General features: G+C 58.7%; 59 protein-coding genes (2 of these 59 cut by a window edge). 23 read left to right on the top strand and 36 right to left on the bottom strand.

The window, feature by feature from the left end; translation table 11 throughout:
• Window positions 1-459, bottom strand: the start of a protein-coding gene (gene ggt, locus F8B91_RS06980; protein ID WP_196502955.1) for a gamma-glutamyltransferase. 1,296 nt of this gene lie to the left of the window's left edge; 459 of the gene's 1,755 nt are visible here — the first part of the coding sequence; it begins with the start codon at window positions 457-459; the stop codon falls past the left edge of the window.
• A gap of 94 nt (window positions 460-553) precedes the next feature.
• On the opposite strand from ggt, the gene F8B91_RS06975 reads away from it, so the two are divergent.
• Window positions 554-931 (top strand): rhodanese-like domain-containing protein, encoded by a 378-nt coding sequence (locus tag F8B91_RS06975; RefSeq protein ID WP_196502954.1) that lies wholly within the window; start codon window positions 554-556, stop codon window positions 929-931.
• Here the strand turns inward: F8B91_RS06975 and F8B91_RS06970 are convergent.
• Window positions 928-1,608 (bottom strand): hypothetical protein, encoded by a 681-nt coding sequence (locus tag F8B91_RS06970; protein WP_196502953.1) that lies wholly within the window; start codon window positions 1,606-1,608, stop codon window positions 928-930. The genes F8B91_RS06975 and F8B91_RS06970 overlap by 4 nt on opposite strands.
• A 142-nt stretch (window positions 1,609-1,750) precedes the next feature.
• Between F8B91_RS06970 and F8B91_RS06965 the strand changes: the two genes are divergently transcribed.
• The gene (locus F8B91_RS06965; protein WP_196502952.1) at window positions 1,751-2,155 is read left to right on the top strand and encodes a VOC family protein; all 405 of its coding nucleotides are present in this window, start codon (window positions 1,751-1,753) and stop codon (window positions 2,153-2,155) included.
• Here F8B91_RS06965 and F8B91_RS06960 read toward each other — a convergent pair.
• Together F8B91_RS06960 and F8B91_RS06955 are read right to left on the bottom strand one after the other, a co-directional pair.
• Window positions 2,152-2,976 (bottom strand): SDR family NAD(P)-dependent oxidoreductase, encoded by an 825-nt coding sequence (locus F8B91_RS06960; protein ID WP_196502951.1) that lies wholly within the window; start codon window positions 2,974-2,976, stop codon window positions 2,152-2,154. The genes F8B91_RS06965 and F8B91_RS06960 overlap by 4 nt on opposite strands.
• Window positions 2,976-5,024: an ASKHA domain-containing protein gene (locus F8B91_RS06955; protein ID WP_196502950.1), complete on the bottom strand. Its 2,049-nt coding sequence runs from the start codon at window positions 5,022-5,024 to the stop codon at window positions 2,976-2,978. Before F8B91_RS06955 ends, F8B91_RS06960 begins: the two co-directional genes overlap by 1 nt.
• 60 nt (window positions 5,025-5,084) lie before the next feature.
• On the opposite strand from F8B91_RS06955, the gene F8B91_RS06950 reads away from it, so the two are divergent.
• Complete coding sequence (locus tag F8B91_RS06950) at window positions 5,085-5,543, top strand: GNAT family N-acetyltransferase (RefSeq protein ID WP_196502949.1); 459 nt, start codon at window positions 5,085-5,087, stop codon at window positions 5,541-5,543.
• Between the two features lie 85 nt (window positions 5,544-5,628).
• Here the strand turns inward: F8B91_RS06950 and F8B91_RS06945 are convergent, their stop codons facing one another.
• From F8B91_RS06945 to F8B91_RS06935, 3 genes are all read right to left on the bottom strand, one after another.
• Window positions 5,629-6,585 (bottom strand): methyltetrahydrofolate cobalamin methyltransferase, encoded by a 957-nt coding sequence (locus F8B91_RS06945; protein ID WP_196502948.1) that lies wholly within the window; start codon window positions 6,583-6,585, stop codon window positions 5,629-5,631.
• Window positions 6,582-6,884 (bottom strand): virulence factor, encoded by a 303-nt coding sequence (locus F8B91_RS06940; RefSeq protein WP_196502947.1) that lies wholly within the window; start codon window positions 6,882-6,884, stop codon window positions 6,582-6,584. The genes F8B91_RS06945 and F8B91_RS06940 overlap by 4 nt, the downstream gene beginning before the upstream one ends.
• A gap of 98 nt (window positions 6,885-6,982) precedes the next feature.
• Entirely contained in the window at window positions 6,983-7,231 is a 249-nt protein-coding gene (locus F8B91_RS06935) for a DUF6356 family protein (RefSeq protein ID WP_196503982.1), read from the bottom strand.
• A 113-nt stretch (window positions 7,232-7,344) separates the two neighbouring features.
• Between F8B91_RS06935 and F8B91_RS06930 the strand changes: the two genes are divergently transcribed.
• Window positions 7,345-7,806 carry an Lrp/AsnC family transcriptional regulator gene (locus F8B91_RS06930; protein WP_196502946.1) on the top strand — a complete coding sequence of 154 codons (462 nt, stop codon included), beginning with the start codon at window positions 7,345-7,347 and terminating at the stop codon, window positions 7,804-7,806.
• Here the strand turns inward: F8B91_RS06930 and F8B91_RS06925 are convergent.
• Genes F8B91_RS06925 through F8B91_RS06895 form a run of 7 tightly spaced genes read right to left on the bottom strand, consistent with a single transcriptional unit; the run spans window position 7,797 to window position 12,685 of the window.
• Window positions 7,797-8,126, bottom strand: a complete 330-nt coding sequence (locus F8B91_RS06925; protein WP_196502945.1) for a GlsB/YeaQ/YmgE family stress response membrane protein — start codon at window positions 8,124-8,126, stop codon at window positions 7,797-7,799. The two genes, F8B91_RS06930 and F8B91_RS06925, sit on opposite strands and share 10 nt — an antisense overlap.
• A 3-nt stretch (window positions 8,127-8,129) precedes the next feature.
• Entirely contained in the window at window positions 8,130-8,411 is a 282-nt protein-coding gene (locus F8B91_RS06920; RefSeq protein ID WP_196502944.1) for a hypothetical protein, read from the bottom strand.
• 6 nt (window positions 8,412-8,417) lie between these two features.
• The gene (locus F8B91_RS06915) at window positions 8,418-8,729 is read right to left on the bottom strand and encodes a DUF427 domain-containing protein (RefSeq protein ID WP_196502943.1); all 312 of its coding nucleotides are present in this window, start codon (window positions 8,727-8,729) and stop codon (window positions 8,418-8,420) included.
• Window positions 8,730-8,731: 2 nt separating this feature from the next.
• Window positions 8,732-9,253, bottom strand: coding sequence for a GFA family protein (locus tag F8B91_RS06910; RefSeq protein WP_196502942.1), 522 nt, complete (start codon window positions 9,251-9,253; stop codon window positions 8,732-8,734).
• On the bottom strand, window positions 9,237-9,749 hold the full coding sequence (locus tag F8B91_RS06905; RefSeq protein ID WP_196502941.1) for a GFA family protein: 513 nt from the start codon (window positions 9,747-9,749) through the stop codon (window positions 9,237-9,239). The genes F8B91_RS06910 and F8B91_RS06905 overlap by 17 nt, the downstream gene beginning before the upstream one ends.
• Window positions 9,746-10,960 carry a CaiB/BaiF CoA transferase family protein gene (locus F8B91_RS06900; RefSeq protein WP_196502940.1) on the bottom strand — a complete coding sequence of 405 codons (1,215 nt, stop codon included), beginning with the start codon at window positions 10,958-10,960 and terminating at the stop codon, window positions 9,746-9,748. Before F8B91_RS06900 ends, F8B91_RS06905 begins: the two co-directional genes overlap by 4 nt.
• A gap of 42 nt (window positions 10,961-11,002) precedes the next feature.
• A complete protein-coding gene (locus F8B91_RS06895) occupies window positions 11,003-12,685 on the bottom strand; it encodes a Na/Pi cotransporter family protein (protein WP_196502939.1) in 1,683 nt (560 codons plus the stop codon).
• A gap of 194 nt (window positions 12,686-12,879) precedes the next feature.
• Here F8B91_RS06895 and F8B91_RS06890 point away from each other — a divergent pair, with 194 nt between their 5' ends.
• The gene (locus F8B91_RS06890; RefSeq protein ID WP_196502938.1) at window positions 12,880-14,625 is read left to right on the top strand and encodes a sulfatase-like hydrolase/transferase; all 1,746 of its coding nucleotides are present in this window, start codon (window positions 12,880-12,882) and stop codon (window positions 14,623-14,625) included.
• Here F8B91_RS06890 and phnY read toward each other — a convergent pair.
• The 3 genes from phnY to F8B91_RS06875 are packed head-to-tail and all read right to left on the bottom strand — an operon-like array spanning window position 14,586 to window position 18,418.
• Entirely contained in the window at window positions 14,586-16,028 is a 1,443-nt protein-coding gene (gene phnY / locus F8B91_RS06885; protein ID WP_196502937.1) for a phosphonoacetaldehyde dehydrogenase, read from the bottom strand. The genes F8B91_RS06890 and phnY overlap by 40 nt on opposite strands.
• Window positions 16,029-17,264, bottom strand: a complete 1,236-nt coding sequence (phnA, locus tag F8B91_RS06880) for a phosphonoacetate hydrolase (protein ID WP_196502936.1) — start codon at window positions 17,262-17,264, stop codon at window positions 16,029-16,031. It lies immediately after the preceding gene.
• Window positions 17,261-18,418, bottom strand: coding sequence for a 2-aminoethylphosphonate--pyruvate transaminase (locus F8B91_RS06875; protein ID WP_196502935.1), 1,158 nt, complete (start codon window positions 18,416-18,418; stop codon window positions 17,261-17,263). The genes phnA and F8B91_RS06875 overlap by 4 nt, the downstream gene beginning before the upstream one ends.
• 89 nt (window positions 18,419-18,507) lie before the next feature.
• Here F8B91_RS06875 and F8B91_RS06870 point away from each other — a divergent pair, with 89 nt between their 5' ends.
• Window positions 18,508-19,371 carry a LysR substrate-binding domain-containing protein gene (locus F8B91_RS06870; protein ID WP_196502934.1) on the top strand — a complete coding sequence of 288 codons (864 nt, stop codon included), beginning with the start codon at window positions 18,508-18,510 and terminating at the stop codon, window positions 19,369-19,371.
• Here F8B91_RS06870 and F8B91_RS06865 read toward each other — a convergent pair.
• The 3 genes from F8B91_RS06865 to thiB are packed head-to-tail and all read right to left on the bottom strand — an operon-like array spanning window position 19,335 to window position 22,519.
• On the bottom strand, window positions 19,335-20,048 hold the full coding sequence (locus F8B91_RS06865) for a thiamine ABC transporter ATP-binding protein (RefSeq protein WP_246714985.1): 714 nt from the start codon (window positions 20,046-20,048) through the stop codon (window positions 19,335-19,337). The genes F8B91_RS06870 and F8B91_RS06865 overlap by 37 nt on opposite strands.
• Window positions 20,035-21,531 carry an ABC transporter permease subunit gene (locus F8B91_RS06860; protein ID WP_196502932.1) on the bottom strand — a complete coding sequence of 499 codons (1,497 nt, stop codon included), beginning with the start codon at window positions 21,529-21,531 and terminating at the stop codon, window positions 20,035-20,037. Before F8B91_RS06860 ends, F8B91_RS06865 begins: the two co-directional genes overlap by 14 nt.
• Window positions 21,524-22,519 (bottom strand): thiamine ABC transporter substrate binding subunit, encoded by a 996-nt coding sequence (gene thiB / locus F8B91_RS06855; RefSeq protein ID WP_196502931.1) that lies wholly within the window; start codon window positions 22,517-22,519, stop codon window positions 21,524-21,526. The genes F8B91_RS06860 and thiB overlap by 8 nt, the downstream gene beginning before the upstream one ends.
• Window positions 22,520-22,777: 258 nt before the next feature.
• Between thiB and F8B91_RS06850 the strand changes: the two genes are divergently transcribed.
• From F8B91_RS06850 to gmk, 9 genes are all read left to right on the top strand, one after another.
• Window positions 22,778-23,401, top strand: a complete 624-nt coding sequence (locus F8B91_RS06850; protein WP_196502930.1) for a thiamine diphosphokinase — start codon at window positions 22,778-22,780, stop codon at window positions 23,399-23,401.
• Window positions 23,394-24,572, top strand: a complete 1,179-nt coding sequence (locus tag F8B91_RS06845; protein ID WP_196502929.1) for a class I SAM-dependent RNA methyltransferase — start codon at window positions 23,394-23,396, stop codon at window positions 24,570-24,572. Before F8B91_RS06850 ends, F8B91_RS06845 begins: the two co-directional genes overlap by 8 nt.
• A gap of 49 nt (window positions 24,573-24,621) precedes the next feature.
• Window positions 24,622-25,569, top strand: a complete 948-nt coding sequence (fabD, locus tag F8B91_RS06840; RefSeq protein WP_196502928.1) for an ACP S-malonyltransferase — start codon at window positions 24,622-24,624, stop codon at window positions 25,567-25,569.
• Between the two features lie 2 nt (window positions 25,570-25,571).
• A complete protein-coding gene (gene fabG / locus F8B91_RS06835) occupies window positions 25,572-26,309 on the top strand; it encodes a 3-oxoacyl-[acyl-carrier-protein] reductase (protein ID WP_196502927.1) in 738 nt (245 codons plus the stop codon).
• 165 nt (window positions 26,310-26,474) lie between these two features.
• Window positions 26,475-26,714 carry an acyl carrier protein gene (locus tag F8B91_RS06830; RefSeq protein WP_196502926.1) on the top strand — a complete coding sequence of 80 codons (240 nt, stop codon included), beginning with the start codon at window positions 26,475-26,477 and terminating at the stop codon, window positions 26,712-26,714.
• Window positions 26,715-26,847: 133 nt separating this feature from the next.
• Entirely contained in the window at window positions 26,848-28,113 is a 1,266-nt protein-coding gene (fabF, locus tag F8B91_RS06825; RefSeq protein ID WP_196502925.1) for a beta-ketoacyl-ACP synthase II, read from the top strand.
• A gap of 27 nt (window positions 28,114-28,140) precedes the next feature.
• Window positions 28,141-29,601, top strand: coding sequence for an endolytic transglycosylase MltG (gene mltG, locus F8B91_RS17005; protein WP_196502924.1), 1,461 nt, complete (start codon window positions 28,141-28,143; stop codon window positions 29,599-29,601).
• Window positions 29,601-30,485, top strand: coding sequence for a YicC/YloC family endoribonuclease (locus F8B91_RS06815; RefSeq protein ID WP_196502923.1), 885 nt, complete (start codon window positions 29,601-29,603; stop codon window positions 30,483-30,485). The genes mltG and F8B91_RS06815 overlap by 1 nt, the downstream gene beginning before the upstream one ends.
• Window positions 30,478-31,131, top strand: coding sequence for a guanylate kinase (gene gmk, locus F8B91_RS06810; protein ID WP_196502922.1), 654 nt, complete (start codon window positions 30,478-30,480; stop codon window positions 31,129-31,131). The genes F8B91_RS06815 and gmk overlap by 8 nt, the downstream gene beginning before the upstream one ends.
• Here the strand turns inward: gmk and rsmA are convergent.
• From rsmA to F8B91_RS06790, 4 genes are read right to left on the bottom strand one after another with little or no spacing between them, the layout of a single operon-like run.
• Complete coding sequence (gene rsmA, locus F8B91_RS06805) at window positions 31,126-31,956, bottom strand: 16S rRNA (adenine(1518)-N(6)/adenine(1519)-N(6))-dimethyltransferase RsmA (protein WP_196502921.1); 831 nt, start codon at window positions 31,954-31,956, stop codon at window positions 31,126-31,128. The genes gmk and rsmA overlap by 6 nt on opposite strands.
• Window positions 31,953-32,957, bottom strand: a complete 1,005-nt coding sequence (pdxA, locus tag F8B91_RS06800) for a 4-hydroxythreonine-4-phosphate dehydrogenase PdxA (RefSeq protein ID WP_196502920.1) — start codon at window positions 32,955-32,957, stop codon at window positions 31,953-31,955. Before pdxA ends, rsmA begins: the two co-directional genes overlap by 4 nt.
• Window positions 32,954-33,937, bottom strand: coding sequence for a hypothetical protein (locus F8B91_RS06795; RefSeq protein WP_196502919.1), 984 nt, complete (start codon window positions 33,935-33,937; stop codon window positions 32,954-32,956). The genes pdxA and F8B91_RS06795 overlap by 4 nt, the downstream gene beginning before the upstream one ends.
• 13 nt (window positions 33,938-33,950) lie before the next feature.
• Window positions 33,951-36,182, bottom strand: coding sequence for an LPS-assembly protein LptD (locus F8B91_RS06790; RefSeq protein ID WP_196502918.1), 2,232 nt, complete (start codon window positions 36,180-36,182; stop codon window positions 33,951-33,953).
• Between the two features lie 197 nt (window positions 36,183-36,379).
• Between F8B91_RS06790 and F8B91_RS06785 the strand changes: the two genes are divergently transcribed.
• Entirely contained in the window at window positions 36,380-37,864 is a 1,485-nt protein-coding gene (locus F8B91_RS06785) for a leucyl aminopeptidase (protein ID WP_196502917.1), read from the top strand.
• A gap of 110 nt (window positions 37,865-37,974) precedes the next feature.
• Here F8B91_RS06785 and F8B91_RS06780 read toward each other — a convergent pair whose 3' ends face one another.
• Window positions 37,975-38,463: a winged helix-turn-helix transcriptional regulator gene (locus tag F8B91_RS06780; protein ID WP_196502916.1), complete on the bottom strand. Its 489-nt coding sequence runs from the start codon at window positions 38,461-38,463 to the stop codon at window positions 37,975-37,977.
• Window positions 38,464-38,575: 112 nt separating this feature from the next.
• Here F8B91_RS06780 and F8B91_RS06775 point away from each other — a divergent pair, with 112 nt between their 5' ends.
• The 3 genes from F8B91_RS06775 (at window position 38,576) to F8B91_RS06765 (ending at window position 40,384) form a co-directional block, all read left to right on the top strand.
• Window positions 38,576-39,649 (top strand): alkene reductase, encoded by a 1,074-nt coding sequence (locus F8B91_RS06775; protein WP_196502915.1) that lies wholly within the window; start codon window positions 38,576-38,578, stop codon window positions 39,647-39,649.
• Between the two features lie 88 nt (window positions 39,650-39,737).
• The gene (locus F8B91_RS06770) at window positions 39,738-40,184 is read left to right on the top strand and encodes a DNA polymerase III subunit chi (RefSeq protein WP_196502914.1); all 447 of its coding nucleotides are present in this window, start codon (window positions 39,738-39,740) and stop codon (window positions 40,182-40,184) included.
• Entirely contained in the window at window positions 40,166-40,384 is a 219-nt protein-coding gene (locus F8B91_RS06765) for a DUF1737 domain-containing protein (RefSeq protein ID WP_196502913.1), read from the top strand. The genes F8B91_RS06770 and F8B91_RS06765 overlap by 19 nt, the downstream gene beginning before the upstream one ends.
• On the opposite strand, the gene F8B91_RS06760 is transcribed toward F8B91_RS06765, so the two are convergent.
• From F8B91_RS06760 to F8B91_RS06725, 8 genes are read right to left on the bottom strand one after another with little or no spacing between them, the layout of a single operon-like run.
• The gene (locus F8B91_RS06760) at window positions 40,324-41,025 is read right to left on the bottom strand and encodes an HAD family hydrolase (protein WP_196502912.1); all 702 of its coding nucleotides are present in this window, start codon (window positions 41,023-41,025) and stop codon (window positions 40,324-40,326) included. The two genes, F8B91_RS06765 and F8B91_RS06760, sit on opposite strands and share 61 nt — an antisense overlap.
• Complete coding sequence (gene gshB, locus F8B91_RS06755; protein WP_196502911.1) at window positions 41,022-41,960, bottom strand: glutathione synthase; 939 nt, start codon at window positions 41,958-41,960, stop codon at window positions 41,022-41,024. The genes F8B91_RS06760 and gshB overlap by 4 nt, the downstream gene beginning before the upstream one ends.
• On the bottom strand, window positions 41,961-42,326 hold the full coding sequence (locus F8B91_RS06750) for a YraN family protein (protein ID WP_196502910.1): 366 nt from the start codon (window positions 42,324-42,326) through the stop codon (window positions 41,961-41,963).
• Window positions 42,310-43,206, bottom strand: coding sequence for a 16S rRNA (cytidine(1402)-2'-O)-methyltransferase (gene rsmI, locus F8B91_RS06745; RefSeq protein WP_246714984.1), 897 nt, complete (start codon window positions 43,204-43,206; stop codon window positions 42,310-42,312). The genes F8B91_RS06750 and rsmI overlap by 17 nt, the downstream gene beginning before the upstream one ends.
• Complete coding sequence (gene hemW, locus F8B91_RS06740) at window positions 43,199-44,386, bottom strand: radical SAM family heme chaperone HemW (RefSeq protein ID WP_196502908.1); 1,188 nt, start codon at window positions 44,384-44,386, stop codon at window positions 43,199-43,201. Before hemW ends, rsmI begins: the two co-directional genes overlap by 8 nt.
• Window positions 44,319-44,927 (bottom strand): RdgB/HAM1 family non-canonical purine NTP pyrophosphatase, encoded by a 609-nt coding sequence (rdgB, locus tag F8B91_RS06735; RefSeq protein WP_196502907.1) that lies wholly within the window; start codon window positions 44,925-44,927, stop codon window positions 44,319-44,321. The genes hemW and rdgB overlap by 68 nt, the downstream gene beginning before the upstream one ends.
• The gene (rph, locus tag F8B91_RS06730; RefSeq protein WP_196502906.1) at window positions 44,920-45,639 is read right to left on the bottom strand and encodes a ribonuclease PH; all 720 of its coding nucleotides are present in this window, start codon (window positions 45,637-45,639) and stop codon (window positions 44,920-44,922) included. The genes rdgB and rph overlap by 8 nt, the downstream gene beginning before the upstream one ends.
• A 10-nt stretch (window positions 45,640-45,649) precedes the next feature.
• Complete coding sequence (locus F8B91_RS06725) at window positions 45,650-46,639, bottom strand: adenosine kinase (RefSeq protein ID WP_196503918.1); 990 nt, start codon at window positions 46,637-46,639, stop codon at window positions 45,650-45,652.
• 64 nt (window positions 46,640-46,703) lie between these two features.
• Here F8B91_RS06725 and F8B91_RS06720 point away from each other — a divergent pair, with 64 nt between their 5' ends.
• Window positions 46,704-47,357 (top strand): EI24 domain-containing protein, encoded by a 654-nt coding sequence (locus F8B91_RS06720; RefSeq protein WP_196502905.1) that lies wholly within the window; start codon window positions 46,704-46,706, stop codon window positions 47,355-47,357.
• On the opposite strand, the gene nth is transcribed toward F8B91_RS06720, so the two are convergent.
• Entirely contained in the window at window positions 47,358-48,011 is a 654-nt protein-coding gene (gene nth, locus F8B91_RS06715; RefSeq protein WP_196502904.1) for an endonuclease III, read from the bottom strand. It lies immediately after the preceding gene.
• Between the two features lie 48 nt (window positions 48,012-48,059).
• Between nth and F8B91_RS06710 the strand changes: the two genes are divergently transcribed.
• On the top strand, window positions 48,060-48,533 hold the full coding sequence (locus tag F8B91_RS06710; protein ID WP_196502903.1) for a DUF2244 domain-containing protein: 474 nt from the start codon (window positions 48,060-48,062) through the stop codon (window positions 48,531-48,533).
• A 52-nt stretch (window positions 48,534-48,585) separates the two neighbouring features.
• Window positions 48,586-49,428: a bifunctional helix-turn-helix domain-containing protein/methylated-DNA--[protein]-cysteine S-methyltransferase gene (locus F8B91_RS06705; protein WP_196502902.1), complete on the top strand. Its 843-nt coding sequence runs from the start codon at window positions 48,586-48,588 to the stop codon at window positions 49,426-49,428.
• On the opposite strand, the gene nhaD is transcribed toward F8B91_RS06705, so the two are convergent.
• Together nhaD and F8B91_RS06695 are read right to left on the bottom strand one after the other, a co-directional pair.
• On the bottom strand, window positions 49,425-50,705 hold the full coding sequence (gene nhaD / locus F8B91_RS06700; RefSeq protein ID WP_196502901.1) for a sodium:proton antiporter NhaD: 1,281 nt from the start codon (window positions 50,703-50,705) through the stop codon (window positions 49,425-49,427). The genes F8B91_RS06705 and nhaD overlap by 4 nt on opposite strands.
• Entirely contained in the window at window positions 50,702-52,522 is a 1,821-nt protein-coding gene (locus tag F8B91_RS06695; RefSeq protein WP_196502900.1) for an ABC-F family ATP-binding cassette domain-containing protein, read from the bottom strand. Before F8B91_RS06695 ends, nhaD begins: the two co-directional genes overlap by 4 nt.
• Before the next feature lie 82 nt (window positions 52,523-52,604).
• On the opposite strand from F8B91_RS06695, the gene F8B91_RS06690 reads away from it, so the two are divergent.
• A protein-coding gene (locus F8B91_RS06690) for a phosphoenolpyruvate carboxylase (protein WP_196502899.1) crosses the window boundary here: on the top strand, window positions 52,605-54,571 show its 5' portion. It continues 745 nt past the right edge of the window; only the first 1,967 of its 2,712 coding nucleotides appear in the window; the start codon lies at window positions 52,605-52,607; the stop codon falls past the right edge of the window.

Raw genomic sequence — 54,571 nt, 5'->3', positions numbered from 1 at the left:
CACATCGGCACGCTTCATCGTGCCATATTTGGAAAGCAGCGTGTCCAGCCCCAGCACCGTGCCGGGCACGCCGGCGGCCAGATAGCCGACCAGGCTCGCATCCTTCTTCACCTCGCCCTTGTCATCAAGATACATTTTCTCAGTGGCGGCCAAAGGCGCTTTCTCGCGGAAATTCAGGAAAATGTCGCGCCCATCCGCCAGATGCAGCGTGGCGAAGCCGCCGCCGCCAATATTGCCGCAGCACGGATTGGTCACCGCCAGCGCATAACCCACAGCAACAGCGGCATCGACCGCGTTGCCGCCAGCCTTCAAAATATTCAACCCCACGTCAGAGGCCAGATGCTGCGAGGTCACCACCATGCCCTTGTCCGCCGCGACAGGCGCGCGGGTCACAGCAGTGGTGATCGTCAGCGAAAGAATGAAAGCGGTGCGGAAAAGAAAGTGAAGGGGATGTCGCATGATAAGGCATATACTCCTATAGGAATAAATTGTCAAGCTGAATTTTGTGTCCGGAACAATATGCGCTATGCTCAAGCGTAACAGGGAGAAAACCATGGTCAAGAAATTTGCCGACATGCTGGCCGCCGCCCGCGCCGTCGTTCCGACGATCTCAGTGGAAGACGCCAAGAAACTGCTGGGCCGCGATGATGTGGTCTTTCTTGACGTGCGCGACGGCACCGAGCTTCAGGCCACCGGCAAGGTGAAGGGCGCTATCCACACCCAGCGTGGCCTTCTCGAAGGCAAGGCCGACCCGGATTCGCCCGGCCATGTGAAAGAACTGACACCTGAGAAAACCTTGATCACCTACTGCGCCTCAGGTGGCCGCGCCGCATTGGCCGGCCAGACGCTGAAGGAAATGGGCTACGACAAGGTCTTCAATCTCGGAAAATTCCAGGACTGGAAAGACGGCGGCGGCGAAACCGAAGCTTAGTCTCGCGCCAGCCAATCGGCCGCATTCATGTTGCAGGGGCGAAAATAAACAACCGCCCTCTGCTTCAATGCAGTCTCGCCCCAAGGCGCCACGCCATGCAGCGCAAAGCGATGCGTCACGTAAGCTTCCCCGGCGCGCGCCGGAATCTCCACCCGCTTGCAGCTTTCAAAAACCCGCGCCCGCGCCGCCTTGTAGCGATCGGTGAAATCCACCTCTCCCCATTTCTCCACTGGTACATCACGCAGCGCATCCTTGAACATGGCCTGCATGATCAGATGCGATCCTTCCCACACCACAAAGGGCGCCGCGCCATGATCCACATCATCCAGCGCAATCCCGAAAATGAAATCATGCAGCTCGCGCAGATAGCGCCGCTTCTGCGCACCCTCGCCATGCAGCCCGTCCACATGCGCTGAATCCCGCTTGGCGCGAAACGCATGCTGCGCCTCGGTCTCATCACTTCCACGTTTCGGATAACCCGGCAGGCAAATCGAAACCTGTCCACGATGCGAAGCAATCTGCGACCGCATCAAGCTGTGACGAATAAAATCAACCGCAGCGCCTGAAAGTGCGGGCCCATCACCCACGCGGCCTTGGTCGTCATTGGGCAGCGCATCGACACCGACGAACCACGTTCCCCCACAGCGCCACCAATCCGCATGCGCGGGATCATGCATTGATCCGAATGCTGGCCTCCGTGCCGCTGCGATCCATGCGCGCGTGGAATCCTCAGCCGCAAACTTCACCCAACCGCGTGTTGCAAATTCTTGTTCAACCATGGATAAAAACCGAGTTACTATATCCGTCAGAGGATAAACAATGCCAAACCTTGCGTTGCACCACGTCGCTTTGATCTCGACCGATATTGATCGCTCTGCGGCCTTCTACGAAAACGTGCTCGGCTTCAAGCGCATCGCGCGTCCGCCCTTCACGATCATTGGCATCTGGTATGGGTTGGGCGCGCTCCAGGTTCACCTCGTCGTTCACCCGCCCGGAAATTTCCGCCAGCGCGGCGTGGACAATGACGATGTTCACTTTGCTCTGCGTACAGATGACTTTGATGCCACGGTCGCCGAGCTCGAGGCTAAAGGCTACAGCGCTGACTTGCCGCCAGATCATCCGCAGAAACTGATTGTGAAGAAAACCGGCATGGCCGGTTTCCCGCAGGTGTTTCTGTGTGATCCGGATCGCAACATCATCGAGATCAACCAGGCGCCCCTTTAAGCCTTGTTCACATAGGCCTTGAAGGCATCGGCAAAATCCGGATGCCAGCGCGACAGGGCCGGGCGGTTCTCAACCAGATCTCCCGCCGCCCAGGCGATGCGTTTTTCATCCAGCGCGCGCGGCGTGTCATTGTCCGGGCAGAGAATGTAGAAATCGCCGCGCTCCAGTGATTGCAGCATAAAGTCCACCGTCTGCGCGGCACTCCACGCACCAGCAGGTTTTTCGGTCTTGCCGCCTGCCGTCAATCCAGTGAACACCCAGCCTGGGATCAGCAGGTGCGCCGAAATTTTCCCGCCCGGCGCATTGCGCACTTCATGCGCCAGCGCTTCGGTGAAGGCCTTCACGCCAGCCTTTGAAACATTGTAGGCCGGATTTCCTGGTGGCGTGGTGATGCCCTGTTTCGATCCGGTATTGACGATTAGCGCCGTCTCACCATGCGCAAGCATCGCCGGTGCAAAAGCCTGCGTACCATGGATCACACCCCAGAGATTGACGCCAAGGATCGTTACCCAAGCAGGTGAAGCGGTGACAGCAGATGAAGCGGGCCCCAGCCCCGCATTATTCATCAGGAAAGTCACGGGCGGCAATTCCTTCGCCACGCGCGCTGCAGCAGCGTTTATCGCGCCCGCATCAGAAACATCAGCGCCAATCGCTACAGCACCCAAAGCGTTTTCGGCAGCGTCAAGCTTTTCGCCCGGCAAGTCGATCAGCACAACCTTCATGCCGAAGCCTGCCATCACTTGGGCCGTCGCCAGCCCAATGCCGGATGCACCGCCCGTGATCACCGCTGTGCGGCCCTTTGCAAATGCCGGATGCGTCATCAGCCTCTCCTGCGCCGGCGGCTGCCGCCCTCATCATCCGCGGCTGCAATGGTCTTGATCGGCGGCAGTTCTTGCACCTTTTTCAAATTCACGAAATTCGCCGTCTTGTGCGGGATGGCCATGGCTTCGACGAAATGCTGCTGGAACATCGGCTCAACCGCAGTTTCGATTTTCTCGATGCGGCGCACCACATGCTCCACCTCATCACGCGCCGCCTTGTTGAGCAGCGCGATACGCGCACCCGTACCCGCCGCATTACCGGCACTTTGCACGCGCGCGAGGTCGCAATCCGGAATAAGGCCCAGGATCATCGCATATTTCATGTCGATATGAGAGCCGAAGGCACCGGCCAGGCGGATCTTGCGCGGCTCGTTGATTTCCAGCTTGTCCATCAGCAAACGCACACCGGCATAAAGCGCGGCCTTCGCCATCTGGATGGCGCGCACGTCATTCTGCGTCACCCGGATCAGCGGCTGGTTCGATTCATCCGCAGGCTGACGAATAATGTAATTGAACGTGCGTTTGTATTGCTCGATGCGGGGTGAGCGTGCCGCAAAGGTGCCATCCATCAAACCATCCTGGTTGATGATGCCGGCCAGATACATTTCCGCAATCGCTTCGATAATGCCGGAACCGCAAATGCCGGTAACACCCGTGGCCTTGATCTCGTCTTCAAAGCCGTCCTCATCGCTCCACTTGTCAGAGCCGATCACCTTGTAACGCGGCTCCAGCGTTTCAGGATTGATACGGATGCGTTCGATGGCACCCGGTGCAGCCCGCTGCCCGCAGGAAATCTGCGCGCCTTCGAAGGCAGGCCCGGTGGGCGACGAGCAGGCCAGCAGGCGTTGCTTCGAACCGAGGATGATTTCGGCATTGGTTCCCACATCCACGCAGAGCATGATCTCATCGCTCTCATGCGGCGCTTCGGACAAAGCGACAGCAGCGGCATCGGCACCCACATGCCCTGCGATGCAGGGCAGGATATAGGCAGACGCGCCTGCATTCAGCTTGAAGCCCATCTCGCGCGCCGGGAAGGTCAGCGCCATGCCATCAGCCAGCGCGAAGGGCGCACCGCCGAGTTCAACCGGGTCGATGCCAAGGAACAGATGATGCATGACCGGGTTGCCGACCAGCACCACTTCCAAAATGTCAGTCACCGAAATGCCTGCCTGCGTAGCCACTGACTCAGCCAGCTGTTGCAGCGCCTCACGAATGGCACCGGTCATCTCGGCCTCGCCACCCGGATTCATCATCACGTAAGACACGCGGCTCATCAGGTCTTCGCCGAAACGGATCTGCGGATTCATCAAACCGCCTGATGCCGCCACTTCGCCAGTGGATAGATTGGTGAGGTGCATCGCCACGGTGGTGGAGCCCACATCGACGGCGAGGCCGAACAGCTTGTCATGAAAGCCCGGCCAGATCGCCGCCAGCTTGTTGCCACCGCCAGCATTGCGCGAGAACACCGCGCAGGTGATTTTCCATTCACCCTTGCGCAACACCTTCTGCAGGTCTGCCAGCACATTGAGATCGGTGGACAGATGGTCGATGCCCCATTGCTCTTTCAGCGCGATGTAAACCCGCTCCAGATCGGAGGAGGGCTTGTGCATGTCAGGCTCTTCCACCTCGATGTAATAAAGCGTGGTGGCAGGATCGAGCGCGATCACACGCGTGTCAGCCTCCTTGCGCACCACCTGCTTGTGCACTTGGCTTTCGGGCGGCACGTCAACAACGAGATCGCCTTCAATCTTGGTCTGGCACGAGAGCCTGCGGCCTGCGGGAAGCCCACGGATACGGTCGTAACGTTCTTCAACCTGCGTCACGCCATTCACATGTGTAGCCGACGAGGTGATGCCGTGCTTAGCAAATTCGCCTTCGCCAATATTGATCTGGCAGCGCCCGCAAATGGCGCGCCCGCCGCACACCGAGTCGATATCCACGCCTAGTGACCGCGCCGCCTGCAAAACCGGCGTGCCGGCAGGAAAGCGCCCGCGCTTGCCGGACGGGGTGAAAACGATCAGCGGATTTTGCTCGGATGCCATGCTCATGGCGTCAATTATAGCCGAGCCCCGCTTGCCGCACAGGACAAATTGCGACATGCTTTGGCCATGGAAATCAGGCCCGGAAATTTCGATGACGCCCGCGTGCGCGCCCTGCTGGAATACCATCTGCGCGGCATGCATGCGAGCTCACCGCCCGGCCATGTTTTCGCACTCGATTGGAGCGGCCTGCAGAAGCCCGGGATCAGCTTCTGGGTGATCTGGGTGGCGGATCAGGCCGTCGCCATGGGTGCGCTGAAAGAGCTAGGTGACGGCACAGGCGAAATCAAATCCATGCGCGTGGCCGACGGCCAGGCCGGCAAGGGCTACGGCAAGGCCATGCTGGCCCATATTATCGCGGAGGCGAAGGCGCGGGGCCTGAAACGCCTGTCGCTGGAAACCGGTTCCGGCGGCCCCTTCGATGCAGCCGTAGGCCTGTACCGCGCCAACGGCTTCAAGGAAGGCGACGCGTTCGGGGATTACGTGAAGTCAGATTTCTGCCAGTTCTTCCATCTGGACTTGGTCTAGGCCTTCCGCGCCCATCGACGTTGCCGTCAAAACAAAATCGGCGGGACAAGCCCACCGATGGAGAGTTGTTAGAGAGATGTGCAAGTTACCTGCGGCGGCGACTTTCACGTGCGGCGCGGCGGGCGGCGATGTCTTCGTTAGACGAAATTTCGCCCGCAGCCTGTGCAGCCGCTGACGGGGCATTGGTCATTTCGCGGAACTTGTTGTTCCAGAAACGGCAATGTGCATCCGTGCCGTTCAGCACGTTGGCGCCGAAAATGGCGTGCATGTCTTCATCATGCAGCGGGTTCATGATGGCGCTGGTCATGCCGTGGCTGGCGGCCATGGCGAGGAAATAGCCGGTCAGCGCGCGGCGGTTCGGCATGCCGAACGACACGTTGGAGGCGCCGCAGGTGGTGTTGACCTTTAGCTCTTCGCGCAGGCGGCGCACCAGGCGGAACACCTGCTGGCCGGCGGTGCCCATGGCGCCAATCGGCATCACCAGCGGATCGACCACGATGTCTTCCGGCTTGATGCCGAAATCGGCAGCGCGCTCGACGATTTTCTTGGCCACGGCGAAACGCACGTCCGGATCTTCTGAAATGCCGGTCTCGTCATTCGAGATGGCAACCACGGGAACATTGTATTTGGCGACCAGCGGGAGAATGGCTTCCAGCTTTTCTTCTTCGCCAGTCACCGAGTTCACCAGCGGGCGGCCCTTAGCGGTTTCGAGGCCCATCTTGAGAGCGGAGGTGACGGAGGAGTCGATGCAGAGCGGCATGTCGGTGACACTCATCACGATCTCAAGCGTCTGCTTCATCAGCGGCGGCTCGGTCTCGTTGGGGTTCACGGCAGTCACGCCGGCATTGACGTCGAGGATGTGGGCACCGGCAGCCATCTGGGCAAGCGCGTCCTTGATCACCGTTTCGAAATTGCCGGCCTGCATTTCAGCGGCCAACTTCTTGCGGCCGGTGGGATTGATGCGCTCGCCGATCACCGTGAACGGCTTGTCAAAGCCAATGATGTGGCTACGGGTGGCAGAAGCCACGAGAGTATGGGTCATGATGAGGCTTTCCCGCCATTGGCGATGAGGGCTTTGATTTTGTCCTGGGTGTATTCGGCTTCAAGTGCGGCCTTGGCCTTGTCGGCCTCGGTGGCCATGTCATCGCTGACGGCTTGAGGCTCGCCGCGCCGCCAATCGGCCAGATAGGCGTCAGTATCAGTAGAGCCGGAGCGCATCGCCGCCATGTCGATCGCTTCCATGAAGCGGTTGTCCAGCATGCGCTTTTCTTCCTTGCGCCCGATCTTGACGGAGACGGCGGAAGGAATGTCGCGCCAGTAAGTGATGATGAGATTGGCCATGGCGGCCTTATGCCAAGGCAGAATACCGACTTCTAGTCAAAAAACGACATCCGCGCAGATCACCCCCAATAATCGTGGATGGCTATTGGAAGGAGGGTTCAGCTCAAGGCAGCTTCCGCCTTGCCGCGCACCAAAGCTGCGCGCCGTGCACGCAGTTCCTCACCCATAGTGAGAACCGTGGTGGACGCGGTGGTCTCAAACGCATCGGGCACCACGCCGTGGATAAAAGCCGCACAGGCGGCACGGAACAGGCGGCCCGAAAACCGGAAGGCAAAGGCCATATGCTCGAAATAGCTTTCCCCGGCGGCATGCGGGTGGTCGAGGAAGATTTCTTTGGGGTTCTTCATGGTATTTCTCCGGTTTGCGCCATTTTAGCCCGGTTGGGATGAGAAATTCTCTCGAATAGTATCGTGATTTGGGCTATGGATGAGAAATTATCCACCCAAAAGCTGAGATTCCGATGATTGATCCCAAGGATCAGGAAATCCTGAAACATCTGCAGCGTGATTCCTCTATCGGCATCGAGGAACTGGCCGCGCTGGTCCATATGTCGCGCAATGCCTGCTGGCGGCGCATCAAGGCGCTTGAAGAGCGCGGCGTGATCAAAGGCCGCGTGGCGCTGCTCGATGCCGCCAAGCTGAATGTGGGGTTGACGGTGATCATCGCCATCAAAACCGCGCAGCATGATCCATCCTGGCTGGAGAAATTTTCCAACGCAGTGCAGGGCCTGCCGGAAATCATCGGCGTTTACCGCACCACTGGCGATACCGATTATGTGCTGCATGCCGTGGTGCCGGATGTGGCGGGCTATGACGCGCTGTACAAACGCCTGATCGCGCGCATCCCGCTCGCCGATGTTTCATCCAGCTTCGTGATGGAAAAAATCAAGGAAACAACGGCGCTGCCGCTCAATTACGTCTGATTCCCGAACGCTGCTTCATGCGGGGGAGGAGGGCTAGGCGGTGGCGGCACTTTTGCCATCGGAACAGGTTGCTTCTTCTTGAACATCAAATCCCAGATGAACAGCAAAACCACTGACCCCACCACCGATCCGATGAAACCAAATTCGCCGGACGCGTAGATGCCGAAGAACTGGCACAGAAATGTGCCGACAAAGGATCCGGCAACGCCAAGCAGTGCAACAACAAAGAGATTGCGGGGCCCATTGCGTCCGGGCAGCAGCAGTTTCGCAATGAGTGCCGCCACCAGGCCGATGAGGCCGGTCCAGAGATAGGGGCCCATGCGTCAGGCCCCGAAGAAGGTGCGTGCCAGGATGCCCATCACCATGGCAAAGGAGCGCGAAACTTCCAGCGGAACATTATTGCCGGTGAAACTTCCGGTGGCGTTGATATCCACCGCCACTTGGTCAGTTTGATCCTCGGTAGTTACTTCGACATAGCCGCTTTCCTTCATGATGATCTGGCCGGAGAGACCATCGGCAGCGGCGAACAGATCACCATCAAAAGTGGGGTGTTCAACGCGCCCGCGATTGCCCGTCATCTGGGTGACGCATTTCGAGGCTCGCACTTTTTCTCAAAGGGGTTTCGCAGCGTCAGCGCCCGTCACTTCAACGCTGTTCCAGAAAGCCACGTAGTCTTTTATCGCTACGGCCTTGTCCTTCGGCGCATGATAGGTCCATGCGGCATTGGGATTGGTCTTGCCGTCCACCACAACATCGAAATAATTCGCATTACCCTTCCAGTGACAAACGGAAGTGCGCTGCGAGGGTTGAAAAAACCCAACGCGCAAATCCTGAAGTGGGAAATAGGCATTGCCTTCCACCAGAATGCAATGATCGGAAGCGGCAATCATTTGCCCGTTCCAGTAGGCTTCGGTTTTGGCCATGTTCATTCCTTCTCCGGCGGCAGCGGCCAGTCTTTCGTGTCTTGGTCTGGGTGCTGATGGTTAGAGGCTTTGATGCCCGGCAGCAGCTTGGAAAATTCCGTGGCGCCCTTTTCATCGTGGCCTGACACGTAAGCCGGCAGTTCGTGCAGGTGCTGCACGAAATCATGCCGGCTTTCCATGCCGAACTGCGCCTGTGGTGCAAATTCCGAATAATTATCCATGGTGCCAATGGCGATATAGAATTTGCTTTCCTTCGCCGCATCCAGCGAAAGCGGCGTGCCGCAGGATTTGCAGAAGCCGCGGTAAACTTCATCCGAACTTTCAAACGTGCTGATCTTGCCGTGCGTCAGGCGGAACTTGTCTTTTGGAATTTCAACCAGCGCTGAAAAGAAATTGCCGAAATGTTTTTGGCACATGCGGCAGTGGCAGAGATGCGCGCCTGAGGGCCGCGCCAGCATGCGGTAGCGCACGGCACCACATTGACAGCCGCCGCTCCATGTCTGGGTCTCAGGCTTCCCAGTCATGCTTCTCCTCCAGCCAGATATCGGTGTCATAATCCGGATGCTGGCGGTTGCTGGCCTTGATGGCGGGCAGCAGCTGCGTGAACGCTGTGCTGCCCGTCTCATCTTCACCCGAAGGGAAGGCGGGCAATTTGTGCAATTCATCAAACCAGGGTTCACGGGCTTCCGTGCCATATTGCACTTCCGGCTTGAATTCGCTGTGCCGGTCGAGCGAGCCGATGGAGATACCCATGCCGTCGCGCTTCAACGGTTCATAGGTCAGCGGCGTTCCGCAATCCCGGCAGAAGCCGCGCTGCACATCTTCCGAGCTGCGGAAGTGCGTCATCTGCCCACGCGTCACCCGGAATTTGGGCTTGGGCACGCCCACCAGCGCCGCGAAGAAGTTGCCAAACTGTTTTTGGCACATGCGGCAATGGCAGATATGCGCACCCGTGGGCCGCTCCAGCAATTCATAACGCACGGCACCACATTGGCACCCGCCGGCGAAAACCTCGCTCATGACACGATACCTTTGTCGCGCAAGCCTTGTGCGTCTTCAGCACTCAAGTTCAGCAAATCCTTCAAGACGGATTCAGTGTCCTGTCCGAGGCGCGGAGAGGGCCGCGCATCGGTGCGTTCAGCGCCGGAAAACACCACGGGCCCTGACACTGTTGGCACCTTGCTGCCATCCGCCGCTTCAAGTTCACGCAGCAGGCCGCGCGCCTTCACTTGCGGATTTTCAAACACCTGATCGATCGTGTTGATCGGACCGCACGGCACAGAAGCCGCTTCGAACACTTGCGTCCATTCTGCCGTGCTGCGCGCCTTCATAAAAGGGCGCAAAGCAGGGATCAGCACATCACGGTGTTCGACGCGCCCGCGATTGGTGGTGAAGCGCGTGTCCTCACCCAGATGCGGCGCACCAATCAGTTTGCAATATTCGCCAAACTGCCGGTCATTGCCCACCGCCATGATGATATGGCCGTCGGCGGTTTCAAAAGTCTGATAGGGCACGATATTGGGATGCGCGTTGCCCAGCCGCTTCGGCACCTTGCCGGAGACCAAATAATTCATCGCCTGATTGGCCAGCACCGAAACCTGGCTGTCGAGCAATGAAATATCGATGTGCTGGCCCAGTCCGGTTTTCTCGCGCGCATAAAGTGCAGCCTGGATGCCGATCATCGCATGCAGCCCGGCAAACACATCCGAAAAGGCCACGCCCATTTTCTGCGGTTCACCACCGGGCTCTCCGGTGATCGACATCACCCCCGCCATGCCCTGGATCATGAAGTCATAACCGGCGCGGTTGGCATAAGGCCCATCCTGCCCAAACCCGGTGATCGAGCAATAGATCAGCCGCGGATTGAGCGTGGAAAGGGCCAAATAGTCGAGGCCGTATTTGGCCAGGCCACCCACTTTGAAATTCTCAACCAGAATATCAGCCTGCGCTGCCAAAGCCTTGATAAGACTCGCACCCTCAGGTTTTGCCATGTCGATGCAGACAGACTTTTTGCCTCTATTGGCAGAATGGAAATAGGCCGCGTCACCTTCAGAGCCATCGGCGTTTTTCACGAACGGGGGCCCCCAGCCACGCGTGTCATCGCCTTCGCCGGGCTTTTCAATCTTGATCACTTCAGCACCAAAATCGGCCAGCATCTGGGTGGCCCAGGGGCCGGCCAAAACGCGAGTGAGATCAAGAACGCGAATGTCTTTCAGGGGAGGGTGGTTCAAGGCGCTATCCGTCCAGTTGCGATTTGAGCCTTATATAACAGCTCAGACTGATTTTTCCTTGGCTTTGTCACGCAGGCGCGAACCGCGTAGCAGACCGGCATCATCGACCACCGGATAGCCTGCAGCCACGATATGTGAATTGATCCGGTGCAGGTCTCGGATGATGTCGATATAGAGAGCGCTTTCACGCAAAGCCGTGGCCTTGTTGGCCAGTGTCGAAGTGAAATGCGCCTCCATCACCTTGTTTTCCAGCTGCCGGAATTCGTCCTTCTGGCCGATCAGATGCTGGGCAGCACCTACGTCGCGCGAGGCGGTGACGGCCGCCGCCATCTTGATGTTGTTCTGGATGATCAGCGAAAGTTCAGCCAGCCGCGCATGTTGCTCGTCATCGAAAGCCAGGCCCTCCTTGATCTTGGCGCGGATGCGGTCTTTCAGGTTGAGCTGTATGATGTCTCCGGCATGTTCAAGGTTCGAGGCATAGAGTGTGATCTCCAGCGCATGCCGCGCTTCATCGCCAGAGAGCTGCCCCTGCGAGACATCATTCACATAGGATTGGATAGCCGACTGATAGAGATTGAGCCGCGTGTCCTGGCCCTCAAGCTGCTTCAAAGTTTCCATGCTGGAGCCAGCCATGGCTTTGAGAGCCGTATCAAACATCCGCTCCAGGATTTCGCCCATGCGCGCGAGTTCAATATGCGCATTGGCAATGGCTGCGGCCGGAATCGCAATTGCGGTGGCATCAAGATAGCGTGGGCTGCGCAACGGGTCTTCCGGGAGTTTGGAATCCGGAATCATCCGCTTCACCAAGGCCGACATGGGATTGACCAGCGGAAGGAAAATCACCGCGACGGCAAAATTGAAAGCCACATGGAAGGCCAATGCCAATTGCAGTGACGTGAACGGTCCGGCGGGCATCAGGGCCAACAGGTGCTCAGGGAATGTGAGCAGCACCAACGCCAGAACGGCGCGAGCCAGCAGATTGGCCAGCGGCAGGCGGCGCGCATCAGGCGGCAGGCCGAGCGTGGCCACAAAGGCCGGTAGGCCACCGCCACAATTGATGCCGAGCAGGAAGGTGACAGCGCCGGCCAGCTCCAAACTGCCATTTGTCAGCAGCGAGGCGACCAGAAGGATCGAGGCCAGTGTGGAATGGAACGCCCAGGCCATCGCCGCACCAATCAGGAAGGCCAGAACCGGCGCCTGGCCCACCGCTGTGAGCACCTGGTGAAACAGCGTCGCTTCATTGAGCGGCGTAGTTGCCGCTGAAACCAGCCGCAGCGACAGCAGCATCAGGCCCAGCCCGATCATCACGCGCCCAGCATTGTGTGGTTTCAATTCTTCGGAAGATTGAAAAACGATGTAACCCACAAACAGGAAAACCGGTGACGTCCATAATGCAATGTTGGAGCCCGATGCCACGATGGATGAAACCACCGACGACCCGGCATCAGCCCCCAGCAGCACCGCAAAGCCAAGCGCTGTCGGCAAGCTTCCCGTGGATGCAATATTGGTGACAATCAGCGCCGTCGCGGTGCCGCTACCCAGCAGCAGCGTGGCCAACAGGCCCGCACCAAAGGCTGAGAAACGGTTGCCCAAACGGTATTCGATGAAATGCTTGAGCTGGTCTTCCCAGACCCGCAAAATTCCGGTGCGCACCATGCGCACACCCCAAAGTAGCAGCGCAACGCCGCCAAGCAGATTGAGGATGACGAGTGTGGAAGGGTTCATAGTTCTAACTCCGCGCAACCGGCATAGCGCATTGTATTGCCGCAGATAAAGGTCCTAACTTGCAAGTTGTAGCGTTTTACATTCGTGAGCTCGCCAGCGGATCAGCAAGAAGATGGGGATACACATTCTGGTTGTGGTAGCGCTCAATCTATGATTTATTGTGACAGGGCAGTAACTTAGATTGGGAAAACTAAATGTTGTTGGCGTTTTTGGCGTTGCTTGGGGCAGCGCCTGGCAATGCTGTTACGATGGTCGCGGCGCTCAAGGCCATTCCATTTTTTGCAGCCGTTCTAGGCACCAATCCGGGTTTTATCGGCCGGTTGATCCTCATGATCCGCAACAGAGAATGGCTGGGCATCCTGCAATGGTGGGGCGAATGGATCCTGAGCCTGGCGGCCCTCGCGGTGATCGTGGCTGCTCCCTTTTCCACTTACAAAATGATCTGGTGCGTGCTGTTCGCCGCCTCTGCAGCAACCAACTGGTTTTTCTATCGTACCAACCGCAGCCACCTTACGGTGCTGGACGTGATGACGGCCTCTTACGAACGCGCGGCATCATCGGCCTTCATCCGGCACTACCTTTGGCAGTTTACCAGTGCCGGACTGGTTTTCGCCTTTTGTGTCATGCTGTTTGCCGTTCCGGCGGTGGCTGACCCCGACTGGCAGGCCTGGGCCGTTAGTTTGTGGTGGCTGCCGCTGCTCAGCGTGGCGCTGGTCATTGGAGAGTTTTGGCTGCAAGGCGGACGTACCCTGTCGCCCATGCCATCACATGTCAGCGCGATTTCTGCCGCGTTGCTCGCAACCTTCCTGTTGCACACCAGCAAGCTGGGCGCGCGCCGCGCTGTGTCTTGGCAACCGCAGGCAAATGCCAAGAAGCAAAGCATCGTCATGCTGGTCGATGAAAGCATCCGCGGCGATTACATCTCGCTGAAGCCGGGCAATGCGTTGACGCCGAAGCTCGCCGCATTGGCGAAGGAACAGGGTTTCATCAATTTTGGCCCGGCTGTGTCAGGAGGCAACAACAGCGGCAATGCCAACGCCATTTTGCGCTTTGGTGCCAATATTGAAAATCTGGCCGATAGTGCCACCTTCAATCCCAGCCTGTTCGCCTATGCCAAGAAGGCGGGCTTCCGCACGATTTACATAAACGCGCAAACCAGCTTGTTGCGCAACGGCAATGATCTGATGAATTTCATGACGGCGTATGAAAAGCTGGATATTGACGCCTTCTACGTTACCAAAGACCTCATCAAGAGTGACTATGAATTGGCCGATATCGTAGCGCTGGAGCTTCGCTCCGGCCAGCCCGTGTTCATCTACGGCAACAAAAACGGCGCGCATTTTCCCTACGAATGGAATTATCCCAAGGATGAAAAAAAGCCCTGGGTTTCCAGAAAGGCTGAAATTCCGCATGCAATCGCACCTCTGCTTGAAACTTACCGCAAGGCCATTGCATGGAACGTCGATGGCTTCATGCCATACTTTTTTCAGAGGGCCGATTTGAGCAATGCCACTGTGATCTACACGTCAGACCATGGCCAGCAATTTAAGTCGAGCAAATTTCCGCATGGTCAGATTACCAATCCAGACCCGCGCACCGGGCTGGTGCCATTGCTGGTCCACACGCGGCACAAGGCGCTGCGTCAGGCTTTCACGCAGGGTGCGCGGCGCAGCACTGGTCGCGCCAGTCACTTTCAGATCGCACCATGCCTTTACCAATTGATGGGCTATGCGCCTGAAGACATTGCCAAGGCCTATCCGGAATCCCTGTTCACTGGCAGCAAGGCAATGCCGCGCATGGTGACCGGCGACATCTTCGGAATCCTGCGCAGCAGCCAACCGGTGGTCACGACCATTGACCCATCGCTCGATTATTTCGAGCGGTCACACCAACCAATTTTTCACGGCCAGGGCAAGGACCAGGTCTTGACATTCGTATAGAATTTCATCGCCTCGGCAACGCCTTCCTTGATGCCATTGCCTGAATCCTTGATGCCGCCGAAGGGTGACATTTCAATCCGGTAGCCGGGCACTTCCCAGATGTTGACGGTGCCGACATTCAGCCCCTCAATGTAGCGGGTGATGCGCGAGAGGTTGTTGGTGCACACGCCTGACGACAGGCCGAAAGCGGTGGAGTTCGACAGCGCAATCAGCGCTTCATCATCCGCCGGTGCGCGGATGATCGGGATCACCGGGCCGAAGGTTTCCTCAAACACCAGTTCCGATTTCGGATCGACATTGTCGATCACGATGGGCGGCAGAACGGCACCCTTGCGTTCGGGATGATAGAGGATATTGCCGCCTTCTTGCGCCGCCACCAGCACACGCTTTTCAAACATCTCCGCAGTGGCGGCATTGACCACGCAGCCCAGATCCGTATCCGGATTTTCCGGATCGCCGAACTTGATCTTCTTGGCTTTGTCCAGAACCTTTTCGACAAAGGCATCCGCCACTTTCGGCTGAACCAGGATGCGCTTCACGGCAGTGCAGCGCTGGCCGGAATTCTTGGTAGCACCCGCTACCGCAAGCTCTGCCGCCTTGTCGAGATCGCTGTCGGAAAGATCATCCAGCACGATCAGTGGATCATTGCCACCCAGCTCAAGTGCTGCGCGCTTGTAGGCCGCTTTGGCCGCAATGATCTTGCCCACCCGCACGCCACCGGTGAAAGTGACCACAGCAATGTTCGGATTGGTCACCATTTCATCGCCAATGTCGGCGGGGAGACCCGTGACCACCTGAAACATTTCCGGAGGCAGGCCTGCTTCATACAGAATGTCGGCCAGACGGATTGCGGTGAGTGGCGTCAGATCGGTCGGCTTGCACACCACGCAATTATTGGTGGCAATGGCCGGTGCAATCTTGTGGCTGACCATGTTGAGCGGATGGTTGAACGGCGTGATCGCCGAGATCACACCCACCGGTTCGCGCTTGGTGAAAATCTTGCGCGCTTTGCCTTGCGGGGTGAGATCGCAGGAGAAAATCTGCCCATCATCATTGATCGCCAGCTGGCCCGCCAGCGAATAAACATCATAAGCGCGGCCGCATTCATACAGTGAGTCCTTCAGGCTCAAGCCCAGTTCCAGCGTGATCAGCTGCGACAGTTCCGGCGTATATTTCCGGATCAGTTCGGCCGTGCGGAACAAGATTTGCTGGCGCTCATAGCGCGTCAGCTTGGGCTTGAAGGCCGCCGCGATTTCAAACGCCTTGGCCGCATGCGAGGCATTGCCGGCGGGCACCGTGCCAATCACCTCATTGGTGAAGGGATAGCGTACATCAAACGTCTTTTCGGCGGAAACCTTTTTGCCGCCGATGCGCATTTGCTCATGAATGATCTGACGTGCCATTTAGGCCTCCACGCAGTTGCAGCCGACGAAGAACGCATCCCAATTGTTGAGAGGCTGCGGCAGATTTTTCAAATGCACGTTGCTGATGAACGGGATTTCCTGTTCGGAAAGTCCACCATGCGAACGCAGCGGCGCATCAAGTCCGGACAGATCATGCTTTGATGCAGATGTGCCGATCACCTTGGAATGATTGGGCCCGCCAGAGATCACAATGAGGTCACCACAACGCTCGGCATAAAGCCCGTAAGTCTTCACCGCATCTTCGCGCGTCAGCACGGCATCAATGCCTTCTTGTGCCGCGATGAAGTCAGCCGCGTCGCGTACCTGCGGCCCATAGAGATAAATCTGCGCGAATGAACCAAGCGCGCCGTGATGCACCACATAAGGATCAGTGATCGGCAGGATCACTTTGCTTTTGCCCGCACCAAATTTCTCATCCATCGCGTCCTGAAGATAAAGCACATCGGGCGAGCCATCGGCCTTGTGCTTGTCCTTCATGCCGTGATCCGCCACAATGATCAGCGTGCAGCCTTGAGCATCGAGTGCGCCAACGTACCCATCCATCATCTTATAGAAGGAATTTGCACCTTCCGAACCGGGGGCGAATTTGTGTTGCACATAATCGGTGGTGGAAAGATACATCAGCTGCGGCCGATCACGCTTGAGCAGCTTCACGCCGGCAGCAAACACGAACTCGGAAAGATCAGCCGAATAGACTTCCGGCAAAGGCTTGCCCACAAAGGCCAGCACATCGGCAATGCCGTTATCCGCCATCGTGGCCTTGTCGGCCTTCTCCGATGAAAAGCAGATCGCACTGCCATCAAACTTCAGACCATTGCCCAGCAGCAGTCGCAGCTTGTCTTTCGCCGTTACCACTGTGACCTTGGCGCCCGCCTTCTGGAATTCGGCAAAGATCGTCGGAGCCAGCAGCCACTTCGGATCATTCATCATCGTTTCCTGCCCGGTGGCTGGATCGATCAGGTAGTTGCCGCCAATGCCATGCACTTCCGCGCGCCGCCCGGTGGCAATCGACATGTTGTTCGGGTTGGTGAAGGAGGGCATGGCCGAAAGCCCGCGCTTGTTCTCGCCCTTGGCGATCACCGTCTTCAGGTTGGGCATCAGGCCCTCGCGCATGGCGCGTTCCATATATTCAGGCTCGCTGCCATCACAGCAGATCACCACGACAGGCTTTGCCGGCCACTGATAGGCGCGGCCATTGATATTCACGTTTTTCACTTGTCCCTCGGGCTCATGTCTTTGACATTCAATTCGGCCAGCACGTCCTTGATGGCAGTGACCACGCGTTCGATCACTTGCTCATCCAGCGCGCCAATCGTGCCGATGCGGAAAGAATCGCGCTTGGTCAGCTTGCCGGGATAGATGGCAAAACCACGCTGGCGCAGCTTTTCGTAGAAATCTTCGAATTTGAAATTGGCGTCAGCCGGCGTGAGGAAAGTCTGGATGATTGGCCCCGCTGCATTGGCCGACAGCAGCGGCTGAATGCCGATCTGCGCCATGCCTTTCAGCAGTGTGTCCGCATTGCGCTTGTAGCGGCGCAGGCGCGCAGCCGTGCCGCCCTCTTCGTCCAACTCGCGCAGCGCCTGGCGGAACGCGACCAGCGCATGCGTTGGCGGCGTGAAGCGGAACTGGCCATTGGCTTCGAGGCCCTTCCACTGCTGGAAAAGATCCAGCACGATGGAATGAGACTGGCCTTCGGACGCCAGCAGCAATTCCTTCTTCACCAGCACATAAGAGAAGCCCGGAATACCTTCGACACATTTGTTGGAGGACGATACCATCACATCGATGCCGTCGCGTGCCATGTTAATGTCCAGCGCGCCGAAGCTCGACATTGCATCCACCATGAATACGCGCCCGCGCGTCTTCGTCTCGCGCGCCAGTTCCGACAGCGGGTTAACTATGCCTGACGTTGTCTCGCAATGAATCAGCCACACGTGGCTGATCGACTTGTCGTCATCCAGCAGCTTGGTGAAATGTTCCGGCGCAAGCTGTGTCGTGTCGCTCTTGCTCACTTTCTCATTGGCACGGCCTATATGGGTGAGGATCTGCGCCGCGCGTTCGCCATAAGCACCATTGGCCACCACCAAGGTCTTCTTGCGCTTCGAAGGGGCGAAGGCACCGAGTGCCGCTTCAATCGCAAACGTTCCGGAGCCTTGCATCAGCACGCATTCGTAACTGTCGTCACAACCCGCCAACCGTTTCAGCTCCTCGCGGATTTCCTTGACCAGTTTGCGGAACTCGATATCGCGCGAGCCCCAATCGGCCAGCAGCGCCTGCTTCACGCTGCGCGAAGTGGTCAGCGGCCCCGGCGTGAGCAGATAGGGCATGTCTTCCTGGCCGGCCGGGCCTTTGAAATTCATAGTCGGCATGAAATGTCTCCGGTGATGAGGCCATTAGAGCCTCTTGCATAATATCAGTCAAATCGTATGATCTTATGGAAAGCATAAGTTGAACTGATATGTTCCAGAACCAGCTCCGCGCCTTCCATGCTGTTGCAAAGTCCGGTTCCTTCACTGGCGCGGCAGATGAATTGTCTGTCACTCAGCCCGCGATCTCCGACCAGATCCGCAAACTGGAACAGGCTTACGGCACGCCGCTCTTCATCCGCCACGCGCGTGGCGTTGCGATGACGGAGACCGGTCGCAAGCTTTTCGCCCTCACCGAAAAAAGTGCCGAGACGGAGCAAGAGGTTCTCAATCTCCTGTCGCAAAGTAAGAAGCTCGAAACCGGCCAGCTCACCATCGGCGCCGATGCTGCGGCGCATGTGATGCCGCTGCTGAAGCGATTCTCCGCGCGCTATCCGGGCGTGTCGGTGCGGTTGGTCAGTGGCAATTCGGCCAGCCTGGTCGAACGGCTGCAGGCTTTTGAAATTGATTTCGCCATGGTGGGCCGCGTGCCGGATGTGCCGGGTCTCGTAGCCCACCGCATCAGCAATGATCCGATGATGGCGGTGGTCGCGGCACATTCTGCCTTGGCCAAACGCAAGTCGGTGACGCTAAAGGAGCTGGCGCGAGGCCCGCTGATCATGCGTGAGCAGGGCTCGCACACGCGCGACCTGGTGGCGGGAGCGTTGCAGAAGCAGGGCCTGGCTTGGACACTCGCGCTGGAGGTCGAAGGCCGCGAAGCCTGCTTCGAAGCGGTAGCACAGGGCTTGGGTGCGGCCATCGTATCGGCTGGTGAATTGCCGCATGACCGGCGCATCAAGGCGCTTGCAATTTCAGATCGTGTGGAGCCGATGAGCGAATGGCTGGTGCATCTGAAAGCCCGAACCAATCTTCGGCTCATTCAATCTTTGGTGGCCTTGGTGTCGGAGCCCAGGTAACTGCGCACGCTGGGCAGTTTGCTGGTAAAGAAGTCTTGCGTGTTGAAATTCTGCACTTTGCCTTGTGCCAAAAAGATGATGCCATCGACTGCGCCTCGGATTTCCTCCGGCTGATGGGTGACCAGCAGTGTTGCCAGTTTCTGCGCTTCTGAAATCTCTCGCACGAGATGCAGCATCTCAGCCCGAAGGCCGGGATCAAGCGCAGCGAAGGGCTCATCCAGCAGCAACACATTCGCGCGACGTACCAGCACGCGCGCGAGTGCCACGCGCTGGCGTTCACCGCCCGACACATCGCCCGGTTTGCGGCTGGCCAATTGAAACAGGCCTACACGGGCCAGCGCGTCATAGACCGATTGCTTCTGCGCGTCGCTCAGCGTGAGTGATGGAGAAACACCCAGTGCCACATTCTGCCAAAGCGTGAGATGCGGAAAGACATTGTTGTCCTGAAACACCATGCTCACCGCACGCGTGGCAGGCGGTTGAGCGGTGACATCGGTACCGTCAATTATCACGCGTCCGGTCTCAAGTTTTTCAAATCCGGCGATGACATTCAGCAACGTGGATTTGCCTGCACCACTCGGCCCCAGCACGGCGGTGAGCGAGGATGCAGGAACATCAAGCGCGATCTGCAATGAAAATGCGCCATGTCTGTAAAGCCCGTTTTCAATCCGCAGCATGCGCATCTCCCAGCCGCTGCGCTGCGAAAGTGAGCGCAGCACAGAGCAACACGAGCAGCAGTGCCGTGCCCGCTGCATCATTGCCGTGGTAATGCCCCATCTCGGCATGCAGCAAAGTAGGCAGCGTGATGATGCCGCCGTTGCCCAGCAGTGTGATCGCGGTGAGATCACCCAGTGACAGCACCATCGCCATCAGAAACGCCTGCGCCGCTTGTCGACGCAAGAGCGGGAAAATCATAATGCGAAATGCATTGAAACCGGAAAGGCCGAGCTGGCGTTGCAGCAAAATCAGTTGCGGAGAAATGCGGCTGAATCCCGCGCGCAGCGCCGCCACCGCAAAGGGCAGGGCCATCAGGGCATTCAGCGCCACGATGAAAGCGGCAATGAGCATGAATGAATCGCCAAAGCCCCGCATCAGCAGAAACCACCCGGTGGCGAGCACGGCCGGCGGAAAGATCAATCCCGCCAGCGCGATCATGCCGGATGTGTTGTCGCCCGCTTGAGCCAGAGGACAGGCCAGCAACATCGCAATCAAAGCCGAAGCCAACCCCAGCGCGAGGCTGGTCAGCAAGGCTTGAAACGTGAGTGCGGAGAAATGCAGATAAGACGCGCCTTCGATCATTACCACGGCGAGGGGTGGCAGCACGATCAGGCAGCCAAGCCCGATCAAGATGAAATCCGATCCCACGGTTGCCAAGCTCAGCGGCTGATAGCGCCGCGTGGCGAGTCGCAGCGTGGTGAAGCTTCGGTCCTGCTTCAAACCGGCCTGCGCCAGTGAAATCAATACTGCGCACAGTGCCACTTGTATCAGGCTCAGGCTCAACGCGCGGCCCGGATCGAAATCCATTCGCAGCGATTGATAGATTGCCACTTCGAGTGTGGTCGCAGTTGCACCGCCCAAAGTGAGCACGATCACAAAGCTGGCGGCACAAAGCAGAAATATGATCGCCGCTGTTTGCGGCAGCACGGCTTTCAGCGCGGGCCAATCGATATGGCGCAGCGTGGCGGCCTCGCCAAAGCCCAGCTGGGCGCCCAGCTTGTAACCTTCCTGCGGCGCGTTTTGCAGCGCCTGGAAAAACAGACGCGTCGCCAGTGGTAGATTGAAGAACACATGAGCGATCAAGACCCCCGCCAATCCGTAAGGTGAAACCAGGTGCGGGAACAGGCCACTATTGCCGAACAAAGTCGTCACCCCAAGCACCGCAACAATCGCAGGCACCGCCATCGGCAGTGCAAACAGCGTCAGCAAAATCCCGCGCCCAGGAAATTCCTGCCGCGCCAGCGCGCGCGCCAGGAATATCCCCGGCACGACAGACAGAAGCGTGGAGAGCAGCGCCTGTTCCAGCGTGAAGATGACCACATGCACAATGCTGGAATCAAACGGCAGGCCCTGCACGCCATTCTGCAGCAGCAGGGCAAAAAGCGGCCCCAGCCCCAGCAGAATGGCGGCGATGATCGCCAGTTGTGAAAGGCGTTTAGCCATTCACAGCCTTCTGCCACTCGTTGATCCAGTCGCGGCGATGCACATTCACCTCGTCCGGCGTGAACAGCAGTGTCTTGGCTGGCTTCACCAGCGAGTTGAATGCATCGGGTAAGGGCGCAGACATTTTCGCGGCCGGCATCATCCAGTTGGTGGTTGGGATTTCGTTCTGGAAATCCGGGCTCAGCATGAAGGCGAGAAACTTCTGCGCCAGCGCCTTGTGCGGCGAAGCGTCAATCAAGCCCGCCACTTCGATCTGCAGATAATGCCCTTCGGAAAAATCTGCCGCCTTGTACTTGTCTGTCTTCTCTTCGATCATGTGATAGGCGGGAGAGGTGACATAGGAAAACACCATCGGCGCTTCGCCCTTGGTAAACAGCGCATAGGCATCATCCCAGCTGGCCGCCGTGGTCAGAATGCGCGGCTTGAGTTTCGCCCACGCTTCAGAAGCCTTGTCGCCGTAAACCTGTTTCATCCACAGCAAGAAGCCAAGACCCGGCGTGGAGGCGCGCGGATCTTCCAGAATGATCTTCTGTGCTGGATCGCCATTCACCAGCTCATCAAGACTCTTCGGCGGGTTCTTCAGCGTTTCGGAATTATAGACCACGGCGAAATAGCCGTAGTCGTAAGGAAGGAACGTGTCATCGCTCCAGCCGCCGGGCACTGTGGCGCCCGATACATCCGCGCCATGCTTGCCGAACAGGCCAGTGGCCTTCGCTTCGGCGGTAAGATTGGTGTCGAACCCCAGCACCAGATCGGCCTTGGTGCTCTTGCCCTCCAGCTTGAGGCGGTTGAGCATCGCAACGCCATCGCCCAGCGCCACATAGTTCACTTCGCAGTCACAAGTCTTTTCAAACGCAGCCTTGATCTTGGCGCCAGGGCCCCAATCGGCGGTGAAGCTGGTATAGGTGTAGATGTTCAGCACATCCTTCGCAGCCGCAGGCAGCGAGAGTACAATGATGGCAAACAAAGCAAATATGAGTTTTCTCATTTCATTCTCCTCTTGTTGATGGTTGCCAAGGAGAACGATGGGTGATCACACCCGCCCGCAATCCCTCCGCTGGTATGAGCCAGATCAGGTTCAGCGGGTTGGCCTTGCGGCCTCTCAGCGTCATTGCACACGCCCGAAAAGTTGAAGACTTTTCGGAAAAGCGTTTGCGCAATTAAAAATGACGCACCCCGTTGAGAGCGCCTTTAAGATAGTCCGCAATGCTTGGCGGATCAAGTTGTGATCTGTTAGAAGCCGCCCATGTCGAAATTTGCCATATTGCTCGGCGGCAACATCACGCCCACCAAGCGCCTCGCGCAGCAGCTGGAAGGCGCGCGCGTGATCGCGGCCGATCATGGCATGGTGCATGCCAAAGTGCTTGGCTTGCAGCCGGAACTTTGGGTGGGTGATTTTGATTCCACCGATGCAGCACTGGCCGCGCTGTGGCCTGATGTGCCGCGCCAGACTCATCCTGCAGCGAAAGATGCCAGCGATGGCGAACTCGCCATTTCAGAAGCGTTCCGCCGGGGCGCGACTTCACTGGTGCTGGTTGGAGGTTTCGGCGGGCAGCTCGACCATGTGCTGGCCCATGCCGGATTTCTGCTCGCCTTCGCCAAGCGCGGTGTGGACGCTTTCATGACTTCGGGCACCGAAGAAGCGCGCGGCCTTGCCGATGAACTGGAATTCCATGATCTCACCTCCGGCACGCGACTATCGGTGATGCCGTTCACCGATCTTGCGGGCCTCCATATTTCCGGCGTGAAATGGCCGCTTACCAACAAAACAGTGCTGCTCGGCACCGCCTTCACGCTGGCCAATGTCACTGAGGGTGACGTGAAAATCTCTCTGCGCGCGGGCAGTGCTTTGGTGCTCACTTATGTCTGACGTTACCATCGCACGCATGGGCGAGCGCGGTGACGGCTTGGCCGAAGGCCGCGCCTTCCCGCGCACCTTGCCGGGTGAAGTTGTTGCCGACGATGGCCATGTGATTACCCCATCGCCGGATCGTGTCGATCCATTCTGCCCGGTGTTCGAGGTCTGCGGCGGCTGCAAGACCCAGCATTGGAGCGAAGAACCCTACCGCGCGTGGAAGACGGCACTGCTGGCCGATGCGCTGAAAGCCAAGGGCCTAGAAACCAAAATCAATCCGCTGATCGATGCGCATGGCGAGGGCCGCCGCCGCGTGGCGCTGCATGTGCGCAAGGTGAATGGCACGTGGCGGTCAGGTTTCATGGAAGCGGGCACGCATGAACTGGTGCCGCTCGAAACCTGCCCCATCCTCGTGCCGCGCCTGAAGAACGCCGTTGAGATCGCCGCCCAGCTGGGCGAGTTGTTCGGCGATTGCGATGTGGCCGTCACGGCTGCCGGCAATGGCTTGGATCTGAACATCAAAGCGGAACGCAAATTGGCCGACAAGGCCGCCATCCAGTTCGGCCCTTACATGCAGCGCCATGGCATCACCCGCATGGCTGTGAATGGCGAGGTGGCGGGGCAGCTGCAAGTGCCGGTGATGCAAATGGGCAAAGGGCTGGTGAACTTGCCTATCGGTTCATTCTTGCAGGCCACGCAGCTGGGCGAAGAAACACTGGTACGCCTGCTCGCCGAACAATTGCGCAAGGTGAAGAACATTGCCGATCTATTCTGCGGCGTCGGCCCGTTTGCGCTGCGGCTGGCCGAGAAGGTTGCGGTCACCGCCATTGATTCAGACAGGAACTCCATCTCCGCGCTGCAACTTGCGTTGCGATACGCCCAAGGGCTGAAGCCGGTGAAGGCGGAAGTGCGCGACCTGTTCCGCAATCCGCTCACCAACACCGAACTCAACGAATTCGATCTTGTGGCGCTCGATCCGCCGCGTGCCGGGGCGGAAGCGCAATGCCAGTGGCTGGCCAAATCCAAAGTGAAGCGCGTGGCCTATGTGTCCTGCGATGTGCAGACTTTCGCGCGCGATGCCGCCCTGCTGGTGGCGGCCGGATACACGCTGAATGAGGTGACACCGGTGGATCAGTTCAAATATTCGCCACATCTGGAACTGGTGGCCGCTTTCAGCCGGGCTTGACTCACACGCCCGTTCCGGCGAAGCCGGACAAAAATTGAGGGAGAATTCCTTGAGCATAGCATTCGTATTTCCAGGGCAGGGCAGCCAGGCCGTGGGCATGGGCAAAGCACTGGCCGATGCCTTTCCTTCCGCAAAAGCGGTCTTCGATGAAGTGGATGCGGCCTTGGGCCAGAAGCTCTCCACCGTCATGTGGGATGGGCCGGATACCGAACTCACCCTCACGGCCAATGCCCAGCCCGCCTTGATGGCCGTTTCCGTGGCGGTGATGCGCGTGCTGGAATCCGAACATGGCATCACGCTGGCCAAGAATGCCAGCTTCGTGGCTGGCCATTCATTGGGCGAATATTCAGCGCTCGCCGCTGCCGGGACGTTCTCGCTCGCCGATACCGCGCGCCTGCTGCGCATCCGGGGCGATGCCATGCAGGCCGCTGTGCCGCCGGGCCAGGGCGCCATGGCTGCGTTGCTCGGCGTGGATTTCGCCACTGCCGCCGCCATCGCCGCAGAAGCCGCGCAAGGCGAAGTGTGCCAGGCCGCCAATGACAATTCCGATGGCCAGGTGGTGCTCTCCGGCGCCAAGGCGGCGATTGACCGCGCCTGCGAAATCGCCAAGGCCAAGGGCGTGAAGCGCGCCGTGATCCTTCCCGTATCGGCACCTTTCCATTGCGCTCTCATGCAGCCCGCCGCCGATGCGATGGCCGAGGCGCTTGCCAAAGTGAAGATCAATGCGCCGGTTGTGCCCGTGATCGCCAACGTGGTCGCAGGGCCGGTCACTGATCCCGCCGCCATCAAAAACAATCTCGTCGCGCAAGTCACGGGAACTGTGCGCTGGCGCGAATGCGTGGGCTTCATGGCCGCGCAAGGCGTTAAAGTGTTTGTTGAAGCAGGCAGTGGCAAGGTCTTGACCGGACTCGCAAAAAAGAATGCGCCGGAAGCAGTGGCCATGGCCGCTGGCTCGCCAGACGAAATCGCCGCACTGGCGCAACATTTGAAAGGTTGATCATGTTTTCACTCGCAGGAAAAAAGGCCCTCGTCACCGGCGCATCAGGCGGCATTGGCGCGGCCATCGCAAAAACGCTGCATGACGCCGGCGCCACCGTCGCCATCTCCGGCACCCGCGTCGCGGTGCTGGAAGAAGTGAAGGCCGGCATCGGCGATCGTGTTCACATCCTGCCTTGCAACCTTTCCAGCCCTGAAGATGTGGAAAAACTGATCCCGTCAGCAGATGCCGCCATGGGTGGCCTCGACATTCTGGTCAACAATGCCGGTATCACCAAGGACACTTTGGCTCTGCGCATGAAGGATGAGGATTGGCAGGCGGTGATTGACGTCAATCTCACTGCGACTTTCCGCCTGTGCCGCGCCGCCATGAAGATCATGATGAAAGCACGCACCGGCCGCATCATCAATGTCACCTCGATTGTGGGCGTTACGGGTAATCCCGGCCAGGCCAATTATGTGGCCTCCAAGGCGGGATTGATCGGCCTCACCAAAACGCTGGCTTACGAAATGGCCACCCGTGGCGTCACGGCGAATTGCATCGCGCCGGGCTTCATCGCCACCCCGATGACCGAGGTTTTGAACGAGAAGCAGAAGGAAGCCATCCTGGGCCGCATCCCGGCGGGCCGCATGGGCGGGCCTGCCGATATTGCCTCTGCCTGTCTCTATCTGGCCTCCGACGAAGCAGGCTACATGACCGGGCAAACTCTCCACATCAACGGCGGTATGGCGATGATTTGAGTCTTCGGCATTTGCCGAAAACCCTTATACCGCAGGTTGTTAGACCCCAAAAATTCGTGGTTTTGACCTGTCATAAATTTGTGCTACTAACGCCTCATAGGCAGCCAACGAAGGGCAGGGGAAGTTGTGCCCGGCAGGCTTGAGACGTCAACCAAGGATTAAAAAATGAGCGATACCGCTGACCGCGTGAAGAACATTGTAGTAAAGCACCTCGGCGTTGAAGCCGACAAGGTGAAGCCGGAAGCAAGCTTCATCGACGATCTGGGTGCTGACAGCTTGGACACGGTCGAGCTGGTCATGGCCTTCGAAGAAGAATTCGGCATCGAGATTCCCGATGACGCAGCCGAAACCATCCAAACGGTGGGCGATGCTGTGAAGTTCATCGACAAGGCCGCCAAGGCCTGATCGCCTTTAGCGATTAACAAGTTTGGCGCGGGGAACGGGGAAACCTGTTACCCCGCGTTTTCCTGTGTGGTAGAAGCAACCCCGCGCCACGAAAGCTGGCGATTCAGGGACGAAATAAAAAAAGGCATTGAGCATGAAACGTGTTGTGATCACTGGTCTTGGCATGGTCTCGCCCCTGGGCGCTGACTTTGAAACCACCTGGAAGAACATTCTGGCCGGTGAGTCTGGCGCAGGCCCCATCACCCAGTTCGATGCTTCGGACCTTTCGACCCGTATCGCTTTCGAAGTGAAACGCGGCGACGGCACCAACGGCACGCTCAACATGGATCAATGGGTCGACGGCAAGGACCAGCGCCGCTTCGACGATTTCATTCAATTCGCCTTGGTCGCCGCCAAACAGGCGATGACTGATGCTGGTCTTGAGATCAAAAATGATGACCAGGCTTACCGCTCCGGTGTCATGGTCGGTTCTGGCATTGGCGGTCTTACCTCGATTTACGAAACCTCGCTCCTGCTGCAGGAAAAAGGCCCCCGCCGCATCAGCCCCTTCTTCATTCCGGGCTCGCTGATCAACCTGGCCTCAGGCCTCATCTCAATCAATCTGGGCCTCAAGGGCCCGAATAGCGCGGTGGTCACCGCCTGCTCGACCGGCTCACACGCCATTGGCGATGCCGCCCGCATCATCATGATGGATGATGCTGACGTGATGGTGGCAGGTGGTGCAGAAGCCTGCATCAACCGCCTCGGCATTGCCGGCTTCATCGCCTGCAAGGCGCTGTCGCATAATTTCAATGACGACCCCAAGAAAGCCTCGCGCCCCTATGACAAGGACCGTGATGGTTTCGTGATGGGCGAGGGCGCTGGCATTGTCGTGCTCGAAAGCCTTGAACATGCCAAGGCGCGTGGCGCGAAGATTTATGCCGAAGTCATCGGCTACGGCATGTCCGGCGACGCTTATCACGTCACTGCGCCGTCAGAAGATGGCGATGGCGCTTACCGCTGCATGCAGGCCGCCCTGCGCCGAGCGCAGATCGATGCCAGAGACATTGACTATGTGAATGCCCATGGCACGTCGACGCCGCTGGGTGACGAGATTGAACTCAAGGCCGTTGAACGCCTGCTTGGCAATTCTGCGCCTAATCTTTCAATGTCTTCCACCAAATCCGCCGTTGGCCATTTGCTGGGTGCAGCGGGTGCCGTCGAAGCGATCTTCTCGGTGCTGGCTTTGCGCGACAATATCTGCCCGCCCACATTGAACCTCGACAACCCTTCAGTGCAGACCTCGATTGACCTGGTGCCGAAACAGGCCAAGAAAAAAGAGATCAACACAGTATTGTCCAATTCATTTGGTTTTGGTGGTACCAATGCAAGCCTGATCATGCGGCGCTACGCCGCCTGATCACTTATGTGAGCGAGGCCACGCCCATTGAGTGACAACCACCCCATCATTCGTGTCTCCAAGCCGCAGAAACACAAGAAGCATGGCTCGGCCTTGCTGCGGGTTTTTGGAAGCTGGCTATTGTGGATTATCGTTTTTGGTGCCCTCATCGGCGGAGCCTTCACCTGGTCCTGGCTGAATTTCACCGCACCTGGCCCACTCGACAAGCCAAAGACCGTGCAATTGCCCGTGGGCGCTGATCATAGTGCCATCGCGGTTGCTCTCGCAGACCAAGGTGTGATTTCCAACCCCACGATCTTTTCAGCCGCCGCATATCTGCAGGAACTGCGTCACGCCAAGCTGCGCTCAGGCGAGTATGAATTCCCGGCAGGCGCAACAATGGATGACGTGTTGGCCATGATCATCCGCGGCCAGGTGCTGACTTATAAAGTCACCATCCCGGAAGGCTGGACGTCGCAGATGGTGGTGAACCGCCTCAACGATCAGGACCAGCTGCAAGGCAACGTTCTCGCCGAACCGGAGGAGGGCAGCCTGCTGCCTGAAACCTATGTGATGTCGCGCGGCTATCCGCGCGAAAAGCTGCTGGCAGACATGGCCGCTGCGCAAACGAAATACCTTGATCAGGCCTGGAGCCGCCTCCCGGCAGGCAGCCCGATCAAGTCCAAAAAGGATCTGGTCACTCTCGCTTCCGTGGTGGAACGCGAAACCAGCGTGCCCGAAGAACGCCCGATGGTGGCTGCTGTCTTCCTCAACCGCCTGAAGGCCAATATGCGTCTGCAGTCGGACCCGACGGTGATCTATGGCATCGCTGGCGGCAAGGGCAAGCTGGACCACCCGCTGACGCGCAGCGAGCTTGATGCACCCACGCCCTACAACACCTATACGAACGACGGCCTGCCGTCTGGCCCAATCGGCAATCCGGGCAAGGCCTCGATTGAAGCGGTGCTCAATCCAGCGAATGTAAAATATCTCTATTTCGTGGCCAATGGCCTTGGTGGCCATGCCTTCGCCAACACGCTGGATGAGCACAATGCCAATGTGAAAAAATGGCGGGCCTTGATCAATGCACCTGCGCCAGACGCCAGCCCAACCGCGAGCCCGAAGGCTACCTCTATTCCGAAGCCCATGGCGCCGGGCGAGAAGCCAGCACCCGTCCCAGCACCTGCGCCGGATGCCAATGCCAATTCCATGCCGGCCCCCGATGTCGCCCCGGTGGCAGAGCCAGCAACACCAGAAGTTCCGGCCACGCCACCTGTGACGGCCAAACCGGAGCCGGTAACACCACCTGTAAAGCCTGCACCCGCAACGCCGACACCGGCGGCCAAGCCGGCTCCCACTGCCAAGCCCGCTGTCACGGCACCAGAAACTGCGAAGGCTTCTGCTCCTGCGACGGCCAAGACTGTGCCGGCTCAACCTGTGCCGCCAGCCAAGCCAGTGAAGCCCAAGAAGAAGATCCCTGTCCCTGTTCCCAAGAAGCCCCAACCCTGATGGCGATCAGCTCCATGACTGGCTTTGCCCGCGATGCCGGCAGCCTCGGGGAGGCGTCCTGGACTTGGGAAATCAAAAGCGTGAACGGAAAGACGCTGGATGCCAGGCTGCGTCTGCCCATTGGTTTTGACCAGATCGATGCGCCGGCCCGCGCCGCGCTCAATCAAACTTTCAAGCGCGGCAATCTGCAAGTCACCCTCGACGTGCAGCGCAAGGATGATGCGGGCGGTATCAGCATCAACCGCGAAATTCTGGCGCAATACGTAGCCATCGCCCGCGAGATCGAAACCCAGCATGGCAGCCCCGCACCGCGCGCCGAATTGCTGCTCGCCCTGAAGGGCGTGATCGAAACCAAGGGTGCCACCGTCGATGAAGCCAGCCAGCAGGCTTTGGACAAGGCCTTGCTCGCCTCTTTCGGCAAGGCCGTGGCCGCACTCGATGCCGCCCGCAGGGCCGAGGGCCAAAGCCTTAGCGCGGTGATGGCGGGCCAGCTGGACGGGATCGAAGCACTGCACAAGGCCGCCACAAATAACCCCGCCCGCACGCCCGAAGCCATTCGCGCCCGATTAAAAGATCAGGTCGCGGCTTTGATGGACGTAGCCAAATTTGACGAGCAGCGCCTGACTCAAGAGGCTGTAATGCTGGCCACCAAGGCCGACATCAAGGAAGAACTGGACCGGCTTCAGGTTCACATCGCGGCCGCCCGCACCTTGCTGAAATCCACCGAACCTGTCGGCCGCAAATTCGATTTCCTGGCGCAGGAATTCAACCGTGAAGCCAATACGCTGTGTTCGAAAGCCAATGATTCCAGCTTGACCGCCATCGGCCTTGACCTCAAAACCGTCATCGATCAGATGCGCGAGCAGGTACAGAACATTGAGTAAGACCCCAGCCAAAAGAATTGAGATCGCCAGACGCGGCCTGCTTTTCATCATTTCTTCGCCCTCGGGTGCGGGCAAGACAACGCTGTCGCGCCGCTTGCTTGAATCCGATAAGCACATCACCAGCTCAGTTTCGGTCACCACGCGCGCGGCGCGTAAGGGTGAAGTTGATGGGCAGCATTACCACTTCATCAGCAAGGAGCGTTTCGATGAGATGGTTGCAAAGAAAGAATTGCTCGAATGGGCCAATGTCTTTGGCAACTTTTATGGAACGCCAAAAGCGCTGGTGGAAAAGGCGTTGAATGAGGGCCAAGACGTGCTCTTCGATATCGACTGGCAGGGCACGCAACAGCTGTCATTGGCTCTGCAGGATGATTTGGTCCGCGTTTTCATTCTGCCGCCTGATGCAGATACGCTTCACGACCGCTTGATCGGCCGCCAGCAGGATGCCGCTGCAATTATCGCCAAACGCATGGCAGAGGCGCCACGAGAAATCAGCCATTGGCCGGAATATGACTACATCGTCATCAACGACGATCAGGACGGTGCCTACAATGATCTGGTGTCCATTCTCAAGGCTGAGCGCCTGCGAAAGCGGCGGCAGATCGGCATCCCGGATTTTGTCCGCACACTGACGACCCGGTTATAGTTTTTGCGCCAGACGGGCGAAATCTGACACCGTCAGCGTTTCCGCCCGCGCGGTGGGATCGAGCCCCAAACTCACCAGCACGTCTTCCGGATTCGGAAACACTGCTTTCAAACTTTGCCGCAGCATCTTGCGGCGCTGGCCGAAACCCGCGGCGGTGACGCGCTCCAGCGCGTTGAGCGCACATTCCGGTTCGCACTTGGCGCGTGGCACAAGCTGCACGATGGACGACGTCACCTTTGGTGGTGGCGTGAAGGCAGACCGGTTCACATCAAACAGTTTCTTTGCCTCGCAGCGATACTGGCTGATGACCGAAAGCCGCCCGTAAGCGTCTTCGCCAGCCTTGGCCACGATGCGCTCCGCCACTTCCTTCTGGAACATCAGCGTGAGCGAGGCAAACCACGGTGGCCATGGCTCCTGTGTCAGCCACCCGATCAGCAAAGGCGTGGCCACATTGTAGGGCAGGTTGGCCACGATCTTCACCGGCCCCTTGATGTGTCGCGTAAGATCAACCGCCAGCGCGTCGCCTTCGATCACTTCAAGCCGGCCCGGATAGGCCGCTTCAATCTCGGCCAGTGCGGGCAGGGCGCGCCGGTCCCGCTCGATGGCGACCACATGGGTGGCACCCTCGGCCAGCAAGGCGCGCGTCAGACCGCCAGGCCCAGGCCCCACTTCGATTATGGTGAAACCGTCAAGTGGTGCGGCACTGCGGGCGATGCGACGGGTGAGGTTGAGGTCAAACAGAAAGTTCTGTCCCAACGCCTTGTTGGCATTGAGGCCATGGGCTGCGATCACCTCGCGCAGTGGAGGCAATCCATCATCACTCATCGCTTGGCGGCCATCTCAGCTGCAAGCTTGAGGGCTGCGATCAGGCTGTCGGCGCGCGCCGTGCCGCGGCCTGCCAGCCCCAGTGCCGTGCCATGATCCGGCGAGGTGCGGATAAACGGAAGCCCCAGCGTGACATTCACGCCGCCATGAAAATCCAGCATCTTGACGGGGATCAGCGCCTGGTCGTGATACATGCAAAGAATGGCATCATAAGTGGCGCGCGCCTCGGCATGGAAAGACGTGTCGCCCGGCAGGGGGCCAAAGGCATTAATGCCGCGCCCGCGCAACCGCTCGATGGCGGGCTCGATGATGTTGCGGTCTTCGAGGCCCATCGCGCCATTTTCGCCGGCATGCGGGTTCAGCCCCGTCACTGCAATGCGCGGCGCGGCAATCCCGAAAAAGCGCTGCAGGCTTTGCGCTACCACTTCGCCCTGCGCGATGATCGACGCGGTGGTGAGTGCCTCGGGCACGTCTTTGAGTGGAATATGAACGGTGATCGGCACGCTACGCAAAGTGCCAGCCACCAGCATCATTACTTCCTGAACCTGATAGCCTTCTTCCTGCACGATGCTGGCGAGGAAGTCTGTATGGCCCTGGAATTTGAACCCTGCCGCATAGAGCGCATCCTTGTGGATGGGATTGCTGACCATGGCAGAGGCCGTGCCGATCATGCAGGCATGGGCGGCACGCTTGATAATGTCGATCACATATTCCGAGTTGCGCGTGTCGATCCATGCCGCCCGCGAGGGCTTGGGCAATGGCAGGTCAAGTACAGGGAGGCTGGTGGAAAACACGCCATGCGCCTGTGACGGATCGGTGATCCGCGCCACCGGCACGTCAAGCTTTAAAGGTACGATCCGGGCTTCGAAATCATCAGCATCACCGAGGAGGAAGAAGCAATGGGCCTGGTCTTGATGCAGCGCAGCCCAGGCCTTGGCAGTAATTTCCGGCGCAATGCTGGCCGGCTCACCGCAGGTCAGGACGATGGGCGCATCCATCATTGCGCATAGCTCGGATCTTTATACTCAATCACGGCATTCTTGCGCATCAAAGCCACATACTTGTCTTCGGCAGCTTGATATTTTTCGTTCATCGCCATGGTTTCCACCTGGTCGCGGGTTGGCAGCGTCACATTGATCGGTGGTGGCGTCAGCACGCGGCTGCCGCAATAGGCGAGAAGCTGGATGCCTTTGGCGTAGCGGATGGGACCGAGTGCGCGGCCCACCTTCATCTTGGCAATTTGGGCTTGCATGGGAGGCGGCAGCTTCCTGGCATCGGCTTCTATCTTACGACCCACCTGCACGTTGAAAATGCCTGAGGCCGCAGCCTTGATGCCGCCGCAGGATGTCAGCTTCTGGGCCACTACATTCGCCTCGATGGCGCGCGATTGAATGAGCTGCGGATCATTGCCCTCAACCGGAAAATTGACTTCCTGCAACTGAATCACCTTGACCGGCTGGCGGCGCGGATCGGCTTCCATCTTTTGCACCTTGCCATTGATATCTGATTTGATTGCGGCCAGCTTCTTGTCCACATCGGCGGGATCAACAGCGACCTTCTCGCGGTATTTGGCCGTGAGCAGGCGTGACATGGCCATTTGCGCGGAAGCGGTAATGCGCAGCACGGTCATGCTGAGGCCAGCGCTGGCAAGCTTCGCCTTGAGGCCGGCATCATCGGTCTTGAGGTTCTGGGCGATCTGCCTCAGGCGCTCATCCACTTCTTTTTCTGAGGGGTTGATATTGCCCAACTTGGCTTCGTCGATCTTGACATAGTCATTGATGATGGCGTTGGCGGCCGCCTTGCGGGTGAGCTTTTCGGGTCTGCTTTCACCCATGAACTTCATCAGGTTGATGCGTTGCTGCACGTCAAAGCCGGTGACAGGATGGTCATTGACGGTCGCAATCACGGCTTCCTGCGCCATGGCGGGAAGAACACTTGCGGACAATACGATGCAGAACAGAATTCTGGCAAAATGCCTCATGGCAAAACTCACCTTAGAAGCCGGCGACGAAGCCGGTCTTGCCGATGGTGGCAAACTCGATCGACATGATGACGCGATTATCCACCGCATGCGAAATCGTGTCTTCGGTGCCGGCATAGTACAGTTTGAAGTTCATGCACTGGCAATCGAACTCCACGCCCGCCACTTTGCGGGTCAGAACATTGGTCCGAATATCGTAAGTCATGCCACCAAACAGGCTCCAGCCATCATTCAAGCCAACCTTTGCATCGCCTGAGACCCAGTGTTGTTCTGTGACCAGGCCATAGGCAGGTTCCGCCTTGAAATCCAAGTAGCTCAAACTAGCGGAAATCCTGTCAAAACTAAGGCTGGCCACGGCTTCCTGGCGGTTGATGGCGCTGAAGTCATCTTTCCAGCGTGCTTCATAGGACAGGCTGAGTTCGTTCCACGGCTGGAATACGAATGCACCCACCATGTCGGATTCATTGTCGGCGAGGCCCGAGCCATCCACAAAGCTATTCTGCCCGGCAATGTGGAACGATTGACCGAGGCTGGCCCGGATGAAGCCGCCATTGCGCCCGAAGAGTGAATAGGTCAGGCCGAGATCAGCCCGCGTGCCGCCTTCGTAACGGTCAAGGCCGGTAAAGCGGTCAGCCAGGAAAAGGCTGGTATGATCGTAATTCAGGGTGATTGAATCTTCATTGCCGAACTTGCTCGTATCGCCCTCATTGGCGGAGGACACGATCTGGAACACTGGTGAAATGATGCTCTGACCGAATGGCAGATCAGCCACGAAGGGCATGCGCGCGTCCACGCCAACTTCTGGCAGAATGCGGGCAAAGGTGGTGGAATTGGTGGTGCCGGGTGCCAGCGGGTCCGGCACATTTTCGGCGGTGATCATGTCGCCGCGCAGATTGGCGAAGGGGGTAACGACCGTGCCCGCCGTGCCATAAAACTGCTTGTGCCAGTTCATCTGTGTGGTGGCACGGGTCTGGTCGGTGCCTTGCACGGTGGAATATTGCGGGTTGCCCGGAACCGGCACCGGCGTCCAACCGATGGCACGATGGATTGAATAGGCGTTGTAACTGAAGTTGAACTGCCCACCGATCGGCGTATCGCGCACAATGGTTTCGCCGGTGATGAACGGCATGGCGTAGGGGAGCGTGCGCGGATCAATCGCCGTATCCAGCGAGCCGAAATTCAGCAGCTGGGCGGAGAAGTAGTTCTGGTCGTCGATGCGCGTGGCAAACAGGTCATTCGTGGCATAGGAGCGGCCATCGAAGCCATAGCTGTCGAGGAATTTGCGGTCGCTGTTCAGCGTGCCGTCCCAGCCATAGGTCCAGTCATCACCGGATTTGAAGCGGCCCTTGGTGGTGATGGCACCACGCCATTCGTGGTCGTCCTCGCCGGTCTTGGCCGTGAACTGGTGAACGCCCATGCCACGGATGGAGAAGTTGCCATTCTCCAACGCTTGCCGATATTCGATATCAGCGATAGGGCCTTGCTCAGAGGAAAAAATCGGCCGGAAGGTGATGTCCGAAGACGGAGAGAGAGCCCAGAAGAACGGGACAACAGCACCCACGCCATACACGTTGGAAAAGGCCAGGTCAGGCAGCAGGAAGCCGGTGCGGCGCGTCACTGAAGGGTCCGGCATATTGAGGCGCGGCAAGCCCGCTACCGTCACGCCACCAAGTTTGAAGCGCGGCTGAACGTGATAGAGATTGTGGCCCTTGCTGTCATGGGTGGTCTGCTCGCTGACGATTTCCCAAATCGGATTGCCGCTCTTGGTGCGGCACGTCTTGCAGACGGTGTAATGGGCGCGTTCATAGATGAAGGTCGTTCCATCGACGCGGCGCAAACGGTTGGCCAAAATGGTGCCATTGTTGGTGAGCAGCATCTTGATATGGTTGAGGATGCCGTCACGGAATTTGTTGCGCATCACCATCGTGTCGGCTTCCAGCACGTTGCCATTGGGCTCGGTGATGACGATCGATCCATCGGCGCTGAACTCACCGGTTTTCTCGTTGATCGTCACACGACTGGCCGTCAGCGTGTAGGGGCCGTATTTGACCTGCACGGTGCCGCGCGCCGTACCGATCTTGCGCTTGACGTCATAGGTGAAAATATCAGCGTCAACCAGAGCGCGTGTGCCTGCCGGAGGGCTCGAGGTGATAGGGGCGATGAAGGTCTTATTTTCGATGGCATGGGCTGTTTGGATGCCAAAACCGGCCAGCAAAATCAGCCCGGCAGCCAGCACAACGCACATGCGAAGGATAATACCTTCGCAGTGCAAGCGTCCGCCCCGGCGCTGTGCTTCCCCGATCAACCTGTTCCCACCTCACTAAACGTAACAATCTTCTACCCAAGTTCACGCGATTAGCAAAGTCTTAACTCGTTGAATCATGAGCATGGTTGAAGGATTTTTAACGCCCGTATAGCCTTGACAAAACTGGAAAGATTCGCATGAAAATTACCTTCGTCAGCAAGTTGCCCCAACAGGTCAGGATTCTCTGCATTGTCATCAGTGAAGGAGCACCCTTGCCCCCCGCTGGAAAGGCACTGAATGATGCCAGCCAGGGGCGGATCTCGCAGGCGGTAAAAGTAGCCAAATTCACTGGCAAACGAGACCAAACGCTTGAAATTCTGGCCCCTTCCAAATCCTGCGACCGGCTGTTTCTGTTCGGTGCCGGTGAAGCGGCCAAAGTCACTGCGCGCGAGCTGGAACTCACCGGCGGTGCTCTGGCCGGGGCGCTGGGGGCAGCCAAGGTAGAATCAGCTGGCGTGGTTTTGAACCTGCCGGGCCTGAAGCTGGTGAAGGCCGATGAGGCGGCGGCACTGGTTGCCTCCGGTGCCAGCCTCCGCAACTATCAGTTCCTGCAATACAAATCAAAAAAACCGGAAAACGGCAAACGCCTCGAATCTTTGGTGATCGAAGCCGCCACCCCGGCCAAGGCAAAGGCAGCATTTGCGAATTACGAGGCCCTTGCAGAGGGCGTGCATCTGGCGCGCGACCTGGTGAACGAGCCTGCCAACGTGCTTTACCCGGCGGAATTTGCCAACCGCGCCAAAGCCCTGAGCAAGTCAGGCGTGAAAGTCGAAATCCTCAACCCGGCGCAGATGAAAAAGCTGGGCATGGGCGCATTGCTCGGCGTGTCGCAGGGCTCGCCCTTTGAGCCGCGACTCGTCGTGATGCGCTGGGATGGCGGCAAAGCAGGTGAGGCCCCGGTTGCTTTCATCGGCAAAGGCGTGACCTTCGATACCGGCGGTGTTTCGATTAAGCCGGCGGGTGGCATGGAAGACATGAAGGGCGATATGGGCGGTGCCGCCTGTGTGACGGGCCTCATGCTGGCCCTGGCCAAGCGCAAGGCGAAGGCCAATGTGATCGGCGCCATCGGCATTGTTGAAAACGCCATCGACGGCGCGGCCCAGCGCCCCGGCGACGTGGTGAAATCCATGTCCGGGCAGACCATCGCCGTACTCAACACCGATGCTGAAGGCCGGCTCATTCTGGCTGACGTGCTGTGGTACGTGCAGGACAGGTTCAAACCTAAATTCATGGTCAATCTTGCCACACTCACGGGTGCCATCATGGGCGCTCTCGGTAAGGACTATGCCGGGCTGTTCTCGAACAATGACGAGCTTTCGACCCGGCTCACCGAAGCCGGATTAGAAACAGGTGAGCGCGTCTGGCGCATGCCGATGGGCCCCGAATATGACAAGCTGATCGACAGCGACATTGCCGACATGAAGAATATCGGCGGCCGTTTCGGTGGTGCCATCACCGCCGCGCAATTCCTGCAGCGCTTCGTGAACAAGGTGCCTTGGGCCCATCTCGACGTCGCCGGAACGGCGATGGATTCGACCAAGACCGCCATCAACCAGAGCTGGGGCTCAGGCTGGGGCGTGCGTTTGTTGAACCGGTTGGTGGCTGATCACTACGAGAGTTAAAATTCCACCACGCGTCATTCCCGCGAAGGCGGGAACCCAGCTTCTTCATCACGAGATCGATGTCAAAAAAAGCTGGGCCCCTGCCTTCGCAGGGGTGACGAACAAAAAAATTACGACAGATAAGTTCCCGAATTCTTCTTGGCCGTAACGTCCTCGCCAATGGCACCGGACCGCTTGCGGCCAAGCTCTTCCACCGTCTTGCTGCCGGCATGCGAGTGATCGAACTTGGCCCGTGATTCCTCGACATAGGCGCGGTTGGCCAACGCCCACACGCCCACAGCTTTCAATGGCTCAATCAGCGTCAGCCCCATCGGCGTCAATTCATAATCCACCCGCGGCGGAATGCTGGGCGTGACAGTCCGAGTCACCAGCCCATCGCGCTCCAGCCCACGCAAAGTGAGCGACAGCATGCGTTGTGAAATCGCGGGGATCGCGCGGCGCACTTCGTTGAAGCGCATCGGGCCGCCGGCCAGAAGCTTCACCACATAGACCGTCCACTTGTCGCCGATGCGGGCCAGCACATCCGCCACCGCCTTGCAGCCGCCCGCTTCGTGGGTGGTGTCTTCGGGTGCGGTATCATCGCTGTGACTGTGTGACATAACTGTGCCTTCTTGTGTTACGATTTCCAGTTACCTATTTAGGTTCGGTAACATTCGTTTACTGGGTCACAAATAGCAACCTCCGGCCCAAATTGCAAGGAAAGAGAAAATCATGAGCACACTCTGGAGCCCGATCAAGCTCGGCAAACTGGAATTGAAGCACCGCCTGGCCTTGGCACCGATGACGCGCAGCCGCGCCAAGCCTGATGGCACCCCCGGCGATGACGCCGCTGAATATTACGCGCAACGCGCTTCCCTCGGCCTGCTGATTGCCGAAGGCACCCAGCCCAATGATGATGGCCAGGGCTATACAACAACGCCGGGCATCTACACCGACGCCCATGTTGCCGGTTGGAAAAAAGTGACTGACGCCATCCACAAGGCCGGCGGCCATCTGTTCATCCAGATCATGCATGCCGGCCGCGTCGCCCATCCGGACAACACGCCGCATCACCGCCAGCCGGTGGCCCCTTCAGCCATCGCCCCCAAAGGCCAGATGTTCACCCCAACCGGCATGCAGGACTATCCACTGCCGCGCGCCCTCACCACGGCGGAAGTGAAACAGACCGTGAAGGATTTCGCTTACGCCGCAAAACGCGCCATTGAAGCCGGTGCTGACGGTGTCGAAATCCACGGGGCCAATGGCTATCTTGTGCACCAGTTTCTCTCGCCCGAAACCAACACCCGCACCGATGAATATGGCGGCTCGGATGAAAACCGTGCGCGCTTCGCCATTGAAGTGGCGAAGGCGATGATTGCCGAAGTGGGCGCAGACCGCGTGGGCATTCGCCTTTCGCCGGTGAACGGCCATGCCAGCGTGCCGGAGAAGATCGAGGAAGTGGCAAGCACCTATCGCTATCTGGCGCAGGAACTGGCCAAGCTTGATCTGGTCTATCTGCATTTGCTGCATACCGGTCAGGACGCGCTGATTTCTGACATCCGCAAGGCCTGGAAGAACGTGCTTCTGGTCAACCGCCCGGGTGCTGCGCCGGAAAATCTGGCCAAGGATATCATTACTGGTTTGGCGGACATGGTGCCGGTTGGCCAGATGGGCCTTGCCAATCCGGATCTGGTCGCACGCCTCAGAAGGGCGGCCCCACTGAACAAGGCGGATCCATCCTCTTTTTTCAGCCCCGGCGCGAAAGGCTATATCGACTATCCATTCCTGTCGTCACAAGCCGCCTGAGCACGCCGAAAATAACGTTTCCTTGAGTGGGCGCTTCCTCAAGGTGCGCGCCTCTTGAAAAAATCTCCGCCATGGGGTCAATGAGCCCATGGCGGAAATCTATTTCTATCACCTTGAAGGCACACCGATGGAGCCCTTGCTCCTGCGCATGCTGCGCATGGGATTCGAGCGCGGCATCCGCATGGCCATCGAAAGCGCCACGCCGGATAATCTGCCAAAACTTTCTGAACTTTTGTGGTCCGCCGAAGACGTCGCCTTCCTGCCGCATGGCATGGGCGAGGACGCCAGCCCGCATCATCCGCTGTGGCTCTGCGCCGACAGGCAGGATCCGAACAACGCGGCCTATCGCTTCTACGTCGAGGGAGCCATGCCCGACGAAATCGGCAACCTTGAGCGCGCGCTGATCCTGTTTGATTCGAATTCTGAGGACGCACTTGCAAGTGCCCGGAATGAATGGAAAAAGCGAAAGGCTGAAGGCCACGCCATCAGCTATTGGAAAATGGACGAGAACGGCAAATGGCAAAACCTGGCGTGACACCAAAACTGCGTTACCGCTTGCTCACCGGGCCTGATGACAAAAGCTTTTGCGAGCGCTTGTCGGCGGCACTTGAGGACGGCTATGAGCTCTACGGCTCACCCTCCGTCACCTTCAACGGCAAGAACGTGATTGCGGCTCAGGCGATAATCTTGCGCGCCACATCGGCCACGCCGCGCAAATCTTCCACCTCGAAATAACGCGAAGTTTCCTTGGGTACCTCTTCGTGTTCATGATCCCAGAGAATCGGGAAGGGCACGTAGCAGCCATAGCCGCCGGCGGTGATCATCGGCAGCACATCCGAGCGGATCGAATTGCCGGCCATCAAGGTGGTGGCGGTGCTGCCGCCATAGCGCTTGCAGATTTTCTCATAAGTGGCCGGCTTCTTGTCGGAAACAATTTCCACGCCTTCAAAATAATGCGCCAAGCCCGACGCCAGCACCTTGCGTTCCTGGTGGTGCAGATCGCCCTTGGTGATCAGCAGCAGCTTGAATTCCTGTGCCAGCGCACTGAGCGTTTCTTCAGCGTAAGGCAGAAGCTCGATCTCATGGTCCAGCATGGCGCGGCCCATATCCATCAGCTTGGTGATGGTGCCGCCGTCAATCTTGCCGCCGGTGATATTAATGGCTGACTCGATCATCGACAGCGTGAAACCTTTCACCCCGAAACCATAGAGCCCGATATTGCGCTTTTCCATTTCGGTGAGAACCTTGGTCGCCTCGGCCACCGGCAGGTAATCAGCGAACATCTTGCCGAATTCCGCTTCGGTTTTTTCGAAATGGATCAGGTTATGCCAGAGCGTATCGTCGGCATCGAAGGCGACAAGTTTAAGTTCGCTCACAGCCGTGCCTCGATGGCATCCCAAATGAGTGCGGCAATATCGGCTCCGCCGAAGCGCTTCACCTGGCGAATGCCAGTGGGCGAGGTGACATTGATTTCTGTCATGTAATCGCCGATCACATCGATGCCGGTGAAAATAAGCCCGCGTTTCTTCAGCTCCGGACCTATCGCCTCGCATATTTCATGCTCGCGTTTGGTCAGCTCGGTGGGCTCGGCGCGCCCGCCGACATGCATGTTGGAACGGTTGTCGGTTGCGGCTGGCACGCGGTTGATCGCACCCGCCACCTTGCCATCCACCAGAATGATGCGTTTGTCGCCCTTCCTCACATCCGGCAGATATTTCTGCGCGATGTAAGGCTCCTTGTAGGCCGAAGCGAACAGCTCGAGCAGCGAAGTGAAATTCTGGTCTTCGCCATGGGTGCGGAACACGCCCGCACCACCATTGCCGTAAAGCGGCTTCAGGATGATATCGCCATGCGCCTTGCGGAATTTGTCGATCTCGCCGACATCGCGGGTGATCAAAGTCTCCGGCATCAGATCCTTGAATTTCAGGATGAACAATTTTTCCGGCGCATTGCGCACTTCGGTCGGGTTGTTCACCACCAGCGTTTTTGGGTGGATCAGATCGAGCAAGTGCGTGGCGGTGATGTAACCCATGTCGAACGGTGGGTCTTGCCGCATATGCAACACGTTCTGGGTGGAGAGATCGATGCGGTGCGCTTCACCGGCAGTGAAATGCGCGCCCTTCTCGTCCTTCACCTTGATGTCCTGGCCGAAGGCCGTGAGCGTGCCATCGGCATAGGCCAGCGTTTTCGTTTGGTAATAGAACAGCGAATGCCCGCGCGCCTGCGCCTCCAGCATGATGGCAAAAGTGGAATCGCCGGAAATATCGATGGACTCGATGGGGTCCATCTGCACGGCAACTTTCAGGTTCATTCAAAAAACTCCGGGAAACGCGTTCGGGATGTGAGACGGCCATAGATACGCGTTCACTGCAACAATATCAAACCGGCAGGGGCCGAGATTGGAGGTGGCATCGCGCGCCATCCAGAGACCCGCAGCGGATGCAATGCGCCGCGATTGATAGGGGGTCACCGAGGTCACCGCATCATCATGCCGGCTGCGCGCCTTCACTTCGATGAAGGCGGTGGTGTCGCCGCGCCGCATGATCAAATCCACTTCGCCTTGCGCCGTCTTGAAACGCCGGGCCAGCAGGCGGTAACCTTTCAGGCGCATGAGGAGCAGGGCGGAGGCTTCCGCCAGCCGCCCGCGCCGCTCGGCTTGTTCACGGCTCTTGCGCATCGCTTTTGCGCTTCAGAATGCGCGCGTAAATATCTTCCTTGGGCAGGCCGAAAGTTTTCGAAACGAGTGCCGCCGCCTTGCTGGCGGAGAGATCTTTCAGCGCATCACTGATCGCGTCTTCGATCTCGTCTTCGCTGGCTTCCTCCGGCGCATCATCCGGCGGGCCGATCACCAGCACGATCTCGCCTTTTACACTGTCGCGCGCTTCCAGCACGGCGCGGATGTCAGCGGCGCTCCCCCGCAAAACCTCTTCATGCAGCTTGGTAAGTTCACGCGCCAAGGCCATGTTTCGATTCTGTAAAACCGCTTCGATATCGGCCAGCGCCTCGATCACCCGGTGCGGGCTTTCAAAGGCGATGAGTGTAGACGGAACGGACTTAAAATCCGTTAGAAGATCACGCCGCGCCTTCTGCTTTTGCGGCAGGAAGCCGATGAAGGTGAACCTGTCAGTCGGCAATCCGGAGAGCGCCAATGCAGTGAGCGTGGCCGAAGCGCCGGGCAGGGCGGTGACGGCGATATTCTCATCGATGCAGGCGCGCACCAACCGGTAACCGGGATCAGAAACCAGCGGCACGCCGGCATCCGAAACCAGCGCATAGGCCCCGCCATTTTTCAGCGCTTCGATGATCGCGGGCCGCACGCTTTCGGCATTGTGCTCATGATAGGGCCGCATTGGCACTTTGATGCCATAGCGTTCGAGCAGCTTCACGGTGACGCGCGTGTCCTCGCACAGAACCACATCGGCGGCGGCCAGCGTGGCCAGCGCGCGCAAGGTCATGTCGCCCAGATTACCGATGGGCGTTGCCGTCACATGCAGCCCGGGCGCTAGACTGGGCGCCATGTGTTGTGTCGGCCCGATGTGAAAGAATTTCTCAGCCATTGAGTTCGCGGATGATGGCATTGAGCAGCGGCCGCCCGCGTGATGTGGTGCTCAAGCGATTGCCCTCGCGCTTCACCAGATCGAGCGCTTCCAAGGCCTGAATGCGCCCCTCATCCATCCGCTGGCCAGACAGCATGGCGTGGCGCACCATGTCGAGGCCCTCATTGATCCGCATGCCCATCAATAGATATTCAGGCGCTTGCTCGGCCGGAGTCAAATCAGTCTGCTCGGCCATGCCGTGACCTTGCGTCTCAACCGCCTGCGCCCAGGTTTCAGGATGCTTGATGCAAGCCGTGGCTTTGCCTTGCAGCCGTCCATGCGCGCCGGGGCCGACGCCGGCATAATCCAGATAGCGCCAGTAAGTCAGATTGTGCCGGCTTTCGTGGCCAGGTTTGGCGTGGTTGGAAACTTCATAGGCCGTGAGGCCCGCCTTCTCGGTCAGCTCCTGCGTCACTTCAAACAGCGAGGCCTGATCATCTTCATTCGGCACGATGAGCTTGCCAGCCTGAAACAGATCGAAATAGCGTGTCTCCGGCTCGATGGTGAGTTGATAGAGCGACATGTGGCCCTGCTGCTCACCCAGCGCGCGCGTCAGTTCTTCCTTCCACATCGTGACTGTCTGGCCGGGCCGCGCATAGATCAAGTCGAACGAGGTGCGCGGAAAAATTTGTGACGCCAGTCTGAACGCAGCCAGCGCTTCATCCGGTGTGTGCTGCCGGCCCAGCGCTTTGAGGTCGGCCTCATGCAACGCCTGTACGCCGACAGAAACGCGGTTCACACCTGCCGCACGGTAGCCGCGAAAATTCTCTGCTTCAACGCTGGTGGGATTGGCTTCGAGCGTGATCTCCGCATCATCAGCCACCGGCCAAAGCTTGGCGACATGATCGAGAACCTGCGCCACCACAGCAGGCGGCATCAGGCTCGGCGTGCCGCCACCAAAGAAAATGCTGGTGACGATTTTATCCGGCGCGAGTGATTTCATGTGGCTGAGTTCACGCACCAGCGCACGGCCGAAGCGTGAGGAATCTACGCTTTCATGGCGCACATGGCTGTTGAAGTCACAATACGGGCATTTGGCCTTGCAGAAGGGCCAGTGGATATAGACTCCGAAGTCAGAGGAGTTCTGCAACGAGCTTCTCCAGCGCGCGGCCACGGTGCGACAGTGCGTTCTTCGCCTCATGCGTCATTTCGGCAAAGGTTTTGCCAGCACCGCCATCGGGTTCGAACATCGGATCATAGCCATGCCCCAGCGCGCCGCGCGGCGGCCATGCCAAAACGCCGGGTGCCACACCTTCAAAGAACCGCGTCTCGCCATCCGGCCACATCACGCAAAGCGTGCATTTGAATTGTGCCTTGCGCTGCTCGGGCGAGGTGGCTTTCGCAGCCTGCAACTTCTCTTCGACCAGCCGCATCGCTTGGCTCCAGTCGCGCGAAGGCCCAGCCCAATCAGCCGTGTAAACACCTGGATCACCATTCAGCGCATCCACGCACAGGCCGGAATCATCCGCCACCGCGATCAGGCCGGAGCCCTTCATCGCGCTCAGTGCCTTGATCTTGGCATTGCCGGTGAAGGTGCTTTCGGTTTCGACAGGCTCCGGCAATCCCAACTCGCCAGCCGATTTCGTCTTCACCCCATAAGGCGCCAGCAACTCGGCAAACTCTTCCAGCTTGCCCTTGTTGTGGGTGGCGATGACGATGGTCTGGCCGGAGAGTTTACGCACCCGCCAGCACCTTCTTCTGCATATCGACCAATTGCCCGATGCCGTGCTTAGCAAGGCCCAGCAGCTGGCCCAGCATTTCTTCCGAGAAGGGCTCGCCTTCTGCGGTGCCTTGGATTTCAATGATGCCGCCAGAACCCGTCATCACAAAATTCGCATCGGTCTCAGCGGTGGAGTCTTCATCATAATCAAGGTCCAGCACAGCCTGGCCGCCATGCACGCCGCAGGAAATCGCGGCCACATGATCCTTGATCGGCGAGGCACTGAACATGCTGCGCGCCTTCATCCAGGTGATGCAATCCGACAGCGCAATAAAGCTGCCGGTGATCGCCGCCGTGCGGGTGCCGCCATCGGCCTGGATCACATCGCAATCCAGCGTGATCTGCCGCTCGCCCATTGCTTTGAGATCAACAATCGCGCGCAAGCTGCGCCCAATCAAACGCTGGATTTCCTGGGTGCGGCCAGATTGCTTGCCGGAAGCGGCTTCGCGCTTCATGCGCTCGCCGGTGGCGCGGGGAAGCATGCCATATTCCGCCGTGACCCAACCCTTGCCGCCGCCCTTCAGCCACGGTGGCACGCGCTCTTCCAGCGAGGCCGTGCACAGCACATGGGTATTGCCGAATTTGACCAGGCATGAGCCTTCGGCATGTTTGGAGAAGCCGCGCGTGAATGAAACATCGCGCATTTGGTCTGGCTTTCGGCCGGAAGGACGCATGGAGAACCTTTCAGATCAGCCCGTTGGATTGGGCAAGTTTCAGCAAATTGGTTTCGGGCCTCGCACCCGTATGGGAAATTACTTCAGCCGCCGCCAGCGAACCCAAGGCGGCGCATTGGCGAAGCGGCAGGCCGCGCGTATGGCCGAACAGGAAGCCCGATGCAAACAGATCGCCAGCGCCCGTCACATCGACAACTTTGTCGACCGGATGGGCCGGCACGGTGACACGCTCCTTGCCCTTCACCACGATGCATCCTTTTTCCGAACGGGTGAGAACCGCCAGCGGGCAATGCTTGCTGATCGCATCAGCAGCGCCATCAAAATTCTGCGTCTTGTAGAGCGACTTGATCTCGCTCTCATTGGCGAAAACGATGTCGATGGAGCCCTTGATCAGATCGAGAAATGAATCGCGGTGCCGTTCCACGCAGAAGGAATCCGACAGCGTGATCGAGGTCATCCGCCCCGCTTCATGGGCAATCTTGGCAGCGGCGCGGAACGCATCCTTGGCCTGATCCTTGTCCCACAAATAGCCTTCCATATAAGTGACCTTGGCGGCCCTCACGACTTCTGCATCCACATCGGCAGGCGAGAGGTTCACGCAAGCGCCGAGATAAGTGTTCATCGTGCGTTCGCCATCCGGCGTCACCAGAATGAAGGAGCGCGCCGTGGCCGGGCCGTCCTTGGCCTTGGGCGTAGCAAAATGCACGCCGATGGATTTCATGTCATGCGCATAGATCGCGCCGAGTTGGTCTTCCTTGACCTTGCCAAAATAGGCAGCCTTGCCGCCGAAGCTGGCGACGCCTGCGGCGGTGTTGCCGGCTGAACCGCCGGAGGTTTCCGCCGCCGGGCCCATCACGCCATAAAGCTGTTCGGCGCGCGGCTCGTCGATCAGGTTCATCGAACCCTTCACCAGCTTCTCGCGCACCACAAAGCCATCATCGACCTTGGCAATCACATCGACAATGGCATTGCCGATGGTCAGTACGTCAAATTCTTTCATATTCATGGGCTTTCCCTAGCGGATCGCCCTTGCGGAAACAACTGGCACTTCCTAGCTATGCGCGATGCTGAAAGCCCTGTTCAACGCCATCAATGACATCACCTCGCCCGAGCTGCGCGGCATGCTGTGGAAATCGATCGCGCTTTCCATCGTGCTGTTTGCCGCCCTGTGGTTCGGCATCGAATTCGCGTTGTCCTTTGTAACGCTGATTCCATGGCCGTGGCTGCTCACCACGCTCCAGGTAGCAACGGGGCTTGGCCTCTTTGCTGCTTTCTTTTTCCTGATGGCTCCGGTCACGGCTTTGTTCGCCGGTCTGTTTCAGGATTCGATCAATGAGAAGGTGGAGAAGCGCCACTATCCATCGGACCGCCCGGGCAAACCTTTGACCGCCATCACCGGATTTTTTCTGGCGTTGAAATTTGCCGCACTGGCTCTGGGCATCAACATCGTGGTGCTGCCTCTGGTCTTCTTCGGCGGCTTCGGCGCGGCACTCATCCTCGCGGCAAATTCCTATCTGATCTCGCGCGAATATTTCGAAATGGCAGCGGCGCGTTACATGCCGCTGGAACAGGCGCGAACCCTGCGCCGCGACAATGCCCTGCGCGTCTGGATTGCGGGAATCATCCCCGGTGCGCTCGCCATGGTGCCCTTCCTCAATTTCGTCACACCTGTTTTCGCGACGAGCTACTTTCTGCATTTCTTCAAAGGCGGGAAGTAATCACCCCGGCGCTGGCGTCTTCGGCTTGAACGGGCACAGATCCTCGACAATGCACCGCCAGCAATCCGGCTTCCGTGCCTTGCAGATATACCGCCCATGTAGGATCAGCCAATGATGGGCATGGCGCAGATAGGGCTTCGGCACCACTTTCAGCAGCTTCAATTCCACCTCCAGCACCGTCTTGCCCGGCGCAATGCCCAGCCGGTTGCCCAGGCGGAACAGATGCGTATCCACCGCAATCGTCGGCTCGCCGAACACGATGTTCAACACCACATTGGCCGTCTTGCGGCCCACGCCGGGCAACAGCTCCAGCGCATCGCGCGAGGAAGGCACCTTGCTGCCATGCGCTTCGACCAGCGCCTTGGAGAGCGCGATTACATTCTTGGCCTTGCCGCGAAACAACCCGATGGTCTTGATCGCCTCGCGCAAACCATCCTCGCCCAAAGCCAGCATTTTCTCCGGCGTATCGACTTTCGCAAATAGCGGCTTCGTCGCCTTGTTCACGCCCGCATCAGTGGCTTGCGCCGAAAGCACCACCGCGACCAGAAAAGTGAAATCATTGACCGAATGCAGCTCGCCCTTTGGCTCCGGATTGGCCGCCTGAAAGCGCCGGAACATTTCTTCGATCTGTGCTGGTTTCATCCGGGCAGGCATGCATTTTCATTTCTTGGCGGCAACGTCCACTCGTCTTATGCCTATGTGATGGCCAACGCAAAAGCCGACAGTTTCAGCGTCACGCTTTATCCACACCGGTCTTTGAGCCGCTTTGGCTTGCGCGTGGTGTTGGGCGCGGTGATTACCTCCAACCTCGTCATCGGCATTTTCTTCTGGTCGCTGCATGCCTGGCCGGTCTTCGGTTTTCTCGGGCTGGATGTGGTGCTGGTTTTTGTGGCCTTCGCGCTCAACAACAGAAGTGCCGCGCAGAGCGAGCAGATCATCTTTGAGGGCGACGAGGTCTTCGTGATCCACAGCAGCCGGAAGGGCGAAATCCGCCGCAACTTCAACCGCCGCTGGATTCGAATTGAGCTGGAGCGTGATGAAGAGCGCGAATTGACGGGCCGGCTGTTTATCGTCTCGCACGGCAAAAAGTTCGAGATCGCAAGCTTCCTGGGTGCTGAGGAACGCGCGGCTTTGGCAAAACGCTTGCAGGCCGCATTGGTGCGTCCGAAGATTTGACTTGAGCGTAAACCGGGTGGAATCATTCCCGCCGCACGCCTAGTTTCTGATCATGGAAAACACATCCCCCCTCGACGATTACGCAAAGGTCCGCTCAGTTCTGGAACATCTAACCAGCGACTGGCGCGATCAACCCTCACTGGCCGAGCTGGCTGCACCTGTTGGCCTCAGCGAAGACGCTTTGCAAAAGCTCTTCACCCGCTGGGCAGGCCTCACGCCCAAGGCCTTCCTGCAGGCGCTGACGCTGGATCACGCCCGCAATCTGTTGAAAGACTCGGCCTCGATCCTTGATGCAGCACTTGATTCCGGCCTCTCTGGCCCGGGCCGCCTGCATGATCTTTTCATCGCGCATGAAGCGATGTCACCCGGGGCTTACAAGGCCAAGGGGGCAGGGCTGGCGATCTACTACGGCTTCCACCCATCGCCCTTCGGCATCGCGCTGGCGATGGTGACGGAGCACGGCCTGTGCGGGCTTTCCTTCGCTGATCAAGGCGGCGAGAAAGCAGCGCTGGAAGACATGATGCGCCGCTGGCCCAATGCTCAGTACACGGAGGATTCAGCCCGCACCGCGCCTTATGTGGCCCGCGTGTTTGGCAATATCCGCGATGGGCAACCCTTGCGCATCACCATGATCGGCAGTGATTTCGAAATCCGTGTATGGGAAACGCTGCTCAAGATTCCCTGCGGCAAGGCCGTGTCCTACGGTGACATCGCCGCCAATCTGGGCAAGCCGCTGGCGGCGCGCGCCGTGGGCGCTGCCGTGGGCCGCAACCCGATTTCCTTCGTGGTGCCCTGCCACCGGGTGATCGGCAAGAGCGGCGCGCTCACTGGCTATCACTGGGGCCTGACGCGCAAAAAGGCCATCATGGGCTGGGAAGCCGGGCAGGTCGCCTAGAACAGCGATGCGTTGAGCATGAGATGGGTGCCGATGCTGGCAGCATAGCCAAGTAAAATCGCCCAACTCCATTTCAGGTGCTTGATGACACCATAGTGTTCGCCCGCAATCGCCATCAGTGCCACACCGGCGGCTGAACCCACAGCAAGCAGGCTGCCGCCCACGCCGCAGGTCAGCGTGATCAACAGCCACTGGCCGTGGCTCATCGCCGGGTCCATCGCCAGCACCGCATACATGAGCGGAATATTGTCGAGCACCGCCGACAAAAGCCCGATCACGATATTCGCTGTGGTCGGCCCGAACTGCCCATAGAGCGTGGTATTGGCCAAGCCCAGCCAGCCGAGATAGCCCAAGCCCCCCACTGCGAAGATGATGCCGAAGAAGAACAGCAGCGTATCCCATTCCACCCTTTCAATCTGGCGGAAGGCATCCAGCACCATGTCGCCATTGCCACTGCGCTTGGCGGCGCGCTGCAAATAGTAAGCCCAGAGCTGCAACAGACCGAGGCCCAACATCATGCCCAGCGCAGGAGGCAGGCCGAGCACGCTGTGGAAAGAAATGGCCAACGCGATCGAAATCGCAAACAGAACCATCACGCCGATGGAGCCGGGCTTCATGCGCACTGCATCGACCTTCGCCGAAGGCGCGCCACGTTCCATCGCAAGGCCCATGAGCACTGCGGGCACCAGCCAGTTGATTACCGAGGGCACAAAAAGGTCAAAGAACTCAAAGAAGGCCACCTTGCCCTTCTGCCACACCATCAGCGTGGTGATGTCACCAAAGGGCGAGAAGGCGCCGCCCGCATTGGCCGCAACCACGATGGACACGCATGTGACGGCCAGGAAACGAGGAGCACCCTTGCCGACCACCAGCGCAATCGCACCCATAACGAGCGTGGTGGTGAGATTGTCGAGAACACCTGACAAAAGGAAGGACAAAACGCCGATCAACCAATAGAGCCCACGATATGACAGGCCGGATTGCACGAGCTTCACCCGCAGCGCATCAAACACGCGCCGTTCTTCCAGCGTGTTCACATAGGTGATAGCCACCAGCAGGAACAGGAACAGCGCGCCATATTCAGCCAGCAGATGGCTTGCCGCTTCTTCAAGATCATGCGCGCCGGGATGCGCCAGGCCAATCACCAGCCAGATCAAACCGGCAGCGACCACAACAGGCTTCGACTTCTTGAGGTGGATCACCTCTTCCAGCATCACCAGCACATAGGCGCTGATGAAGATTGCAAGTGCAAGAATGCTGAGCGCGCTGAAAGTCATGCCCCCTCCGCCACCAGCCAGAGCGTTTCCAGCTCATCGAGTTCAGCCGACAGCTGCCGGCGCAGCTTGGCAAAGTCAGCAGCCTTCTTCGGCGCCTCGGCATAGATCGTGTGATCAGCCAATGCAGCATCTAGAATGTTAATCTTCTCGCGCAGCTTTTCGATCTTGCCATCAAGAACCACGGCCTGCTTCTTGGCGCTGGGCGAAGGCTCCACCTTCACGGCCTTGGGCGCTGCAGCCTTCTTCACATAGGCATCACGGCCCAAAACGAGATTGGTGTAGTCATCCATGTCGCCGTCATAAGGCGCCACCGTGCCGTCGCGCACCAGCCACAGGCGGTCCGCACAAGTTTCAATGATATGGCGATCATGCGAAATCAGCACCACAGCACCTTCATAATCATTTATCGCCAGGATCAGCGCTTCGCGGCTATCGATATCCAGATGGTTGGTGGGTTCGTCCATCACCAGAATATGCGGCGCATGGAAGGTGGCAAGGAAGAACAGCAGCCGCGCCTTCTCACCGCCCGAAAGCGTGCCGCATTTGCTGTCGGCCAGATGCGCGCCGAAGCCGACGGCACCCAGCTTGGCGCGCCGCTGTGCCACCGGCGCATCGGGCATCAGGCTTGATACATATTCAAACGGCGTGCGGTTCTCGTCCACTTCATCCAGTTGGTGTTGAGCAAAGTAACCAATGGTGATGCGCGAATGATGATGCATTTCGCCCAGCATTGGTTTCAATTGGCCGATCAGCAGTTTCGCAAAAGTGGATTTGCCATTGCCGTTGGAGCCGAGCAGCGCGATGCGGTCATCCGGGTCCATGCGCAGCGAGATATTGCGCAACACAACGCGTTCGCCATAGCCCACGCCGCATTTGTCGAAGGAATAGGCGGGCGGTGCCAGCTGCTTCTGCGGGTTCGGAAAGATGAAGGGTGCCACACGGTTTTCCACCATGTCGGCAATCGGCTCCAGCTTGGCGAGCGCCTTCATGCGGCTTTGCGCCTGGCGTGCCTTCGACGCCTTGGCCTTGAAGCGATCAACAAACGCCTGCATATGCGCGCGCTGGTCGTCTTGCTTCTTTTTCATCTTGGCATTCAGTGCCTGCTTTTCACGGCGCTGACGCTCGAACGTGTCGTAATCGCCCTGATAGAGCGTGAGCTTCTGCCCATCGAGATGCAGGATGGCATTCACCGCCACGTTCAGCAGATCACGGTCATGGCTGACCAACAGAATAGTATGCGGATAATCGCGGATGTAGGACTGCAGCCAGATTGTGCCTTCCAGATCGAGATAGTTGGTGGGCTCGTCGAGCAGCAGAACGTCAGGCGCGCCGAACAGGGCCGCCGCCAAAGCCACGCGCATGCGCCAGCCGCCGGACAGTGCCGAGCAGGGCCCGCGCATCACTTCTTCCGAAAAGCCGAGGCCAGACAAAATCGTCGCCGCACGCGCCTCCGCCGAATAGGCGTCGATGTCGGCCAGCCGGGTTTGAATTTCGGCAATCCGGTGCGGGTCATGCGCGGTCAGCGATTCTTCCATGAGAGCGGCGCGTTCCTTGTCGCCCGCCATCACTACATCGAGCAGGCTTTCCTCGCCGCCCGGCGCTTCCTGCGCTACCGTGCCGATCTTGGCATTGCGCGGCACCGAGGTTTCGCCGGATTCCGCAGCGATTTCGCCCAGAATCAATTTGAGCAGGGTTGATTTGCCCGTGCCATTGCGCCCCACCAGGCCCACCTTGTGCCCGGCCGGGATCACGGCAGAGGCATCTTCCAGCAAAAGCCGCCCGCCAATCCGGTAGGTAATTTCAGAAATCATCAACATGGCGCGCTCCTTAACGGTTTGTCATCGCCCACGCAAATGCAGCACTCTTGACTCCCGTAATGTTGCGGCGCACAAATTCCTGATGAACAAGATTTCCCCGGCGCCTGTGGAAGATACCAATTACATTGATGAGCTGACCGCCCTGCTGCGCGACCTGTTGCGGCAGGTGATCAAAACCCGCGAACCGGAAGTGCTTTCCATCCTCGATAATGCCACCGGTGCCGATGCCATCCCGCCGCATCTGGTCGAGCATGCCTTGCAGGTGATCGGCATCTGGCTGCAGCTGATGAACATCGCGGAAGAAAACGCCGCGATCCGCAACCGCCGCAGCGTGGAAAAGCAGGCCGGCCCGGATTCCGTCGGCGGCTCGCTCTCGCAATCTGTGGCGCAGGCCGCCGCCAGTGGCGTGACCGGCGAGGCGTTGCAGAAGATGTTGAGCATTCTCGACATCGGCCCCACCATCACCGCGCATCCGACCGAGGCCAAGCGCGTCACCGTGCTGGAAATCCACCGCCGCATTTATCTGAAGCTCTATGAACTCGAAAGCCCGCGGTGGACGCCGCGTGAGCGCGAAGGCCTGCTGTTCCAGCTGCGCAATGAAATTGATCTCCTCTGGATGACGGGCGAAGTGCGCGCCGAAAAGCCCACGGTGGAAAGCGAAGTGGCCTGGGGCCTGCACTTCTTCCGCGACGCTCTGTTTGACCGCACCACTGCCGTCTGTGACCTTCTGCAAGCTGCCGTTCTGCGCCACTATCCGGAGCAGGCGCTGTCGATCAATCCGCCACTCAAATTCTCCACCTGGATCGGCGGCGACCGCGACGGCAACCCCTTTGTCACCGTGGCCACCACCAAGAGTGCGCTGGATGCCAATGCCCGCGCCTCGGTCGAGCGCCTCGATATGAAGCTCGGCGAGCTGAGCAAGTTGATCTCGATCTCAACGGCGGAAATGCCCATCCCGCTGGATTTCTCAAAACTGATCGAAGATCAGTTGGCCTTTACTGGCCGCGCTGAAGCGCTGCGCCAGCGCAATGTGGGTGAACCTTTCCGGCACTATTTCACCGCACTGCGTGAACGCCTGGCTTCCACCTTCGACGCGCATCTCACTGCCAAGCCATTGGCCAATGTGGAAGAACTGATCGGCCTGCTGCTCAAGGCCGAAGAAGCCCTGGCTGAAATGAAAGCGGCGGGCCTTGCCGTTTCGATCGTGCGCCCGGTGCGTTGGGAGGCGATGGTCTTCGGCTTCCGCACCGCCAGCCTTGATTTGCGCCAGAACACCACTGTCACCAACCGGGTACTTGCCGAAATCTGGCGCAAGATGAATCCACTCGCCAAGGAAGATGCACCGCCGGTGCATTCCGAAGCTTGGGGTGCCTGGATCAGGGGTGAGCTGTCGAAGCCGATGAGCTTCGTGCCAAAGTTCCGCGACCTCTCCGAGGAAGCCCAGGAATTGCTTGGCCTGCTCGATCTCATCCGTGAAACACTGGACGGCCCGGACCCGAAAGCCATCGGCACCTTCATCCTGTCGATGACGCAGAGTGGGGATGACATTCTGGGGCTTTATCTTCTGGCCAAATATACCGGCCTGTTCTCCGACAGCACATCCTGTGAGACCTGTCGCATTCGCGTCGTGCCGCTGTTTGAAACCATTCCCGATTTGCGCGCCGGCCCTGGCATCATGGAAGACCTGCTGACCAACACCATCGTGCAGAACTCGGTGAAGGCGGCGGGCGGCTGCCAGGAAATCATGTTGGGCTACTCTGACTCGAACAAAGACGGCGGCTTCTTCTGCGCCAATTTTGAACTGTTCGAGGCACAGCGCCGGTTGATCCGCGTGGGTGAAAAATCCGACATTGCCATCTCCTTCTTCCATGGCCGTGGCGGCTCTGTGAGCCGTGGCGGCGCACCGGCAGGCCGCGCCATCGCAGCTCAACCCGGCGGCACTGTGGGCGGCCGCATGCGCGTCACGGAGCAGGGCGAAGTCGTCTCTTCCAAATTCGCCAATCGCGGCACCGCGCAAACCAATCTGGAAACCTTGACCTCTGCGGTGCT

It is taken from the genome of Aestuariivirga litoralis (assembly GCF_015714715.1).
Lineage (GTDB): Bacteria > Pseudomonadota > Alphaproteobacteria > Rhizobiales > Aestuariivirgaceae > Aestuariivirga > Aestuariivirga litoralis_A.
Note: the sequence above shows the minus strand (reverse complement) of the source record. Positions and strands in the feature narration are given on the sequence as shown.

What these genes read in the sequence shown, in the direction of transcription:
- F8B91_RS06905 (WP_196502941.1), bottom strand. Translation starts at nt 9,749, where the DNA reads ATGAGCGAGGTTTTCGCCGGCGGGTGCCAATGTGGTGCCGTGCGTTAT.
- nhaD (WP_196502901.1), bottom strand. Translation starts at nt 50,705, where the DNA reads ATGACTTTCAGCGCGCTCAGCATTCTTGCACTTGCAATCTTCATCAGC.
- fabF (WP_196502925.1), top strand. Translation starts at nt 26,848, where the DNA reads ATGAAACGTGTTGTGATCACTGGTCTTGGCATGGTCTCGCCCCTGGGC.
- F8B91_RS06775 (WP_196502915.1), top strand. Translation starts at nt 38,576, where the DNA reads ATGAGCACACTCTGGAGCCCGATCAAGCTCGGCAAACTGGAATTGAAG.
- F8B91_RS06915 (WP_196502943.1), bottom strand. Translation starts at nt 8,729, where the DNA reads ATGGCCAAAACCGAAGCCTACTGGAACGGGCAAATGATTGCCGCTTCC.
- F8B91_RS06910 (WP_196502942.1), bottom strand. Translation starts at nt 9,253, where the DNA reads ATGACTGGGAAGCCTGAGACCCAGACATGGAGCGGCGGCTGTCAATGT.
- F8B91_RS06795 (WP_196502919.1), bottom strand. Translation starts at nt 33,937, where the DNA reads ATGAGGCATTTTGCCAGAATTCTGTTCTGCATCGTATTGTCCGCAAGT.
- F8B91_RS06870 (WP_196502934.1), top strand. Translation starts at nt 18,508, where the DNA reads ATGTTCCAGAACCAGCTCCGCGCCTTCCATGCTGTTGCAAAGTCCGGT.
- F8B91_RS06975 (WP_196502954.1), top strand. Translation starts at nt 554, where the DNA reads ATGGTCAAGAAATTTGCCGACATGCTGGCCGCCGCCCGCGCCGTCGTT.
- F8B91_RS06830 (WP_196502926.1), top strand. Translation starts at nt 26,475, where the DNA reads ATGAGCGATACCGCTGACCGCGTGAAGAACATTGTAGTAAAGCACCTC.
- F8B91_RS06850 (WP_196502930.1), top strand. Translation starts at nt 22,778, where the DNA reads ATGTCGAAATTTGCCATATTGCTCGGCGGCAACATCACGCCCACCAAG.
- F8B91_RS06895 (WP_196502939.1), bottom strand. Translation starts at nt 12,685, where the DNA reads ATGAACCCTTCCACACTCGTCATCCTCAATCTGCTTGGCGGCGTTGCG.
- pdxA (WP_196502920.1), bottom strand. Translation starts at nt 32,957, where the DNA reads ATGATGGATGCGCCCATCGTCCTGACCTGCGGTGAGCCGGCCAGCATT.
- F8B91_RS06815 (WP_196502923.1), top strand. Translation starts at nt 29,601, where the DNA reads ATGGCGATCAGCTCCATGACTGGCTTTGCCCGCGATGCCGGCAGCCTC.
- rsmI (WP_246714984.1), bottom strand. Translation starts at nt 43,206, where the DNA reads ATGGCTGAGAAATTCTTTCACATCGGGCCGACACAACACATGGCGCCC.
- F8B91_RS06770 (WP_196502914.1), top strand. Translation starts at nt 39,738, where the DNA reads ATGGCGGAAATCTATTTCTATCACCTTGAAGGCACACCGATGGAGCCC.
- fabG (WP_196502927.1), top strand. Translation starts at nt 25,572, where the DNA reads ATGTTTTCACTCGCAGGAAAAAAGGCCCTCGTCACCGGCGCATCAGGC.
- F8B91_RS06765 (WP_196502913.1), top strand. Translation starts at nt 40,166, where the DNA reads ATGGCAAAACCTGGCGTGACACCAAAACTGCGTTACCGCTTGCTCACC.
- F8B91_RS06865 (WP_246714985.1), bottom strand. Translation starts at nt 20,048, where the DNA reads ATGCTGCGGATTGAAAACGGGCTTTACAGACATGGCGCATTTTCATTG.
- F8B91_RS06925 (WP_196502945.1), bottom strand. Translation starts at nt 8,126, where the DNA reads ATGGGCCCCTATCTCTGGACCGGCCTCATCGGCCTGGTGGCGGCACTC.
- F8B91_RS06935 (WP_196503982.1), bottom strand. Translation starts at nt 7,231, where the DNA reads ATGAAGAACCCCAAAGAAATCTTCCTCGACCACCCGCATGCCGCCGGG.
- F8B91_RS06860 (WP_196502932.1), bottom strand. Translation starts at nt 21,531, where the DNA reads ATGGCTAAACGCCTTTCACAACTGGCGATCATCGCCGCCATTCTGCTG.
- F8B91_RS06970 (WP_196502953.1), bottom strand. Translation starts at nt 1,608, where the DNA reads ATGCATGATCCCGCGCATGCGGATTGGTGGCGCTGTGGGGGAACGTGG.
- F8B91_RS06960 (WP_196502951.1), bottom strand. Translation starts at nt 2,976, where the DNA reads ATGACGCATCCGGCATTTGCAAAGGGCCGCACAGCGGTGATCACGGGC.
- F8B91_RS06750 (WP_196502910.1), bottom strand. Translation starts at nt 42,326, where the DNA reads ATGCGCAAGAGCCGTGAACAAGCCGAGCGGCGCGGGCGGCTGGCGGAA.
- F8B91_RS06705 (WP_196502902.1), top strand. Translation starts at nt 48,586, where the DNA reads ATGGAAAACACATCCCCCCTCGACGATTACGCAAAGGTCCGCTCAGTT.
- F8B91_RS06875 (WP_196502935.1), bottom strand. Translation starts at nt 18,418, where the DNA reads ATGCCGACTATGAATTTCAAAGGCCCGGCCGGCCAGGAAGACATGCCC.
- thiB (WP_196502931.1), bottom strand. Translation starts at nt 22,519, where the DNA reads ATGAGAAAACTCATATTTGCTTTGTTTGCCATCATTGTACTCTCGCTG.
- F8B91_RS06890 (WP_196502938.1), top strand. Translation starts at nt 12,880, where the DNA reads ATGTTGTTGGCGTTTTTGGCGTTGCTTGGGGCAGCGCCTGGCAATGCT.
- F8B91_RS06695 (WP_196502900.1), bottom strand. Translation starts at nt 52,522, where the DNA reads ATGTTGATGATTTCTGAAATTACCTACCGGATTGGCGGGCGGCTTTTG.
- nth (WP_196502904.1), bottom strand. Translation starts at nt 48,011, where the DNA reads ATGCCTGCCCGGATGAAACCAGCACAGATCGAAGAAATGTTCCGGCGC.
- F8B91_RS06790 (WP_196502918.1), bottom strand. Translation starts at nt 36,182, where the DNA reads ATGTGCGTTGTGCTGGCTGCCGGGCTGATTTTGCTGGCCGGTTTTGGC.
- F8B91_RS06785 (WP_196502917.1), top strand. Translation starts at nt 36,380, where the DNA reads ATGAAAATTACCTTCGTCAGCAAGTTGCCCCAACAGGTCAGGATTCTC.
- gshB (WP_196502911.1), bottom strand. Translation starts at nt 41,960, where the DNA reads ATGAACCTGAAAGTTGCCGTGCAGATGGACCCCATCGAGTCCATCGAT.
- F8B91_RS06955 (WP_196502950.1), bottom strand. Translation starts at nt 5,024, where the DNA reads ATGAGCATGGCATCCGAGCAAAATCCGCTGATCGTTTTCACCCCGTCC.
- F8B91_RS06965 (WP_196502952.1), top strand. Translation starts at nt 1,751, where the DNA reads ATGCCAAACCTTGCGTTGCACCACGTCGCTTTGATCTCGACCGATATT.
- F8B91_RS06940 (WP_196502947.1), bottom strand. Translation starts at nt 6,884, where the DNA reads ATGGCCAATCTCATCATCACTTACTGGCGCGACATTCCTTCCGCCGTC.
- phnY (WP_196502937.1), bottom strand. Translation starts at nt 16,028, where the DNA reads ATGGCACGTCAGATCATTCATGAGCAAATGCGCATCGGCGGCAAAAAG.
- F8B91_RS06710 (WP_196502903.1), top strand. Translation starts at nt 48,060, where the DNA reads ATGGCCAACGCAAAAGCCGACAGTTTCAGCGTCACGCTTTATCCACAC.
- F8B91_RS06930 (WP_196502946.1), top strand. Translation starts at nt 7,345, where the DNA reads ATGATTGATCCCAAGGATCAGGAAATCCTGAAACATCTGCAGCGTGAT.
- hemW (WP_196502908.1), bottom strand. Translation starts at nt 44,386, where the DNA reads ATGAGGCGAAGAACGCACTGTCGCACCGTGGCCGCGCGCTGGAGAAGC.
- F8B91_RS06780 (WP_196502916.1), bottom strand. Translation starts at nt 38,463, where the DNA reads ATGTCACACAGTCACAGCGATGATACCGCACCCGAAGACACCACCCAC.
- rph (WP_196502906.1), bottom strand. Translation starts at nt 45,639, where the DNA reads ATGCGTCCTTCCGGCCGAAAGCCAGACCAAATGCGCGATGTTTCATTC.
- F8B91_RS06945 (WP_196502948.1), bottom strand. Translation starts at nt 6,585, where the DNA reads ATGACCCATACTCTCGTGGCTTCTGCCACCCGTAGCCACATCATTGGC.
- F8B91_RS06845 (WP_196502929.1), top strand. Translation starts at nt 23,394, where the DNA reads ATGTCTGACGTTACCATCGCACGCATGGGCGAGCGCGGTGACGGCTTG.
- F8B91_RS06950 (WP_196502949.1), top strand. Translation starts at nt 5,085, where the DNA reads ATGGAAATCAGGCCCGGAAATTTCGATGACGCCCGCGTGCGCGCCCTG.
- F8B91_RS06725 (WP_196503918.1), bottom strand. Translation starts at nt 46,639, where the DNA reads ATGAAAGAATTTGACGTACTGACCATCGGCAATGCCATTGTCGATGTG.
- rsmA (WP_196502921.1), bottom strand. Translation starts at nt 31,956, where the DNA reads ATGAGTGATGATGGATTGCCTCCACTGCGCGAGGTGATCGCAGCCCAT.
- F8B91_RS06720 (WP_196502905.1), top strand. Translation starts at nt 46,704, where the DNA reads ATGCTGAAAGCCCTGTTCAACGCCATCAATGACATCACCTCGCCCGAG.